The organism is Paraburkholderia madseniana, from assembly GCF_009690905.1.
In the GTDB taxonomy this organism is placed as follows: Bacteria; Pseudomonadota; Gammaproteobacteria; order Burkholderiales; family Burkholderiaceae; genus Paraburkholderia; species Paraburkholderia madseniana.
This window is the reverse complement of record NZ_VOSW01000009.1, coordinates 1-57,671: the sequence shown is the minus strand read 5'-3', so window position 1 is coordinate 57,671 and position 57,671 is coordinate 1. Positions and strand designations below refer to the sequence as shown.

The following is a 57,671-nucleotide window of genomic DNA, read 5'->3' as shown; positions in this document are numbered from 1 at the left end:
GCATTGATCAGGTCCTGCGCGGCGATACCACTGCCGTTGTCGCTCACTGAAAGCGCGAAGCCTTGCGCCGTGCGCGCCGTGGCGACGACGATCGGCGGCGCGCCGTAGGCATGTGCGTTGTCCAACAGGTTCGACAGGATCCGGTCGAGCGTCGCCGCCGGCAGCAGAAAACCCGGCCCTGCGTTGAGTTCGGTCTGCACCGTGGGCCCACCGGCGGCGACCGCACGATAGCTGCGGACCACGCGCTCGCACTGCCCGTCCACTTCGACCGCTTCGCTGCGATCGGCGCCGTCGTGTGCGAACACCAGAAACTGTTCGACGATATGCGTCATCGAATCGACGTCGCGCACGACGCCGTCACGCATCTTCACTTCTTCCATCATTTCTGCGCGCAGCCGCAAGCGCGCCAGCGGCGTTTTCAGGTCGTGTGCGACGCCGGCCAGCATCACGGCCCGGTCGTGTTCGGTGCGCGCCACTTCCTGAACCATCTGGTTGAAGCCGTGCGTCAACTGCCGCAACTCGCGCGGACCGCGTTCAGGCACCGGCGGCACCGGCAGGCCGCGGCCAAAGCGCGCCACCGCCTGGGCAAGCGAGCGCAACGGCTGCTGCAGCGCCCACGCCGCAAAAAGCGCCGCCATCACCGCGAACGAGAAAATGATCGCGAGCCATAGCACCGTGCGATCGAGCGAGCGAGGCGTGCGCAGTGGCTGCACCGGCACCACGATCCAACTGCGATCCGTGGTGGCGCGCACCCATAGCGTGGGTGGACGACCAGGCTGGCCGATCCGCACCAGCGTGCCGGTGGGCATGCGATCACGCACGTCCTCGATGAACCGTTCAAGCGGCGCCGGCAGCGCGGTGTTATCCGGCGGTACGTCGGGGCTCGCCGGATCGACCAGCCTGACGCGCGACGGCAAGGGCTGGTCCGGCGTGCGGGCGACGTGCTGGCGCACCGCGTCGACGAGAAAGGTGGCTTCCTCGACTGCGTAGCGCGTTTGCAGTTGGCTGCGCTCGAGCCGCATAAGCGCGTACCACGCGAAATGCGACAGCAGCAGCACCGCAATAACTAGCAGCGCCAGCCGCCCGAACAGCGAATCAATGGGCCGGCGCATGCTGTTCGCCGTCCGGCACGAACACGTAGCCGCGTCCGCGCACCGTTTGAATGAAGCGCGGCGTGGACGGGTCGGTTTCGAGAATGCGACGCAAACGCCACACCTGTACGTCGATGCCGCGATCGGTGCCGTCGTATTCCGGACCATGCAGCAGTTCGAGCAGACGCTCACGTGTGAGCGTGCGCATGGGGTGATTGACGAAAATCTTCAGAAGCGCGAATTCGCTGCCCGACAGCGTGAGCGGCTTGTCTTCGAGATGCAGCGTACGCGACTGGAAATCCAGCGTGAAACGGCCGAAGTTGAACGGCTCGCGCTGCTCCGGCGCCGCCGCCGACGGCAGCGTGCGGCGGCGCCGCAGCACCGCCTGCACGCGCGCCAACAGCTCGCGCGGGTTGAACGGCTTGCCGAGATAGTCGTCCGCGCCGAGCTCAAGCCCGACGATGCGGTCCACGTCGTCAGCACGTGCGGTCAGCATGATCACAGGGATGTCGTCACCCGACGCGCGCAGCTTGCGCAACGCGGTCAGCCCGTCCACGCCCGGCATCATCAGATCGAGCACGATCAGATCCGGACGCTCGCGTTCGAGCCTGCGCTCGAGCGTGCCCGCGTCGTGCAGCACCGAAACTTCGATGCCCTGACGGGCCAGATAGTCGCGTAGCAGATCGCGCAATTCGACGTCGTCGTCGACAACCAGTATTTGAGTAGCCATGGGATGAAGTTTAACGCGCAGCAGGAAGGGTTTTCGATTTCAGACGGCCCGCAAGGGTTACCGGGTGTTACGGTGAAAGCCGTACGTAATGACCCGTAACAGCCGCATCAAGCCACGTAACACAGCGCCGGGCGCAGTTCTCTACGCTGTGACTTACCGAATGCAGGCCGTCCACATTACCGGTTGCATCGTCGGCTATTCCATTACAGGGAGTCTTACATGTCCACCAAAAAAATGTCGCGCGTTCTCGCCGTTGCCGCCACTGCCCTCGCGATTGGCGTGGGCGCTGCCTATGCCGCCCAACCCGCCGATCACGGCGGCCCCGGCGGCTGGCATGGCCACTTCATGAAGGAACTGACGCAACTGCATGACCAGTTGAAGCTGAACGCGGATCAGGAAAAGCAATGGCAAGCCGCGCTCGACACCATGAAACAGAACCATGAGGCCATGCGCGCCAACCATGAACAGATCAAGAACCAGATGAAGGCCGCGCAGCAACAGCCGATTCTGGATCTGAACGCCATGGCTGCCGCGCACCAGCAGGTCGAGCAGAAAGACGCGCAACTGCGTCAGCAAACCACGGACGCGTGGCTCAAGCTCTATAACGGCTTGAACGACCAGCAGAAGACCACCGTCAGCACGGCGCTGAAGCAGCGTTTTGCGAAGATGGAAGCGCGTCACGAGAAGATGCGCGACCGCTGGGAACATCATGATAAGGGTGCAGCGTCGGCACCGGCTGCGAATCAGTAAGCGGGTCGAAGCAGGCGGAAGGCGGCTCGCGCGGCCGTCGTCCGAATGAAAAAACGCCACGGAAAAACTTCCGTGGCGTTTTTGTTTGCGTGCAACTCACGCTTCAAGCCGGGGACTCGTTGCGCTCGCAACCAGCCACCTTCAACCATCGGGCGATGAAAGAACGTCCGATGATTGGCACTTACCCGTTGAGCGGACCCAGATCGAACAGCAGCACTTCGGCGTTGTCGCCGTTTTCGAGCGTCACCGTATCGGTCTCGCTGAGCTTGGCGGCGTCGCCGGCGTGGAGCGCTTTGCCATTCACGGTCAGCGCGCCCCGCGCCACGTGCACATACGCCAGCCGGCCTTTCGGCAACGCAAACGTGGCCTGTTCCGCGCCATCGATCAGCCCCGCGTAAATCGATGCATCCGCGTGAATCGTCACCGAGCCGTCGCGGCCGTCGGGCGAGGCGACCACGCGCAGACGCCCGCGCTTGTCGGCGTCGTCGAAGCGCTTTTCCTCGTAGCCGGGCTGGTCACCCGCACGTTGCGGGATCACCCAGATCTGCAAGAGGTGCGCCGGCTCGTCCTGCGATGCATTGAACTCGCTGTGCTGCACGCCCGTGCCGGCGCTCATGCGCTGCACGTCGCCGGGACGGATGGTCGAGCCGTTGCCCATGCTGTCGCGGTGCGCGAGCGCGCCTTCGAGCACATACGTGACGATTTCCATGTCCCGATGGCCGTGCGTGCCGAAGCCCTGGCCGCCGGCGATACGGTCTTCGTTGATCACCCGCAGCGGTCCGAAATGCACGTGTTGCGGGTCGCGGTAGTCGGCAAACGAGAAGCTGTGATACGAGTCGAGCCAGCCGTGATTGGCGTGGCCACGTTCGTCGGAACGGCGAATCTCGATCATGGGGGATCTCCCGGTGAGTAAATAGCGATGCCCAGAATGTATGGGCGCGAGGCGCACTAAACAATCGGCAACGACGCACTGGATCGTTCCATAAATCCGTGCAATCGCGCGCCGGGACCGTCGCGCATGCACAACGCATGCGCCCGCCCACCGGCAGCCGGCGCCGTCCCGCACTGGCGCGCTGCCCCTGATCGGGTAAAATACCGCCCTTTTCAAGACGCGTGGGCGCCGAAGGCGCGCCGGCGGGCCCGAAGCGGCACTTGCACGCGGCGCGACAATTTTGACCGCCTAGAATAGCGACGGCTGGCCACGAGCCGGCGGTCGTCGAGATCGGCACACCACGACGATCAGTTTGATCCAGGAGAAACATGAAGAAGGCCGCACTGTGCGTGGCGCTTGCCGTCATGGCCACCGGCGCCATGGCGAAAGAATGGAAAACCGTGCGCATCGGGGTGGAGGCCAGCTACCCGCCGTTCGAATCGAAGGCGGCCAGCGGCCAGGTCGTCGGCTTCGACGTCGATTTGACGAAAGCGCTGTGCGCAAAAATGAACGTCAAGTGCGTGTGGGTCGAGCAGGACCTGGACGGGATCATCCCGGCATTGAAGGGCAAGAAGTTCGACGCGATCGTGTCATCGCTGACCGTCACGGACAAGCGCCGCGAACAGATCGATTTCTCCGACACGCTGTTCGACGCGCCGGCCCGCATGATCGCCAAAGCCGGCTCGCCGCTGCTGCCCACGGCTGAATCACTGAAGGGCAAGCATGTCGGCGTCGAGCAGGGCTCGACTCAGGAAGCCTACGCCAAGGCGTACTGGGAGCCCAAAGGGGTGACCGTGGTGTCCTACCAGAATCAGGATCAGGTGTACGCCGACGTCGCTTCGGGGCGCCTCGACGCCGCGTTGCAGGACGAATTGCAAGCCGACGCCGGGTTCCTGAAGACGCCTCGCGGCAAAGGCTTCGCCTGGGCCGGCCCGGAAGTGAAGGACCCCAAGACGATCGGTGAAGGCACGGCCATCGGCCTGCGCAAGGATGACGTCGCGCTGAAAGCGATGCTCAACCAGGCGTTGGCGCAAGTACACCAGGACGGTACGTTCAGGAAGCTGGAAAAGCAGTACTTCGACGTCGATATCTATCCTGGTCGTTGAGTGGGTCATCAACTCGGGGCTCGCCCGCATGGGCTTTCCCGAGGCTTCGTAATACAGTCGCTGATAGCCTCAACAAGCAGTTTCAGAAGCAGCTTCAACCCCGATTCACAACAAGAATCGAAAAGCGCGCTGCAAGACCGGCAACGGCCATGCAGTCATGATTTGCACAGCGGTGCGCTGTGCGCCGCAGGAAACGGCGAGCCCAGGCTCGCGGCAAACGCGGCGCAGAGCTGGCCGCGTCTTTCGCGCTGCGTCACAAACGCATCGTCAAGGACCCCATATGTTCCTTCAAGGCTACGGCCCGCTGCTTCTCAACGGCACCTGGCAAACCGTCAAACTGGCGGTGTTGTCGCTGGCGTTCGCTTTCGTGCTGGGCCTGCTCGGCGCGGCGGCGAAACTGTCGAAAAACCGCTTCTCCCATGGTGCCGGCACCGTCTACACGACACTCGTGCGCGGCGTGCCCGACCTGGTGCTCATGCTGCTGCTGTTCTACAGCATCCAGATCTGGCTGAATAACCTGACCGACCTGCTCGGCTGGGACCAGATCGACATCGACCCATTCGTGGCCGGCGTCGCGGTGCTGGGCTTCATCTACGGCGCGTACTTCACCGAGACCTTCCGCGGCGCGTTCCTCGCGGTGCCGCGCGGCCAGCTCGAAGCGGGCTCGGCCTACGGCATGACCGGCTGGCAGGTGTTCACGCGGATCATGTTCCCGCAGATGATGCGCTTCGCGCTGCCCGGCATCGGCAACAACTGGCAGGTGATGGTGAAAGCCACGGCGCTGGTGTCGATCATCGGTCTCGCGGATGTAGTCAAGGCCTCGCAGGATGCGGGCAAGGGCACGCTGCGGTTCTTCTTCTTCACCCTGTTCGCAGGGGCGATCTATCTCGTCATCACCACAGTGTCCAACTTCGTGCTGATGTACCTCGAAAAGCGTTACTCGACCGGCGTGCGAAAGGCGGATCTATGATCGAGATCATTCAGGAATACTGGCGCAACTATCTGTATACCGACGGCTACCGCCTCACCGGCGTCGTCATCACGCTGTGGTTGCTGGTGGTGTCGATCGGACTCGGCTTTTGCCTGTCGATTCCGCTCTCGGTCGCGCGCGTGTCGAAGAAGAAATGGCTCGCCGGTCTGGTATGGCTGTATACGTATATCTTCCGCGGCACGCCGCTCTACGTGCAACTGCTGCTCTGCTACACCGGCTTGTACAGCCTCGAAATCATCCGCAACCACGAGCTGACCAACGCGTTCTTCCGCGACGGCATGCATTGCACGCTGCTCGCGTTCACGCTGAACACCTGCGCATACACCACCGAGATTTTCGCGGGCGCGATCAAGGCCACGCCGTATGGCGAGATCGAAGCGGCGCGCGCGTATGGCATGTCGTCGTTCACGCTGTACCGGCGGGTGATTCTGCCGTCGGCGCTGCGCCGCGCGTTGCCGTACTACAGCAACGAAGTGATCCTGATGCTGCACGCCACCACCGTCGCGTTCACCGCGACCGTGCCGGACATTCTCAAGATCGCCCGTGACGTGAACTCGGCCACGTACCAGTCGTTCAATGCGTTCGGCCTCGCCGCCCTGCTCTATCTGTTGATTTCTTTTGCGCTCGTATGGCTGTTCCGCCGCGCCGAGCGCCGCTGGCTCGCTTACCTGCGGCCGCAAGGCAAGTAAACAAGATGGGCGCTACGCCCCCAAGCAAGTAAGCCCGCCAAGGACCCCGATGAACACCAAGAAGCAAAAGCTCTTCGTCGACGAGCTTCACAAACAGTACGGCGACAACGAAGTCCTCAAGGGCGTGTCGCTGAAGGCCAACGCCGGCGACGTGATCAGCGTGATCGGCTCATCCGGTTCGGGCAAGAGCACGATGCTTCGCTGCATCAACTTCCTCGAGCAGCCGAACTCCGGACGCATCTTCGTCGACGGAGAAGAAGTCCGCACGCAGCTCGCCAAGAACGGAGCTTTGCGCGTGTCCGATCCGAAGCAGCTGCAGCGCGTGCGCACCAGGCTGTCGATGGTGTTCCAGCACTTCAATCTGTGGGCGCATATGAACGTGCTCGAGAACATCATCGAGGCACCGGTCAACGTGCTGGGTCTGAAGCGCAAGGAAGCCGAAGAGCGCGCGCGCGAGTATCTGGAGAAAGTAGGCCTCGCTCCTCGTCTTGAGAAGCAGTACCCGTCACACTTGTCGGGCGGTCAGCAGCAACGCGTCGCGATCGCGCGCGCGCTGGCCATGCATCCGGACGTGATGCTGTTCGACGAACCGACTTCGGCGCTCGATCCCGAGCTGGTCGGCGAAGTGCTCAAGGTCATGCAGACGCTCGCCGAAGAAGGCCGCACGATGATCGTCGTCACTCACGAAATGGCGTTCGCGCGCAACGTGTCGAATCACGTGATGTTCCTGCATCAAGGCCGGGTCGAAGAAGAAGGCCATCCGGACGAAGTCTTCAAAAACACGAAGAGCGAACGGCTCAAGCAGTTCCTCTCCGGCAGCCTCAAATAAGACTGTCGTACAGCCTGGTATTTGGGCTGTAGTCAAAGTAATATTACAAGGCGCTTACGAGCGCCTTTTTTACTTCGCTCACCTGTGCATTCCGGCCGTTCTGACCTCGAAAATGGGCCCGAACCTGTCCCGAGCCACTCTCTTTCCGCCTTACTCTGCCGCATTTGAAGCGTCAATAGTGGCAATCCTTGACGTTGCTCGTCCCAATCCGTGATTCCCTTACGGCATAAGGGTTTCCCGCCTTTTTGGGGATATCGCGACCATTCCTTGCACACATTCGTATTGCAATTTGGAGACACCGGCCCAAGCCGGTACTAATTTCTTCTCCCACCCCAGGGTATTTTTGATAAATTAGTAACCAAAGTAGCAAAACAAAGTTCATTAAAAGTAGTTTCACTTCAAAGCAACAGAGGAGAACCGGTCGGCGAGGGATCGGCATGACGCGAGGAATAGCCCGCTGAGGCTATCCGTCACGGCAGGAGACCCAATCCACCCGCTAATCTCCCTGGTACCGATTTCTGTTCGGCGCGCTTGCGTCCGAACACCATTCGCAGTACTAGGTTTCACTTTTTGACAGGGTATGGAGGAGAAGATGAAGAAAGCTTTGCTCGCCGCGGCGCTGATGACAGCCGGTGTAGTTGCGCACGCCCAAAGCAGCGTGACGCTGTACGGCCGCCTTGACGCTGGCCTCGAATACATCAGTGGCCTTCCGAACGCTAATTACACCGGTTCCACCTCGCGCTTCCGTGCGGAAAGCGGTGACTGGGGCACGAGCCTGTGGGGCATGAAGGGTGTCGAAGACATCGGTGGCGGCAACAAGGTCCTGTTCCAGTTGGAAGGCTCGTTCAACACCATGAACGGTCAAGGCCCTGGCGGCGGCGGTCTCTTCAATCGCTGGGCAACGGTCGGTATGGCGAACGACGCGTACGGTACGTTGACGTTGGGCCGCATGCTCTTCATCTCGAACGGCGTGTGGGACTTCGACCCGTTCGGTCAGTCGAACTGGTCGTCGGCATCGCTGGTGCGTGGCCGCAACTGGCCGCAATCGAGCAACAACATTGCCTACCAATCGCCGAAGTTGTACGGCTTTGACATGTATGGTCAGTACGCCCTGTCGAATGCGACGAGCTGGAACGGTAACGGCTCGACGCCGCAAGGCCGTGAAGCCGGTCTGCAACTGACCTATACGTCGTCGCTGTTCCAGGTGCGCGGTCTGTACGACGAAATCCGCAACAACAAGAACGGCCAGTTCACCGACCCGTTCAACTTCTCGCGTGAATACACGGCCGCGGCCAACGTGTTCCTCGGCCAGTTCAAGGTCCAGGCCGCGTACCAGGCGATCCGTACGTCGGGCGCGGCTAGCGCAGCAGGCGCGTCGCCGACCTCGCTCGATCACGAATGGGGTGGTGTGACGTGGCAAGCCACGCCGGCTGCCGCACTGATCGCGGCGGTCTATCACGTGAATGCGAACAAGGGCGGAGGTAACGCAACGATCTACACGATCGGCGGCTCGTACAACCTGTCCAAGCGCACGCTGCTGGACCTCCAGGTGGCCACCGTGCGCAACAGCAAGACGGCTAACTTCGGTCTGGACGCGAACGGCGCAGGCAATGGCGGCAACATCACCGCTTCGGACGGCACGGTCTCGTACAACGAGAACCCGCTGCATGGCAAGAGCCAGACCGGCGTGTATGCAGGTATTCAGCACTCGTTCTAATCGAACAGTGTGCCCCGGGGGGACTTCCTTCGGGGCGTAGTAACAAGTTCTCCAAGAGAATCTTTTTCACGCTGCTGCGAGAGGCGCGTATCGGTGCGATGTCCGAAAGGGTATCGCACCGTTTTTTATTTGCGCGCACGGTTTTGCCACTCCCCGGCGCACCTGATCGGTGCGTGCGTGCCGCGGATGTCAATACCGGCGCTTTAACTCTGCGTTTCAACAGTGCGAGTCGAACCGCTCAAACTGCCGCTTCGTTCTCCTCACCCGTGCGAATCCGGATCACACGCTCCACGTCCGCGACGAAAATCTTGCCGTCGCCAATCTTGCCGGTGCGCGCCGCGCCGATGATCGCGTCGATCACCTGATCGCACTGGTTGTCCGCGACGACCACTTCGATCTTCACTTTCGGCAGAAAGTCGACCACATACTCTGCACCACGATAGAGCTCGGTGTGGCCTTTTTGCCGACCGAAGCCTTTGACTTCCGTCACGGTCAACCCCGTGAGGCCGACTTCAGCAAGCGCCTCGCGCACTTCGTCGAGTTTGAACGGTTTGATGACTGCAGTGATGCGCTTCATGGCGGACCTCGTCTCGTGATGGGAAGGTTGAAAGGAGAATGGATGATTTTTATTCTACGCCGCGCCGGATGCGTTGCGGCAATCCGGCGCGTGCTTCTGGTCTGCTATGGGGTAAGTCCGCAGCCGTTCGCCTGAGGCTCACTCCACCGGCTCGGTGTAGCGCGACGTAATCGGATAACGCCAGTCGCGGCCGAACGCGCGATGCGTGACGCGAATGCCGATCGGCGCCTGACGGCGCTTGTACTCGTTGATCTTGATGAGGCGCGTGACGCGTTTCACGTCGTCGACCGCGTAGCCCGCCGCGATGATTTCGGCAAGCGAGCGGTCCTCTTCCATGTACATGCGCATGATCGCGTCGAGCACTTCGTACGGCGGCAAGCTGTCCTGATCGGTCTGGTTGTCGCGCAGTTCGGCCGACGGCGCGCGTGTCAGAATCCGCTCGGGAATCACGTTCTGCTTGCCGAAAGTCGTGGCCTGATTGCGGTAATGGCACAGCTTGTAGACCAGCGTCTTGGCGATGTCCTTGATCACCGCGAAGCCGCCGGCCATGTCGCCGTAGAGCGTGCAGTAACCCACCGCCATCTCGCTCTTGTTGCCGGTGGTCAGCACGATCGAGCCGAACTTGTTCGACAACGCCATCAGCAAGGTGCCGCGGATGCGGGCCTGAATGTTTTCTTCGGTGGCGTCTTCGGCGCGGCCGGCGAATTCCTCGGCGAGCGAGCCGCGGAATGCGTCGAACATCGGCGCGATCGCGATTTCGTCGTAACGCACACCGACGCGGCGCGCCATGTCGGCTGCGTCGGTGGTGGAAATGTCGGCGGTGTAGCGCGACGGCATCATCACCGCCCGCACGCGGTCAGCGCCCAGCGCGTCGCACGCGACGGCCAGCACCAGCGCCGAATCCACACCGCCCGACAGGCCGATCAGCGCGCCGGGGAAGCCGTTCTTGTTGATGTAGTCGCGCACGCCCATCACGAGCGCGGCATACACCTGCGCTTCGAGCGAGAGTTCCGGCGCAATCACCGTGAGCACCGGCTTGCCGCCGTCGAACTCGACAATCGCGTTGCCTTCCTCGAACTGCGCCATCTTCGCGACCAGCTCGCCCTTTTCATCGAGTACGAATGAGCCGCCGTCGAACACCAGTTCGTCCTGCGCGCCGACCATGTTCACATAGACCATGGGCAAGCCGGTCTCGCGAATCCGCGCGCGCAGAATGTCGAAGCGCACCGCTTCCTTGTTCAGGTGATAGGGCGAGCCGTTCGGAATCAGCAGCACTTGCGCGCCCGCCGCCTTCGCCATTTGCGCGGCCGACGCATGCCACGCGTCCTCGCAAATCACCACGCCGTACTTCACGCCGTCCAGTTCGAACACGAACGGCTGCGGGTCGGAAGCGAAGTAGCGCTTCTCGTCGAACACCTCGGTATTGGGCAAATCCTGCTTGCGATAGGTGCCGGCCACTTCCCCGTCGACGATCAGCGAGGCCGCGTTGAAGGTATCGACCGGCGGCACGCCGCGCTCGATCGGCGCGTTTGCATTACCATGGCCGTTTGCCGCGCTGTGCGTCAAGTCACGCAGCGGGTGGCCGACAATCACATGCAAGCCGGCGAAGGGCTTCAGTTGCGTGGCCAGATCGGCGAGCGCCGCCGCACTCGCGGTGTAGAACGCGGGACGCAGCAACAGATCTTCGGGTGGATAGCCGGATAGCGCGAGTTCAGGCGCAATCAGCAGCTTCGCACCATCGTTGTGCGCGGCGCGCGCGGCAGCGACAATCTTCGCGACATTGCCGGCGAAGTCGCCGACGGTGACATTGATTTGAGCAAGAGCGATTCGGGTCTTCATGGCAGGATCGACAGGCAAGCCAGGCGGCTTGCGAGTACCGTGGCTGGTTAGCTCGACGGCAACGGACAAATCGGATAAACGAACGACGCATCGCTAAATGCTTGGCGCCGCTCATTGGGAACAGTCACACAGATTGAACCAGGAACGCTTTGATTATCGCACGGGCATTCTGGCGTCGCCCTCCGAGGTGGACGCCGCGGAATGGAATGCCCTCCTTGCGCAGCAAGCGCAGCCCACGCCGTTTCTGCGGCACGAGTTCTTGAGCGCACTGCACGCGACCCGTTGCGCGGTCGCCGATACCGGCTGGGCGCCGCAATTCGTCACGCTCACCGACCCGCGCACGGACAAGCTCGCGGCGGCCGCGCCCGTATATCTGAAGGGGCACTCGTACGGCGAGTATGTCTTCGATTGGGCGTGGGCCGACGCGTACAAACGCAACGGCCTGCCGTATTACCCGAAGCTGCTGTGCGCGGTGCCGTTCACACCGGTGCAGGGCAACCGGCTGTTATCGGCGGATACGCATGCGCTCAGGCATCTGGCCGCGACGCTGATGGCGTTCGCCGAGCAGGCCGACGTGTCGTCGCTGCACGTGCTGTTTCCGACCGAAACGGAAAGCACTGCGCTGACCGACATGGGCATGATGCAGCGCGAAGGCGTGCAGTTCCACTGGCTGAACGACGGCTATCGCGACTTCGACGATTTCCTCTCCACGCTCGAACAGAAGAAGCGCAAGAACATTCGTGCGGAGCGTCGCAAGGTTCAGGAAGCCGGCGTGACGATGCGGCGGATTCGCGGCGAAGACATCCAGGACGCCGACTGGCGATTCTTCAGCAAGTGTTATCGGCAAACCTACCGCGAGCACTTTTCGAGTCCATATCTGAACCTCGATTTCTTCCGCATGATCGGTGCGTCGATGCCGGAAAATCTGCTGCTGGTGATCGCCGAATACGAAGGCAAGCCGATCGCCAGTTCGCTCGTCATCTATCAGCGCGACGGGAAAACCGGCGGCACGCTCTATGGCCGTTACTGGGGCGCGTTGGAACACGTGCCCTGCCTGCACTTCGAAACCGCCTACTATCAGCCGCTCGAATTCTGCATCGAAGAAAAGCTCGGTGCGTTCGAAGGCGGCGCCCAGGGCGAGCACAAGATGGCGCGCGGTTTTCTGCCGACTGTGACGCGCTCGGCGCATTGGCTCGCGCATCCGGGCTTCGCCGATGCGGTCGGCCACTTCCTCGACAACGAAAAGAACAGCATCCACGCGTATGTGGACGAGCTGCGCGAACACAATCCGTTCAAAGGTTGAAGCGTACCCATGGCGTGGTTTCTGTATCTGCTCGAATGCTCGGACGGCAGCGTCTATACCGGCATTGCCACCGATGTGCAGGCTCGCTTCGACAAACATGTGAGCGGTGAAGGCGCGCGCTATACGCGCTCGCGCAAACCGGTGCAGGTGCTGGTGTCGTTTGAGTTGGCCGACCGATCAAGCGCTTCGCGCGCCGAGTATTGGGTCAAGCGTCTGTCGCCTGCGGAAAAGCGGGCGCTAGGAGCGGGACTGCGCACGCTCGAATCGGTGTTGCCCGTGCCCGGACCCGAGCCGGTTGCCACGGAGGAAGTGGAAAAAGAAACCGGCACGTCTTAACAGCAACTTCGCTTCGTCACGCGCTCTGGCTGCAAAGCGATAGTCAGCGGACCATGCCAAGGCGGATGCTTCTGCTCACCGCCTACCCCCTCGCCTCTCGCATCCGCTCAGTCAGCAGCCGATGCATCAGCGCGATTTCGCCCACCGCGTCCGCCTCCAGCGACGTCAACCGCTCCCGCGGGGGAAGGTCGTGCCGGATCGGCCGCAACGTCCTGTTCAAAGCCGCGTCGATGTCCGTGCTCGTGGCCGCAATCCACGCGTCGAGTTCATCGTGCATGCTGCGCCGGTTCGTACTCAAGCGCAGTTGGGTCGCGGTTCCCGCCATTTTTCGCAATACGCTCAGTACCGTCAGCGTCACCGTGTCGACCATCGAGTCCTCGAGCTTTTCGAGTCGAATGCGGCCGATAGCCTCCTCGGCGTTATTGCTGCCCAGGCCAGCAGCTCGGCGCAGGCGTTCCATGTCCTTCTCGCTTCGGTCCGGCGACTCCAGTGCCGCCCTCAGATACGCGAGATTGGCTCGCACCGCGTCGCTCAGATAGGCGCGATAGTCGACTTTTTCCCGCGTCGGCCACAGATAGAACGTTGCCAGCAGCGCCAATACACAGCCAAGCACATTGTTGCCGAGCCGTGTGAGCGCGAAGGCGAATTCGCTGGCGCCGGGCGTCGCGAAGTCGGCCACGAGCACGAAGGTCGGGGTCAGGAAAAGTACGAACAGGCTGTAGCTGACGGGACGCAGCGCCATGGTGGCCACCACCAGCGGAAACACCGCCAATGAAATGCCGAGAGGCGAATGGATCGCATAGCCTATGCCGGCCGCCAGCACGCCCCCGACGATGCTCCCTGCGGCGCGCTCGATACTCCGTGGCCAGGTCGCGGCAATGGACGGTTGCAGGATCAGCAGCGTCGCCATGGTTGCCCAGTAGCCGAAGGGAAGCCCGAGCGCCCGGATGACCAGAAAGCCCGCCGTGGTCGTGACGCCTACGCGAGCAGCGTGGCGCAAGCCGACCGACTGAACGGAAAAGTTTGCCTTGAGGGTCGACCACGCCCGCGTCAGCAGTCTGACGGCACTGTCCGACCACCCGAGCGGCTGGGCAGTCGTCGGTGCGAAATCGACCAGTTCGAAGTCGAACTTCAATGTCACAGGTTCCATCAGCGCGGATTCGAGTCGCCGCGCAAGGCGTCGCAAACGGAGTTGCAGGTCGGCGAGACGGTTCCATTGCGCTTCGTTGGTGGCCGCGCCGATTCTTCGCAGAACCTCGCCCAGCCCGGTCAGCAGCCGAGCCGCACGTCTGGCGCGACGTGCGTCTTCGGGGATTTTTTCGCAGGCGCCGGTGACCGCAATCAGGTAGGCAAAAAGCGCTTCACTCTCGGTCAGCAGGGCGAGCAGATTGTCGTAGGCTTCCCGGCCGGCCGTTCTCGAGCCAGGCACGTTCGCCAGTGCCTTGCGTGAGCGCTCCAGCGCAGCGCGTGCATCAGCGCGAAATTTCGCGGCATGCGTGGCCCACTCGCCAGGCGCTGCGCGCTCTTCGAGCAGTCGCGCGCTGTCGAAGGCGATGTCCGCCAGACGCAGATACACCGCGCGCAGCGAAGCGCGGCTCGTGCCGAACGGATGAATGCGCCAGACGGTCAAGCTCAGCACGACGGCGAACAGGCATCCGGCCAGATAGATGCCGAGAAACGCCGCACCTTCGCGAAGGTGGTGCATCGGCCGGTCGACCATCACCACGCAGGCGGTCGCCGCGAGAATCGTCACCTGCGATGTCGCGGCGCCCCAGATCCTGCCGAACGCGCCGAGCGCCGTGAATACCAGAATGGCGAGCGCCGCGAACACCGCCCCCTCGCCTGACGCGAAGGCGGTCACGCCACCGCACACGGTGGACAGAAGCGCAAAGCCCATCATCGAGGCGAAGCGCGCGCGATTCGAGCCGGCCGCGTCGGCGAGACAGGTCCAGAAAGCGCCGATCGCGGCCCATGCAAAAACCGGGTCGTGCAGCAGATTGCCGAGCACCAGCATGGCGGTGGACGCGCAGGCGGCTCTCAGCCCTTCCGACAGATTGGCCTCGCTCGTCGAAAACGACACCATCCATACCGGCCGTCTGCGGTAGATCGCGGTGACGAGCGCGTACAGGCTCGCGTAAAGGCGGCTCGGCCAGCGCAGCGACGAAGGGTTGGACTTGCGATTCAGCATCCGGACGGTGGGCTTCCAAAAAACGCACGTTGGCGCTACCTCAGCGCATTAATACGCCGACGGCGGAAAACCTGCCGTGGCCGCCGAATGATAAGGGTTAACACTCATATATAAAAATGCCTTCGGTTCATCCATTCGATGCGTTGTGTCTATGCGCTGCAACGCCCGGCCAGGCAGGCGCACTGACCGCAAGACACGCTGGGCGGGGAGCGGAATTCCTGAAAACGCCGCCCATGAAAAAACCGCGTGGCCCTTGCAGGCTCACGCGGTTTTTTCATCAAGCACCGATGTAACGCAGCTTACTTCTTGTAGTTCGCCACGCCTTCGGTGATTTCCTTGTGAGCGGCTTCGATGCCGGCCCAGCCGTCGACCTTTACCCACTTGCCCTTTTCCAGCGCCTTGTATTGCTCGAAGAAGTGCTTGATCTGGTCCTTCAGGTATGCCGGAACGTCGTCGATCGACTTGAGATCAGCGGTCATCGGGCAGACCTTGTCATGCGCGACGGCGACCAGCTTGGCGTCGACGCCCGATTCGTCAGTCATTTGCAGCATGCCGAGCGCGCGGGCGCGGACCACCGAGCCGGCCAGCAGCGGGAACGGCGTGATCACCAGCACGTCGACCGGATCGCCGTCGCCCGACAGCGTTTGCGGAATGTAGCCGTAATTCGCCGGATAGCGCATGCCCGTGCCGATGAAACGGTCGACGTGGAGCAGGCCCGTTTCCTTGTCAGCCTCGTACTTCACCGGATCGCTTTGCGCCGGAATTTCGATGATGACGTTGAAATCTTGCGGAAGGTCTTTGCCTGCGGGGACGTGATTGAAGCTCATGAGCGCTCTCTGATCAGATGGAATTCGGAACGCGGCGTGCGACGCGCGGGCTCGAGCGGCGTGAATCGTGAAACTCGCCAGCATGAGGCGCTACGGCCGGACAGTGCGGAATACGCCATTATAGCCAATCGGCCGATGGCACCTCTGGTTGGATCGGCGCGATAATCGTCTGGCGTCGCTCGATTGTGCCTCTCGTTTGTGAACATCGCGTATCTGAACCTCGGCCTGAACCTCGGCTTGAATCACGGCTGGGTGACACCTCAAGGAGCATGCATGGAAGAAGCCCGGCATTTCATCGGCGGCGAATGGTCCGCTGCATCAGGCGGCGAAACGATCGCCGTACTCGATCCCTCGGACGGCCAGCCGTTCACCCGGCTGGCTCGCGGCACCGCGGCCGATATCGACGCCGCCGTCCATGCCGCCCGCCGCGCCTTCGAAGGCGCATGGGGCGAAGCGAGCGCCGCCGAACGCGGCCGCGTGCTGTACCGGCTGTCGATGCTGGTGGCCGCCCATCAGGAAGAACTCGCGCAACTCGAAGCCCGCGACACCGGCAAGCCGCTCAAACAGGCGCGCGCCGATTCGGCTGCGCTCACGCGCTATTTCGAGTTCTACGCCGGCGCGGCGGACAAGCTGCACGGTGAAACGCTCCCCTATCAGGCCGGCTACACGGTGCTGACGATCCGCGAGCCGCACGGCGTGACCGGCCACATCGTGCCGTGGAACTACCCGATGCAGATTTTCGGCCGTAGCGTCGGCGCGGCGCTCGCCACCGGCAATGCGTGTGTCGTCAAACCGGCGGAAGACGCGTGCCTCTCGGTATTGCGCGTCGTCGAACTGGCGGCCGAGGCGGGCTTGCCGGCGGGCGCGCTGAATATCGTCACCGGTTACGGGCATGAAGCGGGCGCGGCGCTCGCGCGCCACCCCGGCATCGATCACATCTCCTTCACCGGCTCGCCCGAAACCGGCAAGCTCGTCACGCAAATGGCCGCGGAGAACCACGTGCCGGTCACGCTGGAACTGGGCGGCAAATCGCCTCAAATCGTTTTCGCCGACGCGGATCTCGACGCGGCCTTGCCCGTGCTGGTGTCGGCGATCGTGCAGAACGCCGGGCAAACCTGCTCGGCGGGCAGCCGCGTGCTGATCGACCGCGCAATTTATGAACCGCTGCTCGACCGGTTGAGCAGCGCGTTCCACGCGCTGCGGGTCGGACCATCGCACGCCGATCTCGATTGCGGTCCGCTGATCAACGCGAAGCAGCAACAGCGCGTGTGGGACTTCCTCTCCGACGCCCAACACGACGGCATCCCGATGGCGGCTCACGGCGAAGTCATCCCCGAAGCGCCCGAAAGCGGCTTCTATCAGGCGCCCACCTTGCTGCGCGACGTGCCCGCAAGCCACCGTCTCGCGCGCGACGAAGTGTTCGGCCCCGTCCTCGCCGCGATGTCGTTCGCCGACGAAGACGAAGCGCTCTCGCTCGCCAACGGCACGCAGTACGGTCTGGTCGCGGGTATCTGGACGCGCGACGGCGCCCGGCAGATGCGCCTTGCGCGGCGTCTGCGCTCCGGCCAGGTGTTCATCAACAACTATGGCGCGGGCGGCGGCGTCGAATTGCCGTTCGGCGGCGTGAAGCATTCAGGCCATGGACGCGAAAAAGGTTTCGAAGCGCTGTATGGCTTCACGGTGTTGAAAACCATCGCCATTCGTCACGGCTAGGCAGGCTGAGTGAGTGCGGTTGAATTCGCAGCGAAGTTAGTGAAAGCATCACCATCCACAACAAGCAACGGAGACATCATGCGGTTGACAGGTAAAACAGCCATCGTCACGGGTGGCGGCTCGGGTTTCGGCGAAGGCATCGCGAAGACCTACGCGCGCGAAGGCGCGAACGTGGTGGTCAACGATCTGAACGGCGCCGCGGCCGAACGTGTGGCGAGCGAAATCGCCATCGCCGGCGGCAAGGCGATCGCGGTGGCCGGCAACGTCACGCAACGCGAGGATTGGCAAAAACTGCGCGAGGCCGCGCTCGAAGACTTCGGCAGCGTGCAAATCGTCGTCAACAATGCCGGCACCACGCATCGCAACAAACCGGTGCTCGACGTGACGGAAGCCGAATTCGACCGCGTCTATGCGGTGAACGTCAAAAGCATCTACTGGAGCGTGCAGGAATTCGTGCCGTATTTCCGCCAGCAAGGCGGTGGCGTTTTCATCAATATTGCGTCGACGGCCGGCGTGCGGCCACGGCCAGGCCTCATCTGGTACAACGGCAGCAAGGGCGCGGTGATCATCGCCAGCAAGTCGCTCGCCGTCGAACTGGGCCCGGACCGCATTCGGGTGAACTGTGTGAACCCCGTGATGGGCGAGACGGCGCTGCTGACCGAATTCATGGGTGTCGAAGATACGCCTGAAAACCGCAAGCGCTTTCTCGCCGGCATTCCGCTCGGGCGGTTTTCGACGCCGCAGGATATCGCCAACGCGGCGCTCTATCTCGCCTCGGACGAGGCCGAGTTCGTCACCGGCGTGTGCCTCGAAGTGGACGGTGGGCGCTGCGTGTAAACGCCATGCTAACCAAACCATCCAGCACGGCTAGAATCGCGATCGACGGCGGCACTTCATTTCCACAAGAAAAGAGGAGACACCATGGCTAGTCCCGCAAATCCGCTTCACCATCCCGGCGCGGGAGCGCCACCTTCCAGCTTCGAAGAGGCGACCTACCGCAAGGTCAGTTGGCGGCTCGCGCCGTTCCTGATGCTCTGCTACGTGGTCGCATATCTCGATCGCGTCAACGTCGGCTTCGCCAAGCTGCAAATGACCACCGATCTGGGCCTAAGCGACGCGGTCTACGGCTTCGGTGCGGGGATTTTCTTCCTCGGCTATTTCATCTTCGAGATTCCGAGCAACGTCATCCTGCACAAAGTAGGCGCACGCGTGTGGATCGCACGGATCATGGTGTCGTGGGGCGTGATCTCGATGCTGACCATGTTCGTCACCACGCCGACCATGTTTTACGTGATGCGCTTCCTGCTCGGGCTCGCCGAAGCGGGTTTCTTCCCCGGCATCATCCTGTATCTCACCTACTGGTATCCGTCGCACCGGCGTGGCCGCATGACCACCTGGTTCATGACGGCAATCGCGTTGTCAGGCGTGATCGGCGGCCCGGTCTCGGGCTATATCCTGAAGAGCTTCAACGGCATGAACGGCTGGCATGGCTGGCAGTGGCTGTTTCTGCTCGAAGGGATTCCTTCGGTGATCGTCGGGATCATGGTGTTCCTGATGCTGGACGACCGCATTTCGAAGGCCAAGTGGCTCACCAAGGAAGAGAAGGAACTGCTCGAACGTCAGGTGTCAGCCGAAGAAGCCACCAAGCACGACATGCCGATTCGTCAGGTGCTCACGAGCGGCCGCGTGCTGATGCTGAGCCTCACGTACTTCTCGTTCGTGATGGGCCTCTATGGCGTGAGCTTCTGGCTGCCGACCATCATCAAGGCGACCGGCGTGACCGACGCGTTCATGATCGGCATCCTGTCGGCGATTCCGTTCGCGGCGGCGGTGGTCGCGATGGTGTTCGTGTCGCGCAGCGCGGACCGCAAGCGCGAGCGGCGCTGGCATATCGCGTTGCCGGCCTTCGCCGGGGCGATCGGCCTCGTGCTCTCCGTGGTGTGGGCGCACAACACGGTGCTGGCGATGGCCTCGCTCACGCTCGCGACCATGGGCATCCTCACCACCTTGCCGCTGTTCTGGAGTTTGCCGACGGCGATTCTCGCCGGCACGGGCGCGGCGGCCGGCATCGCGATGATCAATTCGATCGGCAATCTCGCGGGCTTTCTCAGCCCGTACGCGGTCGGCTGGCTGAAGCAGGCAACTGCCGCGAACGACTCCGGCATGTATATGCTGGCGGCGTTCATGATCCTCGGCGGTCTGCTGGCGATCAGTGTGCCGGCGAAGATGGTCAATAAGTAAGCGCGGCTGACCGACGATCTCGCGGACGACGTAACGCAGCAACCACCGCCAAAAGTCCTGAGTTACGCGTAACGCGCTCCACGTTCCAAAGAAAAAGCCCCGGCATCTTCCAACGCCGGGGCTTTTTCATATGCGTCTATTGCGGTCTACAGCGGCGCGTCTCAACCGCTCGCCGCAGCACTCAACGCATCAAACGATATTCATCGCCAACGCACTCTCGCGATAATGCTCGCTCGCCTTGGCGGAATCGCCGATCTGTTCATGCAAACGCGCCAACGCGCGATGCGAACGAATTTTCAGCGTCTCGTTGTCGGCCAGTTTCAGTGCACGTTCGAGGAACGATTGCGCCTTGCCCCACAACTGTTGATGCAGGCATAAGCGGCCCAACGCGAACATCAGGTCCGCGTCTTCCGGGCGATCCTTCTGCCAGCCTTCGGCCTTCTGGATCAGCGGCAACGCGTCGCCCCCGGTCGTGTCCGGATAGCGGCGCAGCAGACGCGCGTCCCAGTTCTGCGCCAGCGCCTCTTCGACAATCTTGCGGGCTTCCTGCGGACGATTCAGCGACACCAGCAATTCGGCCGCGAGATCAGCAAGACGCGGCGAATGACGTTCAGTCGCCGACAGCGAATTCCACAATTCCAGCAGGGCATCAGCGTTATGACGCCGGTCGCGCAGCAGGTTTTCCGCCGCGAGCTGACGCAAACGCACCGCCACCGCCGGATGGATCGCCTCGCGTTTTTCCAGCGTCTTGACGAGCTTGAGCACTTCGCTCCAGTTCTTCAATTGCTGTTGCGCGCGCAACGTGATCTGCTGCGCGTGAATCCGCCGTGCGCCCTGCGACTGCATTTCAGTCAGCGCGGCGAGTGCACCGTCCGCGTCGCGGCCATCGGCACGCATGTCGGCGGTCGCCATCAGGCGGGCGTCCTGCCAGTCGGCCCCGTCGATCTGGGCGAGCCACTCGTCGCGCCGCGCATATTCATGCATGCGATGCGCCGCGGTGGCCGCGATCAAACCGGCCGCGCCCTTGTTGTCGCCATTCGTGAGCGAATCTTTCGCGGCTTTTTCAGCGCGCGAGAAACGCCCGGCGTACAGATTGCCGATCGCGTCACGCAAAGCGGCGTGCGCCTTCGCGACACGCGAGCGAGCACGGTAGGCCGCCACGCGCTGCGGCATGCGCCAGATGTTGCGCACGATGCGCAGCAGCGCGTACAGCAGGATGAACAGCACCACCAGCCCGACCACGAACAGATTCAGCGAGATGTCGACGCGGTACGGCGGATAGACCAGCAGCACCTGCCCCATGTCGAAGCGTCCGACCACCGCCAGCACCACCGCGATGGCGAACAGCAACGCGAGCCATAGAAGTCCCCGGATTGCCATGATTAACCTCGGCTCCGGTATTGATTGACGGCCTGCAGGCTGGTGTTCAGATTCGGCAGTTCAACTGCGGCCGAGCCCGCATCCACCTGCTTGACCAGATCGACCACGGTCTGCGTTTTCTTCGACGTGTTGTCGAAGTAGCGAGTGAGCGCGGCCTGCGACGCCTGCAGGTCGGACTTCAGCGTGGTCTGGTTGCGCGAGAGCAGCGCAAGCCGCGCCGACAGCAAGCGCAGTTTCAGATTCTCGCGTACGAAGTAGCCTTGATCGGGCGTGACGAGCATGGCGTCGGCGTTGTCGATGCGGCGCACCTGCACGAGGCTGGTGAGCTGCTGGCCAATGCCGGTCGTGACTTCACGCCACCACACTTTCCAGCGCGGCTCGCCGGTGGCCGCGGCCACCTTCGCCGTATCGGCCCAGGTGGCGGCCTTCGGTGTGGCGTGGGCAATCGGTGCTTCGCCGGAGAGCGGCAGGTTGTCGACCTGGTCGATCGCGTTGTCGAGCTTGATCGCCATTCCCGTCAGATCGGTGGACGGCGCAGACTTCAGCTTGTCGATGTCTTGCGCGATCGCCTTGCGCACGGTCACGGCCTGTGGGCTATCCGACGCGGCGAGACGCGTGTCCGCGCTTTGCAGCGCGAACAGCGCGAGCTGCGTGTTGCCGGTGAGCTGCAATTGCTGGCTCGCGGCCGACAGCATCTGACCGACCTCGGCCATCGTCCAGTCGTCGCGATTGCGGGCGAGATCGGAGTATTGCTGTTGCAGCGCCTGCTGCGCGGTCTGCGCATCCGCGAGCTTGCCTTCGAGTTGCGCGACCTGCGCTTCGGATTGATGCACCGTGGCCAGCGCCTGATCGGTCTTGACGCGCAATTCGTTGGTCTGCGCGTCGTTGGCCTGCTGGCGTTGCGCGATCTGCTGCTGGGTGCGCTCCACCTTGCGATTGAGCGCATAGCCGCCCACCCCCGCCGCACAAGCGATGATCACGACAACAAACCACAGCAGCGGTCCGCTCGCGCTGCGGCGCTTTTGCTGCGCTTCGTAGGGCGTGAAGGGTGGATTCGGCGGCAACGCAGTGGTTGCGGCCGGCTGGGGTGAAGCGTTCGTGGATGCGTTCGTTTCAGTCATGCGTGATTTAGCCGGTGAATGAGCCGGGTTGGACGGTACCGGTTGAACAACGGTCGGGACGGCAGCAAGCAAGGCGCGGGCAATACGCTCATCGCCCGCACCGGACACCGTAATGCTATCAAAACCCAATGCCCGCGCGGTCTGCGCGATACGGGGATGCGGCGTGACCAGATTGGCGTGCTTCAGTTGCGTGATTTCGTCGGCGGTCAGATGCTCCAGCGCGAGTTCATGCAGGTTGCGCACCCCTTCCGAGCTGGTGAGCAGCCAGGCGTGCGGTGCGCCGGCCAGAAGCGCGTGCACGCGCGCCCAGCCGCCGATCGACGGTTCCGGCACGAGGCGGCGATAGGCCGCGACCGTTTCGACTTCGGCACCCGCCTCGCGCAAGCGGTCAGCAAGCCATTCGCGGCCGCCGTCGCCGCGCACGATCAGGACGCGCTTGCCTTCGAGGCTCGTCGCGCCAAGCGCGGTATCGATCGCCGCGAACAGGCCTTCGGAATCGAAGCGCGCCGTATCGTCGTCGGGTACGGACGGTGGGCTGATGATGTTGTACGCCGGCGCCGCGACGCCGTGGCGCGCCAGCGCCTGCACGCTGCCCGGCCCGACCACGCCAATCGGCAGCGCGTGCGGCCAGATCGCATCGCTCCTGGCAAACGCGTGATCGACCGCGTTGGGCGAGACGAACACCACCAGTGCATAGCGTTCCAGAGAGGCCAGCGCCGCGCGCAACGGCGCCTCGTCAGCGACAGGCGCGATGTCGATCAGCGGAAAGTCGAGCACGGCAATGCCCGCTGCCTCGAGTTGCGCAATCAATGCGTTCGACTGACCGGCCGGTCGCGTAATCACGACCGTGAACGCCGCCTTGCCGACGGATGAGGATGCGTTGCCCGGGATATCGGCCGCCATCACTCGCCGGTCGCCGCGCTGTCCGCCGGCCCGGCGGCGGGGCCGCTGGCCGTGCTCAACGCGCGGACGATTTCCATCGCACCTTGCCGTTCGAGCGCGTCCGCCACTTCCTTGCCGAGTGCCACAGCACGTTCGACGGTGGGCGCCGGCGCCGATGCCTGCGCACTCAACACACGCTGACCGTCGGGCGTAGCGACGATGCCGCGCAGATGCAGCGCGCCGTCGTGCCAGTGTGCATAGGCCGCGAGCGGCACTTCGCAACTGCCGCCGAGGGCACGCGAGACCATCCGCTCCGCTTCGACGGCCGCTGCCGTATGTTCGTGATGCAACGGTGCGAGCCATGCCGCGAGGTCCGCGCGATCGGCGCGAATCTCGATGCCGAGCGCGCCCTGACCGGCTGCTGGCAAGCTGTCTTCAGGATCGAGCAGCGCACGGATGCGCTCGCCGAGACCCAAACGCTTCAAACCGGCCGCCGCCAGAATGATCGCCGCATAGTCGCCGCGATCGAGTTTCGACAAACGGGTGTCCAGATTGCCGCGCAACGGCCGCACCACGAGGTGCGGATAACGCATGCGCAGCATGGCCTCGCGGCGCAGGCTGGAGGTGCCGACCACGGCGCCGGCCGGCAGCGCGGCAAGCGAGTCGTACTCGTTGGACACCAGCGCGTCGCGCGGATCTTCGCGTTCCATGATGGTGGAGAGCGCAAAGCCCGCCGGCAATGTCATGGGCACGTCTTTGAGCGAGTGCACGGCCAGGTCGGCGCGGCCGTCGGCCAGCGCCGCTTCCAGTTCCTTGACGAAGAGGCCCTTACCACCAACCTTCGACAAAGTGCGATCGAGAATCTGATCGCCACGTGTCGTCATTCCGAGGATTTTTACGTCACAAGATGGATATAATTTGTGCAGCGCACATCGCACATGCTCCGCCTGCCACATGGCAAGGCGGCTTTCTCGCGACGCAATCACAAGCGTGTGGGGTGGCGCAGAAAACGTCTCGGTGTTCATTAGCTTGCTGATCGAATGACGGGATGTAATAACAATCAATGTTAGCACGCGCCCTTGTGTCTCAAGGCACAGCGGAGCGCCGTGCCGGCGCGGTATCGATGGAGGAGACGGGCCTCGCACAGCGCGCGCCTGCCTCATCCCAGCCTGTTCAAGCACGGTCGTTCGCGCACCGGGGCGCGGCATGCGGGATGATGCAATGCGGCGCACCGTGGCTGTCGTGCATGCAATGCACGTCACACACCTCGTGCGCTTCATGCAAATGCGCACGCGGCCACCCTCTCCGGCGTATTGCCATCGGCGCATACCGGTTTGTTCAGGTTTCGCGCAGTTCCCGTTGCAACTCTTAGTGCAGTTCCGCAGTAGCAGTTCATCACTCAACAGACCCTGGCTTCCCTGAGGAAACCCATCGTGACGTCTTCCGGATCGGCGCGCCCTGCCCGCCGCAACACTGCATCGCCCAACGCTCAAGCGGCTGACGCCGCAACGGCTGCCCAGTCCACACCGGCCAAACGCGCCGGCAAAGCTGCCAAGGCAAGCCAGGCCGCTAACGTCGCCAAAGCCTCCAAATCCGCCAAAGCCTCCACGCCCGCCAAGGCGGACAAGGCAGTGAAGGCCGTCAGGACAGCTAAGGCGACGCAAGCCGCGAACGCCGCCCAGGCACTCAAACCGGCCAAAGCGAAGTCCCCGAAGACCAAAGTCGTCGCAAGCGTTGCCGCGCCGGAAGCCACTCAGGCGCCCAAGCTGCAAGCTGTTTCGCCGGATACGGTTGCACCCGCGTCGAAAAGCAGCGGCCGCACGCGTGAGGACAAGGACCATCCGCTGTTTCAGGACATCCGCTATCTGGGGCGCCTGCTCGGCGACGTGCTGCGCGAACAGGAAGGCGACGCGGTGTTCGACGTCGTGGAGACGATCCGCCAGACCGCCGTGCGTTTTCGCCGCGAGGACGATAGCGCCGCCGCGCAAACGCTCGACAAGAAACTGCGTTCGCTGAGCCCGGAGCAAACGGTCAGCGTGGTGCGTGCGTTCAGCTACTTCTCGCATCTTGCGAATATCGCTGAAGACCGCCACCGCAATCGCCGTCACCGGATTCACGCGCTGGCCGGCTCGACCTCGCAACCGGGCACCATGTCGCACGCACTCGAACGGCTCGTCGAGGCGGGCGCCGCCGCGACGCCGGTCCTGCAGCAGTTTTTCAACGACGCGTTGATCGTGCCGGTCCTGACCGCACACCCTACCGAGGTGCAGCGCAAGAGCATTCTCGACGCGCAGCATGACGTCGCTCGCCTCCTCGCCGAACGCGATCAGCAACTGACCAACCGCGAACGCGCGCATAACGAAGCGATGCTGCGTGCGAGCGTCACGTCGCTCTGGCAAACGCGGATGCTGCGCGATTCGCGTCTGACGGTAGCCGATGAAATCGAAAACGCGCTGTCGTATTACCGCGCCACCTTCCTCGAAGAAATTCCGGCGCTCTACGCCGACATCGAGGAAGCGCTCGCCGAGCACGGTCTCGAGGCGCGCCTGCCGCCGTTCCTCCAGATGGGTAGCTGGATCGGCGGCGATCGTGACGGCAATCCGAACGTCACGGCCGAAACGCTCGAACACGCAATCACCCGCCAGGCGGCCGTGATCTTCGAACACTATATGGAGCAGGTGCACAAGTTGGGCGCCGAGTTGTCGGTGTCGAACCTGCTGGCCGGCGCAAGCGACGCGTTGAAAGAGCTCGCGGCCATCTCGCCCGACCAGTCGCCGCACCGCACCGACGAACCGTATCGCCGTGCGTTGATCGGCATGTACACGCGACTCGCTGCAAGTGCGCGCGTACGTCTCGGTGAAGGCAGCGTGCCGGTGCGCAGCGCAGGCCGCGGCGCGGCGCCGATACGCGCCAAGCCGTACGACGACTCCGCCGAATTCGTGCGCGATCTGCACGTGCTGATCGATTCGCTCGCCGAGCATCATGGCGCGCCGCTCGCGGCACCCCGCCTGTCGCCGCTCGCGCGCGCCGCCGAAGTATTCGGCTTCCATCTGGCGAGCATCGACTTGCGTCAGAGCTCCGACATCCATGAAGCGGTGATCGCCGAGTTGCTGAAGCGCGCGGGCGTCGAAGACGACTACGCGTCGCTCTCCGAAGAAGACAAGCTCAAGGTGCTGCTCGCCGAACTTTCACAGCCGCGAGCGTTGCGCCTGCCCTACGCCGAGTATTCCGATCTCGTGAAGAGCGAGCTCGGCGTACTCGAAGAGGCCCGCGTCACGCGCGAGAAGTTCGGCGCGCGCGCGGTGCGCAACTACATCATTTCACACACGGAAACCGTCAGCGATCTGGTCGAAGTGATGTTGCTGCAGAAGGAAACCGGCCTGCTGCACGGCCGCCTCGGCGACGCGCACGATCCCGCGCAAGCAGGGCTGATGGTGATCCCGCTGTTCGAGACGATCCCCGACTTGCGCAACGCGCCGCATATCATGCGCGATCTGATCGCGCTGCCGGGCGTGGGTGCACTGATCGAACATCAGGGTAACGAGCAGGAAGTGATGCTCGGCTATTCGGACAGCAACAAGGACGGCGGCTTCCTGACGTCGAACTGGGAGCTGTACCGCGCCGAACTGGCGCTGGTGTCGCTATTCAATGAACGCGGCGTGACCCTGCGCCTGTTCCATGGACGCGGAGGCACGGTAGGCCGCGGCGGTGGTCCGACGTATCAGGCGATTCTGTCGCAGCCGCCGGGCACCGTCGACGGCCAGATCCGCTTGACCGAGCAAGGCGAAGTGATCGCCAGCAAGTTCGGCAATCCGGAAATCGGCCGGCGCAACCTGGAAACGGTGGTGGCCGCAACGCTCGAAGCGTCGTTGTTGCCGCACGGCATTGCGCCCGCGCAATTGCCCGCCTTCGAAGAGACGATGCAGCAATTGTCCGACGCGGCGATGGCGTCGTATCGCGCGCTGGTCTACGAAACACCGGGCTTCAAGGAGTATTTCTTCGAGTCGACGCCGATCTCGGAGATCGCCGAGTTGAACATCGGCAGCCGTCCGGCTTCGCGCAAATTGCAGGACCCGAAGCAACGCAAGATCGAAGATCTGCGTGCGATTCCGTGGGGCTTCTCATGGGGCCAATGCCGTTTGCTGCTGACCGGCTGGTACGGTTTCGGCAGCGCGGTGGCCGCGCATCTGGACAGCGCGCCGAGCGACGCCGAGCGCACCCGCCGTCTTGCGCTGCTCAAGAAAATGCACAAGACGTGGCCGTTCTTCGCGAACCTGCTCTCCAACATGGACATGGTGCTGGCAAAGACCGACCTCGCGGTGGCCTCGCGCTACGCACAGCTCGTGTCGGACAAGAAGCTGCGCAAGCATGTGTTCGAGCGCATCGTCGCGGAATGGGAGCGGACGTCGAAGGTGTTGTCGGAGATCACCGGCAAGAGCGAACGGCTTGCGGAAAATCCGTTGCTTGCGCGTTCGATCAAGAACCGCTTTCCGTATCTCGATCCTTTGAATCACTTGCAGGTCGAGTTGCTCAAGCGTCACCGCGCGGGCGATACCAACGCGCGCGTGCGGCGCGGGATTCATTTGAGTATCAACGGGATTGCGGCGGGGTTGCGTAATACGGGCTGATCGAGGACGGTTTGAATGGCGGCTGATTCAGCCACCGCTCCGCCAAAGCCGAACACGGATTATTTCGCCGTGTTCGGCTTTGGCATTTCTGAGGCTGGAATGTTGAATTTGAGCGGAGGCTCGCGCCACACCTGCTTGTGATTTTCACGCTCGGCAAGCTCGGACTGCAGGCGTGTGTCAAGGTCGCGGCGTGCTTGAGGCGACATATTCACATTGGAACCGGGCGCCGTGATGCTGTTCGTCGAACTGGATGACTGCGGCGTGACCGGACTGGACGACAGTGCGCGCGGCAAGGTGGTGCCCTGTTCGCGATAGTAGTACCGATCCGATTGGGCCGACGCGCCGGCAGACAGCGCGGCGGCCGCCACAAAAAGTAACCAACGTTGCATCCGGACACCTCTGAATTAATAAGTGATCCGGAGGTTATCACGGCGCACATCTCGTTATTAGGTCCGTCGCTGCGTTAAGCCGTGCGCGTCGCCGGGCCGCGGCGGCGGCCGTTCCGCTTCCATGTCAGCCTACTGCGCCTCGATCATCAGCGCGTCGAGCTTGAATGAACCGTCGTCCTGTACATCGAAATACTGACGCACCTCATCGGGCGAGTTGCTCCACAGCGAGCGAATCGCCGCCACGCGCGGCTCCGGCGTGCGCATGCGCGCCACCCACGAACTGAACTCAATCTCAATGCGCCAACACTCGCGAATCGATGCCTTGAAACCGGCCGCTTCGAACAATGCAATCCATTCATCCGCGCGGTAGTCGCGGATATGCGAGCCGTCGCGCAGCAATTCCACCGCCTGAATATGCGTATCGAGCAGCGGATGCTCGGCGCCGGCGATGTCGATGAACAGCACCTTGCCGCCCGGCTTCAACACGCGCCGCACCTCGGCCAATGCAAGCGGCACGTCGTGCCAGTGATGCGCGCTCATCCGGCTGATGACCCAGTCGAACGAATCGGCTTCGAACGGCAGCGCTTCGGCCGCACCCTGTTGCGTGCGGATGTTGGTCAGGCCGCGATCTTTGGCCGCGCCGTCGACGGTCGCCAGCATTTGCGGCGCGATGTCGTACGCGACCACTTCTTTTGCGTGCGGCGCTACCGCGAAACTCGCGTGACCTGCTCCGCAGCCCATGTCGAGCACCTTCGCATCTGGCGTCGCGGCGATCGATTCGGCCAGCGTCTGCAGATCGGCGCCGGTGGCATGCGTCTGACTCGTCAAATACGCGGCGGCGGTCGAGCCGAAGGCGTCGGCGACCTGATCGTGATGCTTCATGGGAGGCTCCGGTTATTTACGTGGGGTTGCGCCGGGCTTGAGCCCGGGTCTTTCTGGACGGCGCTGCGTCGTTCCAGCCGCTACAATAGAGCCCGCCGTGTACCAGTACAAGTTAAGCAATTATTCTGGTATCAATAACACCACCCCGCCAAGTGCCGCCCAACCAGAATGACCACGCCGTCCTCCGCCGACAATCCGCCGCCGCTCGAAGCCACGCCCGCCCGCGCACTTGGCGATTTCATCCGTGCGCATCGCGAACGGCTCTCGCCGCAAGCGCTCGGTCTGCCACCCGGTCCGCGCCGCCGGACACCCGGCTTGCGGCGTGAGGAAGTCGCGCAGTTGTGCGGCGTGAGCCCGACCTGGTACACGTGGATCGAACAGGGCCGTCCCGTCTCCGCTTCCGCCGATGCGCTGGCGCGGATTGCGGTCGCGCTGCAACTGTCGCGCGCGGAGCGGGCGTATCTGTTCGAACTGGCTGCGCAGCGCGACCCGGCCGAGCCTGATCCGGCCGCCGCCGACGCGCCCGCCACCCTGCTGGAAGCGGTGCAACTCGTGAACGCACCGGCCTACGTGCTCGACCGGCAGTGGAACGCGCTCGCCTGGAACGAACGCGCCGCCGATCTGTTCGTCGGCTGGCTGGACGGCACGCACGACCGCAATCTGCTGCGCTACACCTTCACCGAACCGGCCGCACGCGAGTTGATCGTCGACTGGGAAACGCGCGCACGGCGCCTCGCCGCCGAATTCCGCGCCGACTCGATCCGCCATCTGAACGACGCGCCCACCCGCGGGCTGATCGACTCCCTCACCGCCGCCAGCGACGCGTTCGCACGCTTCTGGGCCTCGCAGGACGTCGGCGGCCGCGAAGGCGGCCGGCGCGAATTCAACCATCCGCGCGACGGCCGCCTCGTCTACGACCAGATCACCTTCAAGCCCGCGCATCGCGAGGATCTGAAGCTGGTGGTGCTGGTGCGGGAATAGCCCAGTGTTAAAATCCCAGTCTTTCGCCCGTTTCGATGGCGCCTGTACCGTACGCAAACGCCGTCTGCCTCTTCACCGCTCGTTCAACTGCCCAACACCATGACGTCCCAACTGCACAAAAAAGGCGAAGCCTGGTCGGCTCGCTTCTCGGAGCCGATGTCGGAGCTCGTCAAACGCTACACGTCGTCGGTTTTCTTCGACAAGCGTCTGGCGCTCGTCGATATTGAAGGGTCGCTCGCGCACGCCTCGATGCTGGCCGCGCAGAAGATCATCGCCGCCGACGACCTCGCCGCAATCCAACGCGGCATGGCGCAGATCAAGGGTGAAATCGAGCGAGGCGAGTTCGAGTGGCAACTCGATCTGGAAGACGTCCACCTGAACATCGAAGCGCGCCTGACCGCGCTGATCGGCGACGCCGGCAAGCGCCTGCACACGGGCCGCTCGCGCAACGACCAGGTGGCAACGGATATCCGTTTGTGGCTGCGCGGCGAAATCGACCGCGTCGGCGGCCTGCTGACGGAATTGCGCACGGCCCTGCTCGAGATGGCGGAGAAAAACGCGTCGACCATCATGCCGGGCTTCACGCACCTGCAAGTCGCGCAGCCGGTCACGTTCGGCCATCACCTGCTCGCCTACGTCGAAATGTTTTCGCGCGACGCCGAACGCATGGTCGATTGCCGCAAGCGCGTGAATCGCCTGCCGCTGGGCGCCGCCGCTCTGGCCGGCACCAGCTATCCGATCGACCGTCATGCGGTGGCGAAAACGCTGGGCTTCGACGGCATCTGCGCAAACTCGCTGGACGCGGTGTCCGATCGTGACTTCGCGATCGAATTCACGGCAGCGTCGGCACTGATCATGACGCACGTGTCGCGCTTCTCCGAAGAACTCGTGCTGTGGATGAGCCCGCGCGTCGGCTTCATCGATCTGGCCGACCGTTTCTGCACCGGTTCGTCGATCATGCCGCAGAAGAAGAATCCGGACGTGCCCGAACTCGCGCGTGGCAAGACGGGCCGCGTGAACGGCCATCTGATCGCGCTGCTGACCTTGATGAAAGGCCAGCCGCTCGCGTACAACAAGGACAATCAGGAAGACAAGGAGCCGCTGTTCGACACCGTCGATACGGTCGCGGACACGCTGCGCATTTTCGCTGAAATGGTCGCGGGCATCTCGGTGAAGCCGCAAGCCATGCGCGACGCCGCGTTGCAAGGTTTCTCCACGGCAACCGACCTCGCCGACTACCTGGTCAAGCGCGGCCTGCCGTTCCGCGACGCGCACGAAGCGGTGGCGCTGGCGGTTCGCGTGTGTGCCGATCGCGGCTGCGACCTGGCCGACCTGACGCTGGAAGAAATGCGTAAGGAACTGCCGAACGTCGCGCATCTGATCGGCGAAGACGTGTTCTCGTATCTGACGCTCGAAGGTTCGGTGGCGAGCCGCAACCATCCGGGCGGCACGGCGCCCGAGCAGGTGCTCGCGGCGGTCAAGGCGGCACGGGAAGCGTTGAAGTAAGGTAAGGCCCGGCGCGCACGGGCGCGTCGCGCACAAAAGAAAGCCCGCGCGAAGCGGGCCAAATGAAAGACTTCCACCGATGCCTCTCGAAAGAGGCCATCGAAGTGTAGGCGTGTTTTGGCCGCGGGCAAATCCGGTCATATTTCGGCCTATTACAAAGCGCGCAATGGTTCGGTGCGCAAGCTGAACCGGCGCTGCACCGCCGCTCGCTTGCGCCCCCCAGAGCGCTTTAGGGCACTACCGTCTGCGGCAACGGGTCAAGAAAACCCGCCTCGCGCAGATACCCGACGTAGAGCCGGATCAGCGCACCGTAGTCGACCGTTAGATCCACACCGTGCCGCGCCAGCTCCGTCAACGTTCCGATCTGTTCGACCGGCAAGGGCGCGGCGGACAGATCGCCCGTATAAAAGTCGCGAATCAGCGCCAGACCATTCGACGCGTCGAGATCCGCCAGCCGCCGTTGCCAGTCAGCCGCCGGCTGCGGCTCGGCACGCAAACCGCAACCGGCCAGCGCCGCGAACCACTGCCGCTGGCTGAGCACGAGCGGATTGTTCAGGTTCGCCACCCGCAAGCCGGCACGCGGATGCAGTGCCACCGCCGTCACCGCGCCGGCCAGCAGATCGACCGGCATCATCTCCACTTCCTGGGCCGTTTCCGGATAAGCGCCCAACTGCAGGCAGCCCTTGTTGAACAGCCAGAAATGGTTGTGCGCGAAGTTGCTGAAGCCGGTACGGCTGTGGCCGGTGATATTGCCCGGCCGCGCGATCACCGCCGGCAAACCGAAGCGGCGCGCACACTCCGCGACCCGCTGCTCGCCCACCCACTTTGTCAACAGATAGCCGTTGTCCAGCATGGGACGAGCGTCATTCACGCGCTCGTCGATGCGCCGGGCGCCCGCCAGCATCTCGCCGACCGACAGTGTCGAGACGAAGCAGAACGGTTTTTGCCGCTGCGTCAGCGCGAGCCGCAGCAATGCCTCGGTGCCGCCGACGTTCGCTCCCTTCATCGCCTCATAGCTATGCAGGTGATGCACGAACGCGCCGCAATGCAGGATCGCGTCGACCTCCGCGGCGAGTTGCCGCCAGCGTGGTGTGTCGAGCCCAAGCTGCGGCACGGCAAGATCGGCGGGGATCACGTCGACGCGGCTGAAGTCGATTGCCAGACCCGCCTCGCGCGCCTTGTCCTGCAAGACGGCGCGCCCTGCGGCAGCGCTCGCACAGCGTTGCAGGCAGATCACCTTGTCGAGCCTCCCGCATAACGCGTGCAGCAGGTAAATGCCGAGAAAGCCACTCGCGCCGGTCAGCAGCATTGTGCGAATCGGCGCTGCTTCGACGGCGTCAGAAAAAGCGGGCGCGGCCTGCTCGACAACGAACGGCTGCGATGCGTCGGCAATGGCGCGTTCGATCATGTCCTCGTGACCGCCGTCCGCGAGCGTCGCGATGGTCGGCGAACGGTAAAACGCCGCCATCTGAAACTGGATGCCGAGCGCATCGCGCAATTGCGCCTGCATCCGCACGGCCAGAATCGAATTGCCGCCGAACCGGAAGAAACTATCGTCGCGGCCAATACCGGAGACGCGCAGCAGCGTCTGCCAGATTTCGGCGATGCGTTGCTCGACGCCTTGGCGCGGCGGCGTACCGCCGGCGCGTGACGGCACCGGCAGGGCCTTGCGATCGTGTTTGCCGTTCGGCGATGCCGGCAGGGCGTCCAGCCGGATAAAACACGCTGGCACCATGTAGTCGGGCAGCGCCAGCGCCACATGACGGCGCAGCGTGTCTTCATCGAGCGCGCCGCCTCCTTCGCCCGGCGCGGCCACGTAGTACGCAGCCAGATAGCGCGCCTCGCCCTCGCCCCACACCCGGCAGGCAGCATGCGCGACACCCGGCGCGGCCGCGATGCAATTCTCGATCTCGCCGAGTTCGATGCGAAAACCGCGCAGCTTGATCTGCGCGTCGTTGCGGCCGAAGTATTCGATCGTGCCGTCGGCAAGAAAGCGGCCGAGGTCGCCGGTGCGATACATCAGCGCGTACGGTGCATCGCGAAACGGATCGACCACGAAGCGCTCCATCGTCATGGCCGACTGATTGATGTAGCCCCGCGCGAGATTCTCGCCGCCGATGTAGATTTCCCCGACCGTGCCGGGCGGCGTCAATTGCCGCTGGGCATTCAGCAGATAGAGCCGGTAACCCGGCAACGGCTTGCCGATGATGCGGCTCGGCCCGCCCGGCAGCACTCGCCCGCACGAGGCCATCACCGTGATTTCGGTCGGGCCGTACAGGCTGAACAGTTGCGTGTGTTCGCTCCACCAGGCGGCGCTCGGTTCGTCCAGCGTATCGCCGCCGAAGCCGAGCAGTTGCAGATCGGGCAGCGGCTCGCGCGGCAAGCTCTGCACCACGACCGGTGCAAGCGATGCGTGCGTGACGCGCTCCGACTTCAACACACTGTGCAGCAGCAGCGGATCGCGGCGCGCCTCCTCCGGCAACACGATGAGCGTGCCGCCGTGCAGCAGCGCGAGGAACAGATCGAGCACGCTCGCGTCGAAATTGGTGGACGCCGCCAGGGTGCTGACGCTGCCCGGCGCGTAGCCGAGCGCGCGGCTCGCGCCGGCCACCATTCGAACCACGCTGTGGTGTTCGACCAGCACCCCCTTCGGCTTGCCGGTCGAGCCCGACGTATGGATCACATAAGCAAGCGCCTCGGGGGCGACAGCGTGCGGCCGGTGCATGTGCCCTGACTGCTCTTCGGACTGCTTCTCCGCCCGCTTCTCCTCCTGCTTTTCGGCCTGCTTCCCGGCCACCTTCTGCGCGTCAGTCTCCGCCCGAGCCTCCGTTTCCGTCTCGGTGTCCACCGTCCCCTTTGCCAGCATCGCCGGGTCAAGCTTGCGCAATTCACCGAGACCTGCGGCCTCCAGCGCGCAGCGGCTCGGCTCATCGGCCAGCACCGTATCGACCGAACAGTTTTCGACGAAATAGCGCAAGCGCTCGGCGGGATAAGCTGGGTCGAGCGGCACGTACGCGCACCCCGCTTTGAGCACACCCAGCACCGTCGCCACCAGCAGGACGCTCTTCTGCATGCTCAAACCGATGCGCGCGCCGGGCGGCACGCAGGCTGACAAGCCACGGGCAATGGCATCGCTGAGCGCGTCGAGTTCGCGATAGCTGAGCTGCTGCTCGCCGCAGCGCACGGCAACGCGCGACGCGTGCACCGCTGCCACCTCGGCGAAACGCGCAGGGATCGATTGCGGTGCATCCGGTAGCGGCTCGCCGCAAGCGAAGCTCAGACATTGCGCATGGTGCGCGTCGCTCAGCCAGGCGAGCTCGCCGACCGGCGCATCCGGCTGGTGAGCCGCGGCGTCGCACAGCGTCATGAACACCTCGGCCATCCGCTCGACCGAGGCCGCGTGCAGCACCGAGCTGTCGTATTCGAAGCGCCCGTCCAGACCGCCATCGGGCCGCAAATAGAAAATCGCCGACAGGTCCGCTTTCGACGTCAACGGAGGACATTCCTCAGCGTGATACGCCGCCTCGCCGATGCGGCCGTTCAGCTCAATGCCGTTCTGCAAACTGAAAATCGTGTTCAGTGCGCCGAGCTGGCCGTTATCGGTGTCGTAAGGCGTAGCGAGCAGATGATCGCGGTCTTCGAGCATCTGGCGTTGCACCGCGCGCGCCAGTTCGCCGAAGCCTTGCCGCGTGTCGATGCGCTGCACCAGCACCGCCATCGAGACGAACATCCCATAGATTCCCTCACTGCCCGGGACATCGCGGCCCGCATACGGATAGGCGCAGGCCAGTTGCTGCTGGCCGCTCACGCGCCACAGCCATACGAGGTACAGCGCGAACAGCACGGGCGGCAAAGTCATGTCGTGCGCCTCGGCAATCTGCTTCAGGCGCCGCATCTGGGCGGACCGCACATGCAAGGCCAAAGAGCGGTTCGCGTTGGGCTCGCGCTGCACTGCGTCGAACGACAGTTCGGTGCGCAAGGCCACGGCGTCGAGCTTGCGCATCCAGTAGTCGCGCGCGGCGGCAAAGCGCGGCGACGACGCCAGTTGCGGCGCCCAATGGCCGTAGTCGAACCACGAAAGCCGCTCGCCGGAAACCGGCTTACCTTCGTAGCGCGACGTCAGTTCATCCAGCAACAGCTTGAACGACCAGCCGTCGAAAATCGCGTGATGAATGCAGAACAGCAAGGTGGTGCGGTGCTCTTGCGGCGACAACAGCAGTTGCGCGTGCCACAACGGCGCACAGTCGAGCGGCAAACGCAGCGCGCGCAGGGCTTCGGCACGCGCGTCGATAGCATCGGCATCGCAGCTTTCTAGCGGAATACGCAAATCCGTCGGCAGGTTGGCGGTGCCCGGCAATATCAGCAATTGTCCGCCGCGTTCCGCGAAGCTCGCGTTGAAGATCGGGTTGTGCGCGAGCACGGCAACAAGCGCCTCGTGCAATCGCAACGGATTCGCGGCCCCGCCGAAGTCCACCCGCATCACAATGTTGTACGCGTTATCGTCAGGCTTGCCGAGCGCGCGGCTATGCATCATCCGCACGAGCCGGCTTGCCACTGGCGCGAGCATAGGTGCGCCTGATTGCGCGACGAGCGGCGGCAGCGCGGCGCCTGGCTCGGCGCTCTGCCGCGCCCTTGCGCAAAACGCGTCGAACTGCGGATGCTCGAACAGCGTCTTCAGCTTGACCGGCGCGGACAAGCTCGCGTTGATGCGATTGCACACGAGCGTGGCGAGTAGCGAGTGGCCACCCAACTGGAAGAAGTGGCTGTGTTCGCCGACGCTCTCGAGCGGCACGCCCAGCACCTCCGACCAGATCGTTTGCACCGCCAGCTCGAAGGTGTCGAAAGCGCGGCTTGCAGGGTCAGCCGAACCGGCTTGCGGCGCCGGCAATTTGCTGCGGTCGATCTTGCCGTTCAGCGTCAGGGGCAGCGCTTCGATCGGCAGCAGGAACGCCGGCACCATGTAATGCGCGAGACGTTGCGCGAGACGCGTCCGCAGCACCGCCGGCTCAAGCGCGGCACCCACGTACCAGGCCACCAGCGCCGTGCCGCCCTGCCGCTCGCACGTGCCGACATAGGCGCTGCGCACCTCCGGCTGCTCGACGATGCTGGCCTCGATCTCGCCGAGCTCGATCCGGTAGCCGCGAATCTTCACCTGAAAATCGCTGCGGCCGAGAAACTCGATCGCGCCATCCGGCTGGAAACGGCCGAGGTCGCCGGAACGGTAGAGACGGCCCGGGCCGAACGGATTCGCCCGGAACTTCTGCCCGGTCAGTTCGGGCCGCAGCAGATAGCCGCGCGAAACGGCCGCACCGCCGATGCAGATCTCGCCGATCCCCCCGAGCGGCACCGCTGCGCCTTCCTCATCGAGTAGATGAATCTGGTAGCCGGGAAGCGGATGCCCGAGTTGATTGGCCGGCTTGTCGCCGTCGAAGGTGTTTTCGGTCGCCATCACGGTGGTCTCGGTCGGCCCGTAGATGTTCGACAGGCGCAGCACGCCGGACCAGAAGCGGATCGTTTCGTCGTCGCTCGCTTCGCCGCCGCATAACACCGTGTCCAGATGCGGCAGCGCGCGCCGCGGCAGCAGCTTGAGAATCGCCGGCGGCAGGAACGCATGCGTGATGCGTTCGGCGCTGAGGAAGGCGGACAACGCATCGGCGTCGGTGCGCACCGCCTCGGGCGCGACAATCAGGTGGCCGCCGTGCGTCAGCGGATTGAAGATCTCCAACACGCTGGCGTCGAAATTGACGGACGCGAACTGTAGCCAGCGCGTGCCTGCATCACGCCGATACCGGCCCGTCAGCGAAGCGATCAGGTGCGCCAGCATGCCGCGCTCGATGACGACACCCTTGGGTTTGCCCGTCGTGCCTGAGGTGTAGATCACGTAAGCGGTGCGCTGCAGATCGGCTGACGCACGTTGGGGAGTGGTCGCCCCGGCCGCCGGGCATTCCAGTAGATCCTCGATCCGGTACAGCGCGCAATCGGCCAGCCCGCTCAAGCGCTCGTGCGTCGCGGCGTCGACAATCACGGCTCGCAGTTGCGTATCCTTGACGATGTAGCGCAAGCGCTCGTCTGGCATCTGCGGATCGAGGGGCAAATAGCCCGCGCCACTGGCGAGCACGCCGAGCATCGCCGGAACGATGCGTGCACCGCGCGAGACGCAAATGCCGATCAACGCGTCCCGCCCATCCGATGCGTCCGGCCCGAGCGAGGCAAGGGCTGCGCCCACACGCTGTGCGGCAAGCGCCAGTTGCGCGTACGTGAAAGCGGCGTCCGGGCCGCTGACCGCCGGATGCTCGGCGTGCTCGAGCGCTGTCTGCGCAAACAGATCGAGCACGTCGCGCGCGGGGGCCGCGAGCGGGCCGCCATCGGACCACGCCGCGCACTGCTGCCGCAACGCCGGCGTATAAAGATCGAGCGCATCGAGTTTCTGCTCGAGACTTTCGCCGAGGCGCCCGAGCAGCGCCGTCAAATGCTCGAACGCGAGACGCAGGCCGTCGAGTTCCTGGGGATGGCGGCTATGCACGTGCAACGCGATCTCCTCGCGCACATCAAGATAGATGCCGACGTCCTCGTGCGAGAAACGGCGCGAGTACGGTGCGAGCAACGCCACCGGCAGCGTGCCGAGCGTGAGCGCGTCGTAGGGCAGGCTGTCGGTCTCGCACACCACATTGGTCGCGCGCACAAAACCTGGCTCGCGCCGCTCGATGTCGTGCAGCACTTCGAAAGCCGGGAGTTCGGCGTGAAAATCGGCCATCCCGGCGCGCGCCGCCGCGTGCCGTAGAAACTGCCGAAGCGTCATCGTGTTGTCAAAGTCGGTTTTCAGGAAGCGCCGCCGTTCGTCGAAACCGATCGTCTCGTCGCGCTGGCAGCGGCCGCGCTGGTGATGCACGGTGAGCACCGCGCGGCTGCCGGTCATGCGGCGCAGCAGCACGTGAACACACAGTTTGATCAGCAGATCGGGCGCGACGCCGAGCGTTTTTTCTTCATTGCGCAATGCAGCGCCTGTTTGCGCGTCGAGGCGCACCGTAAAACTGCTGTCGGCGAGCGCGTTCTGCCGGCGCGGCGCATGCCATTCGAACGAGGCTTCACCCACCTGGCCGATCCAGAAATCGAGGTCGGTCTGCAAACGGTCGCTCGCAAGGAGTTCGCGCTCGGCGTCGAGCAGGCCTTGCTGATCGATGCCGAGCGGCGCGCCCGGCGCCTCGCCACGATAGGCCCGGGAAAGCGCGTTGAACAACGGCGTCAGCGAAAAACGGTCGAGCAAGGCGGGATGGCAGGCGAACACAAGATAGCTGTGCGCGCCGGCGCGTAACAGCGTGAACGCCCACGGCAGTCCGGCGTCCATGCGGAAGGCACGCGCGCATAGGCCGTCGATCAACGACAGCACGGCGGCTTCCTCGCGCGCGTCGCGCCTGTCGAGATCGATGACGTTCAGTTCCGCGCGCACATCGCGGCGGATGACCCAGCGCATGCCCTGTTCGGCTTCGACGAGCCGGTAGGCAAGCGGCCGGCAATGGGCCACCAGTTGCGCCACGGCGGAGGACAGACGCTCGACGTCCGGACGGCCGTCGATCCGGTAAACGGCGCAGAGATTGGGACCGGCGGCGGCGTGCGCCAACGTGCGGGATTGCGTGCGCGTCAACGCAAAGGAAGAGTGTTCCAAACGATACCTCGTTGTCGGGATGGACAGGACCGATCGGCTCGCGCAGCGCCGGTCGCGCGCGGCTCATGACCGCGCTGCGGCGCTTCGCCCGATGGTCCGGCCCACGCTATTGACGTGAGGCTGTCGACACCATAGGAAAACTCTTAGAAGTCCTGTTGTATGCGAATCGGCGTGGCGAACTTTGTCTAAACACGGTTCGTGTCAGGCAGATCGCATCAGACTGAATGCGCTCATGCACGCAGCAGAAAGGCAATGGAAAGGACGCCATGCGCGGCGTGCAAGCAAGTCGAATCACATGGCTCGGGATCGGCATACAGGGTGAACGACCATTGCATCCTGGCTTTTTTTGACTACCATCAAGTTAGATCCTGTCACAGTGCTTTCCTCGACGATGTCCACCCGCACACGTCACCTTCGCCGCCTGACTGGACGCTTCGCTTCACGCGTTAGCGCTTCCCTGTCGCATGCGCATAGCGCAACTTCGGCGCTCACGGCGGCTTCGGTTTTGGCCGCGCTCGCAGCCTCGGCAGGCTGCACGATCACGCCACCTGGTCGCCCGCTTGTCATCACGCCGGTGGCCGCCGTCAATAGTGCGACGCTCGACCAGTACCGCAGCGCGGTCGCGCAACGCATCGTCGAACGCAGCCCTTCCTACGTGTTACACGGCACGCCGCAAGCGATGCTGCGCTCGTTGGTCGTGGTGTCGTTCACGGTGGATCGCGATGGTCAGGTGCTGGCGTCGTCGGTGTATCGCACCAATGGCGACGACGAAGCCGAAAGCACCGCGCTCGCCTCCTTGCGGCGCGCCTCGCCGCTGCCGCAACCGCCCGGTAAATTGCTGAACGGCCGTGGCCAGCTCGAACTGTTCGAAGACTGGCTGTTCAACGACAACGGCAAATTCCAGTTGCGCGAGTTCGCCTCGCCGCAAGCGCAGGCCATCGACTGAACGCTCGCCTGACGCACCCCACCTGGTTGCTCCCCTGGTATGTCCGCTTTCGCGCGCGAGCGCTGACGGCTGACGGCTGACGGCTGACGTCCGCCGTTGTAAGCTGTCGCTTCATCGCCGGCGTTGAAGAAGGCTTCAATCGCCAGCGAGACGCGCCGAAGCACACGAACTTAAACAAAGATGCCGACCGACCACGCGCCGCCCGCCCATCGAAACACGGCGTCCAACAGCATCACGACATAAGGAGACCCTGCATGTCCACTTCGCCGATTTCCGCGGCCCAGCCCAATGCGTCCGGGCAGACCAGCAGCGCGCGGATCATCTTCGCGAGCTTCATCGGCACCGCGATCGAGTTCTACGATTTCTACGTCTACGCCACCGCCGCGGCGCTCGTCATCGGACCGGTGTTTTTCCCGCACGGCTCGGCGACCGCCCAGGCTTTGTCGGCTTTCGTCACGTTCGGCATCGCCTTCGTCGCACGGCCGATCGGCTCGTTCCTGTTCGGCCACTTCGGCGACCGGATCGGCCGTAAATCGACGCTGGTGGCTTCGCTGCTGGTGATGGGTGTGTCCACCACGCTGATCGGTTTCGTGCCGGGCTACGACTCGATCGGCAGCCTTGCGCCGATCCTGCTGTGCGTGCTGCGCTTCGGTCAGGGTATCGGCCTTGGCGGCGAATGGGGCGGCGCGGCGCTGCTCGCCACCGAGAACGCGCCGGCCGGCAAACGCGGCTGGTTCGGGATGTTTCCGCAACTCGGGCCATCGATCGGCTTTCTGGCATCCAACGGTCTGTTCTTCGCCTTGGCGTTGTCTTTGAGCGACGAGCAATTCCGCAGTTGGGGCTGGCGCGTGCCGTTCCTCGTCAGCGCGGTGCTGGTCGTGCTCGGCTTGTATGTGCGCCTGAAGATCGCCGAGACGCCGGCCTTCCAGGCGGCCATCGAACGCAAGGAACGCGTGAAGGTGCCGATCGCCACGCTGTTCTCGCAGCACGGGCTACCGACCCTGCTCGGCGCACTGGCGATGGTGGTCTGCTACACGCTGTTCTACAACGCCACGACGTTCTCGCTGTCGTACGGCGTGTCGGTCCTGCATATTCCCCGGCCGACGTTCCTCGGCATGCTGTGCATCGCGGTCGTATTCATGGCGCTCGCCACGCCGCTGTCGGCCTGGGCAAGCGATCGTTATGGCCGCAAGCCGGTGCTGATCGTCGGCATCATCGCAGCGATCCTGTCGGGCTTCACGATGGCGCCATTGCTCGGCAGCGGCCAGACGCCGCTGGTGCTGCTGTTCCTTGTGATCGAACTGTTCCTGATGGGTGTGACCTTCGCACCGATGGGCGCGCTGCTGCCGGAACTGTTCCCGACCAACGTGCGCTATACCGGTGCAGGCGTGTCGTATAACCTCGGCGGGATTCTCGGTGCGTCAGTCGCGCCGTATATCGCGCAGGTGCTGGCCGCGCACGGCGGGCTGCCGTGGGTGGGCGCTTATGTGTCGATTGCGGCGGCCGTCAGCTTGATCGGCGTGCTGTGCATGCGCGAAACCCGCGATGCCCAACTGATGTGATCAGGGTAAAGGCGCGCTGGTAAATCCCCTGCCTTGCGCGTCTTTTTGACTTGCCTATACTCGATTCCAATAACCCTAAGGCAAGCAGGGAGGCTCTGATGAGTATTCATCTTCACAACGCGGACATCGTGATGATCATCGCGCTGGCATTGCTATGTTCACTGCTGCTGGCTTTGCGCTTTCGTCCCGCGACGTGGAAAGGCATTGTCGTGGAAGCACTGGCCGCGAACGCGGCTGCCATTACTGCGGTAATCGCTTTCGAAATGCTGCTGGCCTGAACGGGCGAGCGCCGCGATACCTGGTTGGGCGCGGCGGATGGAAGCGGTCTGACTTGATCCGAAGAAGCGGTTGAGCGGCTGCCCCGTGCCTATGCAGGCAAGAGGCAGCCGTCAGCGTGGCGCTACATGCAGGCCTCGCGCGCGCCGCAAGCCGTTACCGGTAGTACCCGCCATGATGGTAATAACCGCCGCCGTAGTAATAGCCGGGCGCCGGTGCAACGATGCAGCCTCCGAGCGCCGTTGCGAGTAGCGTGCCGGCGATCAGGGTCAGGATTAAGCGTTTCATATTGTTCTCCTTCGTGTCAGATTCATTCGAGCCGAAACCCCGAATGACTCGATTGAACACGACCCTGCCTCGCGCGAGCGTTGCGATTTGTAAGGGAAAATCTCTGAGGTGTTACACCTTCGAACCCCGAAATCCGCGGCGTCGGAAGCATGGCGACGACAGACTCACATCAGACAAAAACACCGCCTATACTGCTTTGAACATGCGTGCGCCGCGCAAGCCCTGCCCGTGGCGGGTGCGCGAATCGCGGCGCTGATTATGGGTATCGAGTGCGCGTTTCCATGCGCCGTGGCTGAGCCAGTAACCACGCGAAAGAGCGCGCAAGTAGCCAATTAGGCACTCAACGAAAAGCGACAGATTTAACAGGCGTGTAATGCGCGGCGCCGATCCAAACGCTGGGAGCGGCCACGAGTAGCCGCCCGCGGCACGCCGATAAGCGGCACGCGAATCTGCCGGCACGCGCGCGGCTTGTCTTGATGAATGCGCCGTTGAACTCGACCGTCGGCCGGCGGTCACTGTAGAACTGAGTCGGCTACGCGACGTGGCCGCTCAGTGCGTGAGTGAGTTTGTTCATTGCAGCGATTCCTCTCCGCCCGTAGTTCCCCGACGCGGGCGCTTTTCGGAGGCGTTCCGTGGCAGCGCTCGTTTGATTGGGCGCCTGCGCGTCGCGCCTCTTTTCTTTTAGCCAAACGATTGCGCGAAAGCGCTGCGAAGCTGCGCTCAGGCTGCGGCCGATCCGTGCTGGATGGCGACGGCAGCACGCGGTTCGCTGTGCACGTAATCGATCGCCTCCAGTACCTGGGCGATCGGCGGCACTGAGTGGCCGTCGCCGATCGAAATCGAGCGGAACGGCGCTTCGATGCCGAAATGCGATGGCGGCGTCGCCACAAAAATCATGACCGTGCGCTTCTGCAATCCGTGCGCCAGATGAACGAAACCCGTATCGGTCCCGACCACCAGCGCGCACGCGTCGATCATCTGCGCGATTTCGGTCACGTTCAGCTTCGGCAGGACGGTCGAGCCCGGCACCTGCGACGCAATCTGCTCCGCCTCGGCGCGCTCGCCTTCCGAGCCCCACGGCAGCACCACATGGAAACCGCGTTGCGCCAACTCGCGACCGACCGCCACCCAATGAGGCAGCGGCCACTTCTTGTCGTCTTTGGAGGTGGCGTGAAACAGTGCCGCGACCGGCGCGCTGTCAGCCGCGAACGGCGCGGTGGCCGGCTCTGGCAGGCGCAGATTGTAGACGGCCGGGCCTTCGACCTCGTAACCCAGTGCCTCGCTCGCGCTGATGCGCATGCCATGCCACGCATCGCAGCGCTGCGGACGCGGGCCAAAACGCCCCGTATAGGCAAATGCGGCGCCCCGCTCGCCCAGATCCTGTGACTGGTAGCCAATACGCTTCGACGAACGCGCCAGAAAGGCGATGATCGCGCTCTTGTACACGCCGTGAATATCGATGATGTAGTCGTAGCGATAGGCGCGCAATTCGGCGATCGACGCCGCGATCGCCTTGAAATCGCCCCAGCGGCGCGCCTTCTTGAAACGGCGCAGCGGCGCGCAAAGCACCCGGTCGACGCTCGTGCTCCAATGCACCAGTTCGGCGAAGGCCTCGTCGGCCGCCCAGTCCACTTCAACGCCTGGAAACGCGCGTTTTATGTCGGCGGCGACTGGCAACGCCTGCACGATATCGCCGAGCGAAGTGACCTTGACGATAAGGACTCGCTTCATTGAGGACCTGTTAATTGTTCGAACATCCAAACATTTTAGCCGACGATTGGAATAATCTTCACCGAACGCTCCAGTGCGCCGTACGTTCATTAATACAGAGCGTTACACTGCGCGCCTTACGAATAGCCTTTTTACTATATTTTAAAATACTTTCATACAGTTGAAACGATAGAGCACGCTTTATAATTCAGCCTTTGCGCCAGCACATCCCCATGTCCCGGGCACTTCCTCCCCTCTCTTCCGGCATCGTGCGTCGCGCCAGACGCTTGTGGCGTCAATACGGCATCTTCTGGCTCGGCGCGATCGCGGTCGGCCTGGTGGCGGTGCTGTATGCCAGGCTGATCGATTGGGGCTACGGCGAATTCCGCACCATGCAGCAGCGGCACGTGTGGGCGCCGTTGATCGTCACGCCCGCGGTCGCGGCGCTCGCCGTCTGGCTCACGCGCACGTTCTTCCGCGGCGCCGAAGGCAGCGGCATTCCACAAGTCATCGCCACCCTGCATGCCAAGCCCGGCGAATACGGCGCGCGACTGCTGTCGTTCCGGATTCTGTTCGGCAAGATCGCCGTGTCGTTTCTGGCGATTCTCGGTGGCTTCACGATCGGCCGCGAAGGGCCGACCGTGCAGGTCGGCGCGGCGCTGATGTTCAATCTGCGGCGGCTGTATCCACGCTCGAACGCGCAGATCGAACGGCAACTGGTGCTTGCAGGCGCGGCAGCGGGTTTGTCCGCGGCGTTCAATACGCCGCTGGCGGGGATCGTGTTCGCGATCGAGGAACTCACGCGCAGCTTCGAGGCCCGCGCCAGCGGCGTGCTGATTACGGCGATCATCATCGCCGGCGTGATCGCGCTGGGGCTGAACGGCAACTACACCTATTTCGGCACCATCCAGATCGGCGCGCACTTCCCCGATCTGCTGGCAGTGGCCGTTCTGCTCACGGCAATCGTCACCGGTATTGCGGGCGGCGTGTTCGGCTGGCTGCTGCTGAACACCGCGCGCTGGATTCCGGCGCCGCTGCGTCAGTTGCACGGCGAACGGCCGGTCGCGTTCGCGGCGCTGTGCGGTTTCGTGATCGCAGTGGTCGGCCTCATCTCCGGCGGTACGACCTTCGGCAGCGGCTATGCGGAAGCGCGTGGCCTGCTCGAAGGACACGAGCACCTGTCCGTGTTCTATCCGTTTCTGAAGATGATCTCGATGGTCGGCTCGTACCTGCCGGGCATTCCGGGCGGCATCTTCGCACCGTCGCTGTCGATCGGCGCGGGTTTCGGCAATCTGCTGCACATGGTGTTCGATTCGATGCAATTGCCGATGCTGATCGCCCTCGCGATGGTCGGTTATCTGGCTGCGGTCACGCAGTCGCCGATTACGTCGTTTGTGATCGTGATGGAGATGATCGATGGTCATGCGCTGGTGATTTCGCTGATGGCCACCGCGTTGATTGCGAGCCGTGTGGCGCGCTTCTTCGCGCCGCCGTTGTATGAGTCGCTGGCACAGCGCTATATGGCGCCGCTGCCGCAGCCGGCATCCGCGCCGGTGCCGGAAGTACCCGAAGTCGACGCGCCCGAACCGGCGGTCGTCGATGAGATCACGGGCGATGCGCCTGCTGAAGACGGCGCCCCGCGTCAGTAAACTACAACCGCCGGCGCGCGCATATAAACCGGCCGTGCCGGCACCACCACGCAACCGGCCAGCATGACCGCCAGTACGGCGATCAGGAGCAGATTCTTTTTCATCACGTGTTCCTCTGAAACACAGGCAAGCGCTACGCCGGACGCACGAGCGGCGCCTGTGTCGTCAAACTGGAGGGAGCGGCACGAGCGGTGTCGATTCCGCCGTGCCGCACACTGTTGAAGCCGGTGGACTTACGCCCAGTGGCCTTCGACCCAGCGGTAGTTCGGACCGTGTTCGACCCAATGGCCCGGCACCCAGTGGTAGCCGACGCGTTCGGCCTGCCAGTGGCCCGCGTCCCACACATAGCGGCCGTGGTCCCAACGCCAATGACCGTGATCCCACACATAACCGACACGCGGCGCGGGCACGGCTTCGTAACGCACGGCCGGCGGTGCGGACGGCGCGATCACGACGACTTCCTCGGCCGAAGCGGAGGCCACAGCGGATGCACCGGCAGCGATCAGAACAGCGTTGGCGATCAGCAAGCGAAAGGTCTTGTTCATGTTTTCCCTCTTTGGATGGACACCGGATGCGGCGTTATCCGTTTAATGCACGAGGGGACGAAGGCGCTGACTGTGGGCGTGTAACGGCGCACGCTGAAGTGCAACGGATTATTTCGCCGCGCGAAATGCAGGCGTGCGAAGGCCTGTGCGGGTGCACATGAACACAGAAGTAGCGGGGACGACTGCGAGGGAAACGGCGGGAGGACACAACGGATACAAAGAACGCATCACAACAGCAACAGCAGCGCTTACGCGCCCCACCTCGTCACGTCACATCGACGGGACGAAACAGAGCGCGCAGCACGTTACGCGGAACCCGCCTGCGGTATTTCGATCTTGACCTCGAGCACTTCGAGATCGTCCTGGCGTTCCAGGCTCACACGAATATCGTCATTGGAGATTTTCACGTACTTTGAAATCACGGCCACCAGTTCGCGTTGCAACGCAGGCAGGTAATCGGCAGGCGCATGGCCGCCGGCGCGCTCATGCGCGATGATCAACTGCAGGCGTTCCTTCGCTACCGACGCGGACTTCTTCTTCTCGCCCAGCAAAAACGAAAGAATCGACATGACGTGCGCTCCCCTTACTTGGTGCCGAAGAGGCGCTGCAGCAGCCCTGGCTTCTGGTAATCGGTAAAGCGAAGCGATTTCTGCTCGCCGAGGAAACGCGACACGACATCTTTATAGGCTTCGGCGACGTCGGTACCGTCGAGGTGCACAGCCGGCAGGCCCTGGTTCGACGCATGCAGCACCGCTTCCGATTCCGGAATCACGCCGATCAGATCGATGCGCAGAATTTCCTGGATGTCGGTCAGCGACAGCATTTCACCTTCGCTCACGCGCTTCGGGTTGTAGCGCGTGATCAGCAGGTGTTCCTTGATCGGTTCCTTGCTTTCGATTGCGCGCTTGGTCTTCGACGACAGGATGCCGAGGATACGGTCCGAGTCACGCACCGAGGAGACTTCCGGATTGGTCACGATCAGCGCTTCGTCGGCGAAGTGCATGGCGAGCAGCGCGCCCGATTCGATACCCGCCGGCGAATCGCAGACGATGTACTCGAAGTCCATCGCGATCAGGTCGTTGATGATCTTCTCGACGCCTTCCAGCGTCAGCGCGTCCTTGTCACGCGTCTGCGAGGCCGGGAGGATAAAGAGGTTCTCGCACTTCTTGTCCTTGATCAGCGCCTGGTTCAGGTTGGCTTCGCCCTGGATCACGTTGATCAGGTCGTACACCACACGGCGCTCGCAACCCATGATGAGGTCGAGGTTACGCAGGCCGACGTCGAAGTCGATCACGGCGGTTTTGCTGCCACGCAATGCGAGGGCCGATGCAAAACTCGCGCTCGTGGTCGTCTTGCCCACGCCACCCTTGCCCGAAGTCACCACAATGATTTTTGCCATTACCCTTACCCTGTGTTCGTCAAATTCGTCAATTATGTGCGGCCATATTTGCCGTGGAACGCCGCGCGCCGTGTACGTTCAGGGCAGCGCGCGCTTCACGTCGATCAGGTGAGCCGCAACGGTTCGATCATCAGCTTTTCTTCTTCGAGCCAGATCTGCACCGGCTTGCCGAGCACGTCGGCCGGCAGCGGGTTCTCGGTCGTCCGATAGATGCCCGCGATCGAGATGAGTTCCGGCTCGAGACACGTACAGAAAATGCGCGCGTCGTGATTGCCCTGCACGCCGGCCAACGCCCGGCCGCGCAGCGGCGCGTAAATATGGATGTTGCCTTCCGCGATCACTTCCGCGCCGTAGCTCACCAGACCGAGCACGACCAGATCGCCCTTTGCGTAGATGCGCTGGCCCGAGCGCAACGGCTTGTCGACCACCATGGTCTGCGACGAGGTGGCGAGACGCACGGGCTCGGCGGCCGGCGCAGGTTCGACCGCGGCAGCCGTGGCCGGTGTGCCCTCTACTGCCGAAAACAGATCGGCCGGCGGCGTGGCCGTCGCTGCGGTGGTAGCCGGCGCCGTAGCGGCAGCATTGGCGGCTTCCTCGTCAGCGGATTTAGCAGATGCGCCGCGACGGTCGCGCGCTTCGAGCAACGGCAGCGCGGATTCCGCCGCCCACGTCTGCTGCGCATTGGCCACCACGCCGACCGGGCGCATGCGCACGCTGTCGAGCAGTTGCGCGATGTCGGCGAGCGGCACGCGTTCGTTCTCGGCGAGCCGGCGCACGTCGATCGCGACGACGTCGTTAGCGAAAAATTCGGGGGTCGCCTCGAAGCGCCGGGTCAGTTCGGCACGCATTGCGTCGAGGTCGGTTGTCTTGACCACAAACAGGAGCGTGTCGACAGAGCCGCTGCGGAGTTCGAAAAAGGGCGATTTCTTGGGCGACATAGCGTTCGGCAAAAAATTTTGCGTATTTTACAGGCGTCCAGGCGGGGAGCGAGTTTTTTTGCCGACAGAACGCACCACGGCGGCCTGAATACCCATGACGTGGCCACGCCTCGGCCATTCAGGCCGCGTTCTGGCCGGTCATTCGGCCATGAACGCTGTAGCGACGCGGATGGGATGTGAGCGGCAGGCTGACGCGCCGCTCGCGGGATCACTGCTGAAATACCTGCGACGTGGTCGGCACGTGCCGCACCAGCAGGCTTTCGGCCTGCTCGGGCGCACGCACGACGCGCCGATGCTCGCCGGTGGGACCGAAGCCGAGCGCCTCGTAAAAGCGCATCGCATTGCGGTTGGCGTCGGCGACCCACGCGTAGATTTCCATGGCGCCTTCGCCCGCGAGCCAGGCGCTGGCGGTGTCGACCAGCAACTCGCCGCCTCGCAGATGACGCACGGCCGGCGCCACCCACAACTCGCAGACGAACGCGCGCCGCGCCGCGGTGTCGTCGAAATAGGCTTCGACTAGTCCTGCCGGATGGCCCTCGGTATAGAGGATGAAACTGGTGAAGATGAACGAAACAGCGTGTTCGGCAGCGGTGGCGTCGAAGGTGGCGGCATCCGCCGACAACGCGTCCTCTAGCGTCTCGCCGAAGGCATAGGGCGCCTCCCGCAGCGACGCAGTACGGAGTTCGCGGAAAACAGCGCCCTGATCAGCGGCGATACGGCGAACGGTCAATGACGGACTCATGCAGACGAAAACCCCTTGAAACCCTAAGGCATAGCTTTAACCGAACCGGCGCGCGAGTCAAATCCTTATTTGCCGGATCGGACTGCAGCGGCGGTTCCTGGTACAGGCGCTGCGCGCCCACTGCGCAGCAATTCGCACGCCCACCGTCCTGATAGCCGGTTCGTCAGGCGCGCCGGCCACTGCGTTCAAGGCGCTTCGTAATTGCCGGTGCCGTCCGGCCACGGCGTCAACAGCTCGTAGCCCTCTTCGGTCACGGCGATCATATGCTCCCATTGGGCCGACAGCGAACGGTCTTTGGTGACCACGGTCCAGCCGTCACGCTGCACCGCGGTGCCGGCGCGGCCCGCGTTGATCATCGGTTCGATCGTGAAGACCATACCCGGCTTCAGACGCACGCCTTGCCCCGGCTGACCGTAGTGCAGCACTTGCGGGTCTTCGTGATAAACACGGCCGATGCCATGCCCACAATAGTCGCGCACGATCGAGAAGCCGTCGCGCTGCGCGATCTTCTGGATCGCGTAGCCGACGTCGCCGAGCGTGGCGCCTGGCTTGACCTCGCGGATGCCGGCCAGCATCGCTTCATAGGTCGTGTCGATCAGTTGGCGCGCCACCGTGCTCGGCTGGCCGACGCAATACATGCGGCTGGTGTCGCCGAAATAGCCGTCCTTGATGATCGCGACGTCGATATTGATGATGTCGCCGTCTTTCAGGATTTCGCTGCGGTTGGGAATGCCGTGGCACACCACCTGGTTGACGGACGTGCAAACCGTCTTCGGAAAACCCAGATAGCCAACATTTGCCGGAATCGACTTTTGCGTATTGACAATGTAGTCGTTGCACAGTGCGTCGAGCTCGTCGGTGGAGACACCGGCCTTGACGTGCTCGCCGATCATCGCCAGCACGTCGGCCGCGAGGCGGCCGGAAATGCGCAGCTTGGCGATGTCGTCAGGAGTCTTGTAGGTAATGGCCATGAATTCGGTGGGGGTGAAACGATGTTGACGATCGGCCAATTGTACAGAGGATCGCCGGAGGGCCTCCGCGAGTCGGGTCCGCTCGCCGAATTCGCCGCGAGCACACGCATATCAGTCCGCTGAGGTGAGCACGAATTGCATCACGTCCGTGCGTCCTTCGTCGAAGCCGGCTTCGCAGTACGCCAGATACAACCGCCACGTCCGCACGAAAATCTCATCGAAGCCTTGCGTGTGGATCGTATCGAGTTGCGCTTCGAACGCGCTGCGCCAGCGGCGCAGGGTCTCCGCATAATCGCGCCCGAATGCCAACGACGTGCGCGCCGTGAGCTTGCCACGCCGCGCTGCTTCGATGAAACGCTGCGGACTCGGCAACATGCCGCCCGGGAAAATGAATTCGCGGATGAAATCACTGGTTGCGCGATAGGCGGCGAAGTGCGAGTCGTCGATCGTGATGGTTTGTACGAGCGCGCGTGCGCCAGGCAGGAGACGCTCGCGCAAGATGCCGAAGTACGTCGGCCAGAATTTTTCGCCGACGGCTTCGAACATTTCGATCGATACGATGCTGTCGTATTGGCCCGTCAGCGTACGGTAGTCGCGTAGTTCAAGATTCACCCGGTCGCTCAGGCCTGCTTCACTCACACGTTGCTTGGCGAATTCAAGCTGCGCCGGCGAGATCGTTATGCCGTGCACGTGGATTCCTTGGCGCGCCGCGTGCATCGCAAAACCGCCCCACCCGCAGCCGATTTCCAGAATGCGCATGCCTTCGCGCAAACCGAGCGTATCGATGATGCGTTGATACTTCCCGTGCTGTGCGGCTTCGAGCGATTGATAGAAATTGCCGTCGAACACCGCGCTCGAATAGGTGAACGTCGAATCCAGCCACTGCGCGTAGAACGCGTTGCCGATATCGTAGTGCGCGTGAATATTGCGCTGACTGCCAGCACGCGTATTTGGCCTCAACTTATGACGCAGCCCGTACCAGAGTTGCGCGAGCCAGCCGCCGTAGACCGTGCGTTGCAGCGCGCGCTCGTTGCGAATCGCCACGCGCAGCAAGGCGGCCAGATCAGGCGTGTCGACCCAGAACGCGCGCCATGCGTCGGCGAAACCGATATCGCCTTTGCGCAGAATCGCGCCGCACGCACGCCAGTCGCACAGTTCCAGGTGCGCGCCCGGCGCCGCGTGCGGATCGCCGAACACGCGCTGCTGGCCGTCGGGCGTGATCAACACCAGATGCCCAACCTGAATCCGTTCGAGCAGAGAGAGAAACAGACGGCCCGACGCGGGGATGGTTCGGTGCTCGCTCAGGGTTCTTGAAAGCGCCATGGCTGAATCTCCTCAATCGGACGAAATGGGGCGCGCAGCGGCGGACGGTCGGCCGGCTGTGGCGTGGTCGGTGGATGCGTCAGCGGTGCGGCTCGGCGCGGGATGTTTGCCGTAGAACGGCGCTTTCTTGATGGCGAGACGCAACGCCTGCCAATGAATTCGTGCGACGACGCCGACGGTCAGCAACGGCTGACGGATCAGCGCGGCGAGCGCTGTCGAGCGCGTTAAGGGTTTCAATCGGCCACCCAGCGCCGTGCGGATCAGCAAACCGTCAATATCCTGGTAGTCGATAGAGACCGACGCGCTGTTTGGTGTCTCCCTGACGCGAAATTCGTAGGTCCCCTCGACGCGGCAAAACGGCGACACGTGTAGCACTTTTCGGCATTTGAGTTCCGTTTCAGCCGTGATCGGCACGTTGCCCGCAGCGCTCAGCAGATAGCTGTGACGATCGCCAAAGGTGTTGCGCACCTCAGCCAGCAACGCTCGCAGATGACCGTCACGATCGTGGCAAAACCAGAAACTGACTGGATTGAACGCATAGCCGAACACACGTGGGAACGCTTGCAGCCAGATCTTGCCGTCCGCTGCTTCAATACCCACCGCTGATAGTTGCGCGCGCATCCATGTGGCGAGATCGCTGCCGTCGCGCGGACCGTGATCGCGCTGGTACAGGCTGAGCAGGCCCCAGCGATCGACGCCGAACCATCCGCTATCGAGTGACGCAAGACGATCCAGATCGCAGCGCACGCAAAACACCGAGTACGTAAAGCGATGGTGCTTCGGCCGCAGACGCTCGTGCATCACCTGGCCCGTCAAAAGCCAGGCAGCCGGATCAACGTTGGCTTCGACGCGAGCGGGATTCATAGCCTGGCCCACGCCGGCGACGCGTCGAAATCGGCGGCCACGCGCAGTGCCGATTTCAGACCGTCCTCGTGAAAACCATAGCCCGTCCACGCGCCCGCGAACCAGGTGCGGCGCTTGCCTTGCAGCGACGGCAGACGGTGTTGCGCATCGATGGCGGCCAGATCGAACAACGGATGGTCGTAGACGAAGCGGCGCAGTTCGGTGCCCGGTGCCGGCTGCATAACCGGATTGAGCGTAACGACGAGGGGCGTCCTGAACGGCAGCGGCTGCAGTTGATTGACCAGATAACTGACACACACCGGATGCGTGCCGTCGACCGCGCGGCACCCCAGATAATTCCACGCCGACCACACACGCTGACGACGCGGCAGCAGATTCGTATCCGTATGCAGCACCGCGACGTTCGGCTGATAGCGCACGGCGGTTAGCACGCTGCGCTCGTCCTGATCGACGTCGTTGTCCAGCAGACGCAGCGAGGTCGGCGCGTGGGTGGCGAGCACCAGCGCGTCGAAACGCTCCGTGCCCTTGTCCGTGAAGACATCGACGCCGTCTGCATCGCGTCGCACGCCTTTAACCGCGGTACCGATACGGACGTCGTCGAGCGTGCCGACGATACGCCGCACATACTCGCGCCCTCCTCCGACCACCGTTTTCCACTGCGGCCGGCGATTCACCTGAAGCAGCGCGTGGTTCAGACAAAAACGCAGGAACGTGGTGGCCGGGAAAGCGAGGATGTCGGCGGTCGCGCTCGACCAGATCGCCGCGGCCATCGGCAGCAGGTAGTGGCGCTGGAACGCGCCGCCGTAGCCACCGGCCGCTAGCAGTTCGCCCATCGATGTGCGTGTTTGCATCGCGAGCTCGAGATTGCTTTGCGCACTGCTGTTGAAACGCATGATGTCGCGCAGCATGCCGATGAAGGTTGGCGAGAACAGGTTGCGACGTTGCGCAAACACCGTATTCAGGCTGGTGCCGGCCCATTCGAGACGGCCTTCGTCGAGCGAGACCGAGAAAGTCATCTCACTCGGGTGCGACTCGACGCCCAGCTCGGCGAACAGCGCGATCAGGTTCGGATAGGTGCGGTCGTTGAAAACCAGGAAGCCCGTGTCGACGGGATGCGTGTGACCCTCGAGCGTGACGTCCACGGTGTTGGTGTGGCCGCCCGCGTAGCCTGCCGATTCAAATAGCGTGACCTGATGATTGCGCGCCAGCAGGTAGGCGCTGGCCAAACCCGAGATACCGGCGCCGATGACCGCGACCCGCGAGCCGCACGGTAGTGGTGAGGTCGGTGCGGAATGGGTCATTGGCGCGTCTCCTGGTTTCACGGGCGCGCGGTCGGTTCGTGAGGTATGGAGGGGGTTGCGCGTCCTTGAAAGGATTTACGCAGCGGGGGTTGAAACGGATGCAAATCTGGCGGATTTTGGGCGGCAGACACGGGCACGCGACCCGGCGAGACAGAGCTAGCCGGCGTGCGGCGTGCTCACATTGGCAATCGGGGAGAGTTGTTCATGCCGGGCCGCGAGGGCCCGGCAGAAAAATCTACCGCGTCAGCGCACCGGAATGATCAAGTGCTGACCGATAAGGATGAGGTTGGGGTTCGGCAGGTTATTGCGCTTCTGCACTTCAACAAATCGCGCACCGCTTCCCAACTGGCTCGCGGCAATGGCGTTCAGCGTGTCGCCCGAGCGGACCACGTAGGTCTTCTCGCCGCCGGTCGCAGCGGTGGTGAGCACCTGGTCGCTGATGAAGTATTTACGCAACAGGTCCAGATAGGCCGGCGACTGCTTGACCTTCGCGATCGCGGAGTTCAGGTAGATCAGCAGCGCGCTGTCTTCCTTGCGTACGCCGATTTTGTACGCGAGGTTGGAGCCGTCCAGCTTCGTGACCGCGAACGTCAGGTCAGTGCCCTTGATCTCCGATACGCCGAACGGATAGTCGTAGACGATGGCGTCGACCTGATGCTCGTCCAGGAAGTGCGACATCCACGACCGCTGACCTTCGATGCTCGCATCCGACAACTCGACGATTTTGCTATTCGGGAACGCTTTCTGGACGTACGCTTTCACGTCCGGATCGCCCTGCAGAACGCCGACCGTTTTGCCCGCCAGATCGGCGGCGGAGCGGACCGACGAACCCTTGGCGACGATCAACGAATAGCCGAAGTCCTCGACATAGGGAATCGAATAGACGACGCCGCTCGGGGTGTTGTCGGGGAACGTCAGGCCGTCCATGGCGACGTCGACGACCGCGTTGCCCTGCTTGTCGGTTTTCGTCAGCTGATCGGGGACCGCCGGATACGTGTCCACGCCGTGATGCGTGTCGACAGCGATGGTCGGATGGTCGCCCGAGGTGAACTCTTTCTGTGCGAACAGCAGATTGGCGAAGTCGACGTTGAAGCCTTGCGGCTTGCCGTTGTCTTCCGAGTAAAACGGCCGCGATGGATTTTCGACGCTGACGCGCACGACACCGTTGCTCAGGATCGACTTCAGCGTGTCCTTGTTGGGCACGAAACCGTCCGGATTGCTCGGGGCTGGCGTTTTGACGTCGGCGCTGCTGGGGTTGCCGGTGTCGACTCCGTTCACCCCGCCGTTCACCGCGACGGTGTCTTTGTCGGCGCTCTGGCCGCTGTTAAGCGGATTTTTCAGGCCGCCTTCGTGGATATACCAACCGGCAGCCAGCAAGATCAGGAAAAGAACCGAACCCAGAATTTTCTTCATTGTTTTTTGATCGAGTTGAGTAGTCGAGCGGTGCGCGCCTGATTATTTGGGCGCTGCGGGCGAGCCGAGTTGCTGGGCGGGCGGACTGATAGCGCCCAGCTCGGTAGCGGCCTTGGCTTGCTGCACTTCCGCGCTTTCCATCAGCGACGTTTCCATTTCGGAAAATGCTTTGTTGACCGAGTTCATCACGGAGTCGAGCGCGGCGTCCGTTTTGATTTGCGCGAAAGTGTCGCTGGTTTGCATGCCGGCGATCTTGTTCATGCGTTGCGCGGATTGCGACATGTCCCACAGCGCTTTGGCCCGATCAATCGCGTCGGAGAATCGCTTGAGTTCGTCCTGAACCTGCTTATAGCGCCCTTCGCGAAACGCGAGCAGTTTTCTCATCGTCGCGAGTTGGGTCTCGAAACGGGCCGCGTCTTCGGGATACTGTTTTTTGAACTGCGCGGTTTTATCTTCGAAGTTTTTCACTTCGGTGCGGAAATCGGTGATGCTCTTCTTGAACCGCTCGGCCCCTTCCTGCTTTTCGGCCAGTTCGTTGTAGAGCGTCTCGATCGGGTTCGACTTTGCTTCGTTCACGAACATCTTGACCTTCTGGTTCGCGAACTTCATGGCGAGAACGGGACCGAAGTTGATCGCCGCAAGCCCGATCACCGCCGCGAGGATCAGGCCGACCAGGCCTTTGACCAGCAGGATGGCGAGCGGCGCGCCGATTGCGATGCACAGCCCGATAATCGACCACTTGATGACTTTGTATTTCGTGCTGCTTTTGGTCGTGTCAACGACCGAATTGCCGACTGACATGTGAATCCCCTTTTGAAGCCTGTTTTACAAAACTGGTCTTGCAAACTGTTCGGGACATCGTGGTGGCGGTGCGTTTGGCGTCTGTGTTTTTGGGCTCGACGCGAAAACGCTGTATGACTTTACAGGCACTCAGGCGACTCGGGAAGTGCCACTTCTTTTTCACCGTAATTCGGCGGGTCATGAACTCGAATCGATCTCTAGTGGGCAAGAGCTGCGCGTGTCGGATTCAGGCGGAAATATTTATGACAAGCAAGCATCGGATTATTTTCTAATTGCTTTCAACTCCCGTGTCCGCTGAGGCTGAATTCGTCCATGTGAGCGGGAAAACGCACGTCGAGTATGCGAATGGCATAAATTCGGTGCTGTGCTCGCTTTTTTTTTGCTTCGTTTGGGATGAAGCGAAGTTGGGTCGTGAAGGAAGTCACGCAGCGCGATCAAACGGGCGATGCAGGGAGCACAAGGATCAAATGATCCCTATGTCGGCGGCGGCAGGGACAAAGGCCGAGAACGTCGATCGATTCAAATTAACGTTTCATATCCAATGTGTTCAAGGTGCCGGCCTGGGCCGCTCGCGCGCCAGGCCTTACCGTGTCCGCATCAATCTCCGGAGCGCGGGGGCGCTGCATACATTGCTAGCCAGAAGCGAAGGGCTGACTACAATGTATTGATAAAAACGAAATTGTAGGGGCGGTCGGCGGTCCATTCAGGCATAGCGGTCAGTAGCGTGACGTTTCAATTCCTTCATTGGAGGCATGGCCATGACCTGCCTGAACGAAAGGATTGTCGGCGCAATATTTTTTATTCTGAGCGGATATGCGTTCGCGGGTGGCGTTGTCATCGACGCGCCCGTAGAGATGACCGTTGCGAATATCGCGCCTCTGCCCGAGACGGTTGTTCCGCCCATTCCGGAACCGCAACGGTATCTGCACCGTTATGAAATGGAATATCAATCGGATCAGGGAAAGCCGTTTTACGCGCAAGTCGATAATTTCTATAGCACGCAGGCGACCCGCGATTTCCGATTTGGCGCCGGTAGCGCCACACCGACGCCTGAGGCGGCGCCGCAGCAGGCATCGAGTTACCTCAATCTGGGTCCGTCGACGGCGCCGCAACTCTGGATAGTCCAGTTGCCGAACGCGACTCTAACGCTCGGTGCGCAACCGCAGCGAAGACTGTCGTTGACCGTCGAAGACTGGGTCTTTTCTGGAACTGCACGTGTGGCAGTTCTGCATTCACACGATACGGGTGCGACGCTTTCTGTTTGGCATGGCTTCTGATCTGGAGTTTGCGGGTAAACGCAATGTCGTCCGATCGCCAATGTCGGGGCGAGAGAAATGCTGCCTCCGTCCGGTCGCGATACACGCGACCACATTTGCGTATCTATGAACCGCAACGATGGATGCAAATGTGGCGGACTTAGAGCGTGAAGAAGATACCGATTTGCCTGGGTGGTTGGCCTCCAGTTGGGTGCGGTGATTTATACTTTTGGGTGCCGCCTAGACAAGGGTGGCCGGGTTTGACAGCCCGGTGCGACCTGCAAAGTCGCTCGATTCTCTGTTTCACGGAACGCAGTAATCCTGATGAAACCGGCTGTTCCATCAGCCGTTCCCTACCCGGACATGCGAAGCTGGCAACGGCTTGGTGTGAAGCTCC

45 protein-coding genes (1 of these 45 running past the window's edge) are annotated in these 57,671 nt (G+C 63.1%); 19 read left to right on the top strand and 26 right to left on the bottom strand.

Going from position 1 to position 57,671, the window contains the following annotated elements; all coding sequences use genetic code 11:
• Together FSO04_RS06800 and FSO04_RS06795 are read right to left on the bottom strand one after the other, a co-directional pair.
• Positions 1-1,112, bottom strand: the 5' portion of a protein-coding gene (locus tag FSO04_RS06800; RefSeq protein ID WP_154558955.1) for an ATP-binding protein. It extends 208 nt beyond the left edge of the window; only the first 1,112 of its 1,320 coding nucleotides appear in the window; its start codon is at positions 1,110-1,112; the stop codon falls past the left edge of the window.
• Entirely contained in the window at positions 1,096-1,821 is a 726-nt protein-coding gene (locus tag FSO04_RS06795) for a response regulator (protein ID WP_054035058.1), read from the bottom strand. Before FSO04_RS06795 ends, FSO04_RS06800 begins: the two co-directional genes overlap by 17 nt.
• Before the next feature lie 219 nt (positions 1,822-2,040).
• On the opposite strand from FSO04_RS06795, the gene FSO04_RS06790 reads away from it, so the two are divergent.
• A complete protein-coding gene (locus FSO04_RS06790) occupies positions 2,041-2,571 on the top strand; it encodes a periplasmic heavy metal sensor (RefSeq protein WP_154558954.1) in 531 nt (176 codons plus the stop codon).
• A gap of 181 nt (positions 2,572-2,752) precedes the next feature.
• Here the strand turns inward: FSO04_RS06790 and FSO04_RS06785 are convergent, their stop codons facing one another.
• The gene (locus FSO04_RS06785; RefSeq protein WP_154558953.1) at positions 2,753-3,463 is read right to left on the bottom strand and encodes a pirin family protein; all 711 of its coding nucleotides are present in this window, start codon (positions 3,461-3,463) and stop codon (positions 2,753-2,755) included.
• Positions 3,464-3,831: 368 nt separating this feature from the next.
• Between FSO04_RS06785 and FSO04_RS06780 the strand changes: the two genes are divergently transcribed.
• The 5 genes from FSO04_RS06780 to FSO04_RS06760 all read left to right on the top strand — a co-directional run bounded on the left by FSO04_RS06780 (position 3,832) and on the right by FSO04_RS06760 (position 8,834).
• Positions 3,832-4,608 (top strand): ABC transporter substrate-binding protein, encoded by a 777-nt coding sequence (locus tag FSO04_RS06780; RefSeq protein ID WP_154558952.1) that lies wholly within the window; start codon positions 3,832-3,834, stop codon positions 4,606-4,608.
• A 280-nt stretch (positions 4,609-4,888) separates the two neighbouring features.
• Positions 4,889-5,578, top strand: a complete 690-nt coding sequence (locus FSO04_RS06775; RefSeq protein ID WP_154558951.1) for an ABC transporter permease — start codon at positions 4,889-4,891, stop codon at positions 5,576-5,578.
• Positions 5,575-6,288 (top strand): ABC transporter permease, encoded by a 714-nt coding sequence (locus tag FSO04_RS06770; RefSeq protein ID WP_097391735.1) that lies wholly within the window; start codon positions 5,575-5,577, stop codon positions 6,286-6,288. The genes FSO04_RS06775 and FSO04_RS06770 overlap by 4 nt, the downstream gene beginning before the upstream one ends.
• A 49-nt stretch (positions 6,289-6,337) precedes the next feature.
• The gene (locus FSO04_RS06765) at positions 6,338-7,117 is read left to right on the top strand and encodes an ABC transporter ATP-binding protein (RefSeq protein WP_154558950.1); all 780 of its coding nucleotides are present in this window, start codon (positions 6,338-6,340) and stop codon (positions 7,115-7,117) included.
• Between the two features lie 592 nt (positions 7,118-7,709).
• A complete protein-coding gene (locus tag FSO04_RS06760) occupies positions 7,710-8,834 on the top strand; it encodes a porin (protein WP_154558949.1) in 1,125 nt (374 codons plus the stop codon).
• A gap of 238 nt (positions 8,835-9,072) precedes the next feature.
• Here the strand turns inward: FSO04_RS06760 and glnK are convergent, their stop codons facing one another.
• Entirely contained in the window at positions 9,073-9,411 is a 339-nt protein-coding gene (gene glnK, locus FSO04_RS06755) for a P-II family nitrogen regulator (protein WP_006048444.1), read from the bottom strand.
• 138 nt (positions 9,412-9,549) lie between these two features.
• Positions 9,550-11,250, bottom strand: coding sequence for an NAD+ synthase (locus FSO04_RS06750; protein ID WP_154558948.1), 1,701 nt, complete (start codon positions 11,248-11,250; stop codon positions 9,550-9,552).
• 133 nt (positions 11,251-11,383) lie between these two features.
• Between FSO04_RS06750 and FSO04_RS06745 the strand changes: the two genes are divergently transcribed.
• Complete coding sequence (locus FSO04_RS06745) at positions 11,384-12,553, top strand: GNAT family N-acetyltransferase (protein ID WP_154558947.1); 1,170 nt, start codon at positions 11,384-11,386, stop codon at positions 12,551-12,553.
• Between the two features lie 9 nt (positions 12,554-12,562).
• The gene (locus FSO04_RS06740) at positions 12,563-12,889 is read left to right on the top strand and encodes a GIY-YIG nuclease family protein (RefSeq protein WP_154558946.1); all 327 of its coding nucleotides are present in this window, start codon (positions 12,563-12,565) and stop codon (positions 12,887-12,889) included.
• 82 nt (positions 12,890-12,971) lie between these two features.
• Here FSO04_RS06740 and FSO04_RS06735 read toward each other — a convergent pair whose 3' ends face one another.
• Both FSO04_RS06735 and ppa read right to left on the bottom strand, forming a co-directional pair.
• Complete coding sequence (locus FSO04_RS06735; protein WP_154558945.1) at positions 12,972-15,077, bottom strand: FUSC family protein; 2,106 nt, start codon at positions 15,075-15,077, stop codon at positions 12,972-12,974.
• A gap of 299 nt (positions 15,078-15,376) precedes the next feature.
• Entirely contained in the window at positions 15,377-15,904 is a 528-nt protein-coding gene (gene ppa / locus FSO04_RS06730; protein WP_154558944.1) for an inorganic diphosphatase, read from the bottom strand.
• Between the two features lie 273 nt (positions 15,905-16,177).
• On the opposite strand from ppa, the gene FSO04_RS06725 reads away from it, so the two are divergent.
• From FSO04_RS06725 to FSO04_RS06715, 3 genes are all read left to right on the top strand, one after another.
• Positions 16,178-17,617 carry an aldehyde dehydrogenase family protein gene (locus FSO04_RS06725; RefSeq protein WP_154558943.1) on the top strand — a complete coding sequence of 480 codons (1,440 nt, stop codon included), beginning with the start codon at positions 16,178-16,180 and terminating at the stop codon, positions 17,615-17,617.
• Positions 17,618-17,695: 78 nt separating this feature from the next.
• On the top strand, positions 17,696-18,454 hold the full coding sequence (locus tag FSO04_RS06720) for an SDR family oxidoreductase (RefSeq protein ID WP_154558942.1): 759 nt from the start codon (positions 17,696-17,698) through the stop codon (positions 18,452-18,454).
• 84 nt (positions 18,455-18,538) lie between these two features.
• Positions 18,539-19,858, top strand: a complete 1,320-nt coding sequence (locus FSO04_RS06715; RefSeq protein WP_154558941.1) for an MFS transporter — start codon at positions 18,539-18,541, stop codon at positions 19,856-19,858.
• Positions 19,859-20,047: 189 nt separating this feature from the next.
• Here FSO04_RS06715 and FSO04_RS06710 read toward each other — a convergent pair whose 3' ends face one another.
• From FSO04_RS06710 to hemC, 3 genes are read right to left on the bottom strand one after another with little or no spacing between them, the layout of a single operon-like run.
• Positions 20,048-21,238: a heme biosynthesis protein HemY gene (locus FSO04_RS06710; RefSeq protein ID WP_154558940.1), complete on the bottom strand. Its 1,191-nt coding sequence runs from the start codon at positions 21,236-21,238 to the stop codon at positions 20,048-20,050.
• A gap of 2 nt (positions 21,239-21,240) precedes the next feature.
• Positions 21,241-23,262 carry a fused uroporphyrinogen-III synthase HemD/membrane protein HemX gene (gene hemDX, locus FSO04_RS06705; RefSeq protein ID WP_154558939.1) on the bottom strand — a complete coding sequence of 674 codons (2,022 nt, stop codon included), beginning with the start codon at positions 23,260-23,262 and terminating at the stop codon, positions 21,241-21,243.
• Entirely contained in the window at positions 23,262-24,266 is a 1,005-nt protein-coding gene (gene hemC, locus FSO04_RS06700; RefSeq protein ID WP_154558938.1) for a hydroxymethylbilane synthase, read from the bottom strand. Before hemC ends, hemDX begins: the two co-directional genes overlap by 1 nt.
• A gap of 408 nt (positions 24,267-24,674) precedes the next feature.
• Here hemC and ppc point away from each other — a divergent pair, with 408 nt between their 5' ends.
• Positions 24,675-27,869, top strand: coding sequence for a phosphoenolpyruvate carboxylase (gene ppc / locus FSO04_RS06695; RefSeq protein ID WP_168435592.1), 3,195 nt, complete (start codon positions 24,675-24,677; stop codon positions 27,867-27,869).
• A 59-nt stretch (positions 27,870-27,928) separates the two neighbouring features.
• On the opposite strand, the gene FSO04_RS06690 is transcribed toward ppc, so the two are convergent.
• Together FSO04_RS06690 and FSO04_RS06685 are read right to left on the bottom strand one after the other, a co-directional pair.
• Positions 27,929-28,258 (bottom strand): hypothetical protein, encoded by a 330-nt coding sequence (locus FSO04_RS06690; protein ID WP_154558936.1) that lies wholly within the window; start codon positions 28,256-28,258, stop codon positions 27,929-27,931.
• 129 nt (positions 28,259-28,387) lie between these two features.
• A complete protein-coding gene (locus FSO04_RS06685; protein ID WP_154558935.1) occupies positions 28,388-29,140 on the bottom strand; it encodes a class I SAM-dependent methyltransferase in 753 nt (250 codons plus the stop codon).
• A gap of 168 nt (positions 29,141-29,308) precedes the next feature.
• On the opposite strand from FSO04_RS06685, the gene FSO04_RS06680 reads away from it, so the two are divergent.
• Together FSO04_RS06680 and argH are read left to right on the top strand one after the other, a co-directional pair.
• On the top strand, positions 29,309-30,121 hold the full coding sequence (locus FSO04_RS06680) for a helix-turn-helix transcriptional regulator (RefSeq protein ID WP_154558934.1): 813 nt from the start codon (positions 29,309-29,311) through the stop codon (positions 30,119-30,121).
• A gap of 99 nt (positions 30,122-30,220) precedes the next feature.
• Positions 30,221-31,627, top strand: a complete 1,407-nt coding sequence (argH, locus tag FSO04_RS06675; protein WP_154558933.1) for an argininosuccinate lyase — start codon at positions 30,221-30,223, stop codon at positions 31,625-31,627.
• Positions 31,628-31,856: 229 nt separating this feature from the next.
• On the opposite strand, the gene FSO04_RS06670 is transcribed toward argH, so the two are convergent.
• Complete coding sequence (locus FSO04_RS06670) at positions 31,857-39,290, bottom strand: non-ribosomal peptide synthetase (RefSeq protein ID WP_154558932.1); 7,434 nt, start codon at positions 39,288-39,290, stop codon at positions 31,857-31,859.
• Positions 39,291-39,681: 391 nt separating this feature from the next.
• Here FSO04_RS06670 and FSO04_RS06665 point away from each other — a divergent pair, with 391 nt between their 5' ends.
• From FSO04_RS06665 to FSO04_RS06655, 3 genes are all read left to right on the top strand, one after another.
• Positions 39,682-40,236, top strand: a complete 555-nt coding sequence (locus tag FSO04_RS06665; protein WP_154558931.1) for an energy transducer TonB family protein — start codon at positions 39,682-39,684, stop codon at positions 40,234-40,236.
• A gap of 254 nt (positions 40,237-40,490) precedes the next feature.
• Positions 40,491-41,798, top strand: coding sequence for an MFS transporter (locus FSO04_RS06660; protein ID WP_054035072.1), 1,308 nt, complete (start codon positions 40,491-40,493; stop codon positions 41,796-41,798).
• Positions 41,799-41,896: 98 nt separating this feature from the next.
• A complete protein-coding gene (locus FSO04_RS06655; protein WP_093643889.1) occupies positions 41,897-42,076 on the top strand; it encodes a hypothetical protein in 180 nt (59 codons plus the stop codon).
• Between the two features lie 154 nt (positions 42,077-42,230).
• Here FSO04_RS06655 and FSO04_RS48250 read toward each other — a convergent pair whose 3' ends face one another.
• Both FSO04_RS48250 and waaC read right to left on the bottom strand, forming a co-directional pair.
• Positions 42,231-42,362 carry a hypothetical protein gene (locus FSO04_RS48250; protein ID WP_266241240.1) on the bottom strand — a complete coding sequence of 44 codons (132 nt, stop codon included), beginning with the start codon at positions 42,360-42,362 and terminating at the stop codon, positions 42,231-42,233.
• 720 nt (positions 42,363-43,082) lie between these two features.
• Entirely contained in the window at positions 43,083-44,093 is a 1,011-nt protein-coding gene (gene waaC, locus FSO04_RS06650; protein ID WP_154558930.1) for a lipopolysaccharide heptosyltransferase I, read from the bottom strand.
• Positions 44,094-44,305: 212 nt separating this feature from the next.
• On the opposite strand from waaC, the gene FSO04_RS06645 reads away from it, so the two are divergent.
• Positions 44,306-45,721 carry a chloride channel protein gene (locus tag FSO04_RS06645; protein WP_154558929.1) on the top strand — a complete coding sequence of 472 codons (1,416 nt, stop codon included), beginning with the start codon at positions 44,306-44,308 and terminating at the stop codon, positions 45,719-45,721.
• A gap of 233 nt (positions 45,722-45,954) precedes the next feature.
• On the opposite strand, the gene FSO04_RS06640 is transcribed toward FSO04_RS06645, so the two are convergent.
• The 11 genes from FSO04_RS06640 to FSO04_RS06590 all read right to left on the bottom strand — a co-directional run bounded on the left by FSO04_RS06640 (position 45,955) and on the right by FSO04_RS06590 (position 56,018).
• Positions 45,955-46,266, bottom strand: a complete 312-nt coding sequence (locus tag FSO04_RS06640) for a YXWGXW repeat-containing protein (RefSeq protein ID WP_154558928.1) — start codon at positions 46,264-46,266, stop codon at positions 45,955-45,957.
• Positions 46,267-46,571: 305 nt separating this feature from the next.
• On the bottom strand, positions 46,572-46,835 hold the full coding sequence (minE, locus tag FSO04_RS06635) for a cell division topological specificity factor MinE (RefSeq protein WP_028196771.1): 264 nt from the start codon (positions 46,833-46,835) through the stop codon (positions 46,572-46,574).
• A 14-nt stretch (positions 46,836-46,849) separates the two neighbouring features.
• Positions 46,850-47,665 (bottom strand): septum site-determining protein MinD, encoded by an 816-nt coding sequence (gene minD, locus FSO04_RS06630; protein WP_054035077.1) that lies wholly within the window; start codon positions 47,663-47,665, stop codon positions 46,850-46,852.
• A 104-nt stretch (positions 47,666-47,769) separates the two neighbouring features.
• Positions 47,770-48,603 (bottom strand): septum site-determining protein MinC, encoded by an 834-nt coding sequence (minC, locus tag FSO04_RS06625; RefSeq protein WP_154558927.1) that lies wholly within the window; start codon positions 48,601-48,603, stop codon positions 47,770-47,772.
• Between the two features lie 208 nt (positions 48,604-48,811).
• Positions 48,812-49,345 carry a GNAT family N-acetyltransferase gene (locus FSO04_RS06620; protein WP_154558926.1) on the bottom strand — a complete coding sequence of 178 codons (534 nt, stop codon included), beginning with the start codon at positions 49,343-49,345 and terminating at the stop codon, positions 48,812-48,814.
• Between the two features lie 185 nt (positions 49,346-49,530).
• Entirely contained in the window at positions 49,531-50,316 is a 786-nt protein-coding gene (map, locus tag FSO04_RS06615) for a type I methionyl aminopeptidase (RefSeq protein ID WP_154558925.1), read from the bottom strand.
• 111 nt (positions 50,317-50,427) lie between these two features.
• The gene (locus FSO04_RS06610) at positions 50,428-51,639 is read right to left on the bottom strand and encodes an SAM-dependent methyltransferase (protein ID WP_154558924.1); all 1,212 of its coding nucleotides are present in this window, start codon (positions 51,637-51,639) and stop codon (positions 50,428-50,430) included.
• 12 nt (positions 51,640-51,651) lie between these two features.
• Positions 51,652-52,503 (bottom strand): DUF1365 domain-containing protein, encoded by an 852-nt coding sequence (locus FSO04_RS06605; protein WP_154558923.1) that lies wholly within the window; start codon positions 52,501-52,503, stop codon positions 51,652-51,654.
• A complete protein-coding gene (locus FSO04_RS06600) occupies positions 52,500-53,804 on the bottom strand; it encodes an NAD(P)/FAD-dependent oxidoreductase (protein WP_154558922.1) in 1,305 nt (434 codons plus the stop codon). The genes FSO04_RS06605 and FSO04_RS06600 overlap by 4 nt, the downstream gene beginning before the upstream one ends.
• 243 nt (positions 53,805-54,047) lie before the next feature.
• Positions 54,048-55,217 (bottom strand): transporter substrate-binding and LysM peptidoglycan-binding domain-containing protein, encoded by a 1,170-nt coding sequence (locus FSO04_RS06595; protein WP_154558921.1) that lies wholly within the window; start codon positions 55,215-55,217, stop codon positions 54,048-54,050.
• Between the two features lie 42 nt (positions 55,218-55,259).
• The gene (locus FSO04_RS06590) at positions 55,260-56,018 is read right to left on the bottom strand and encodes a hypothetical protein (RefSeq protein ID WP_154558920.1); all 759 of its coding nucleotides are present in this window, start codon (positions 56,016-56,018) and stop codon (positions 55,260-55,262) included.
• Between the two features lie 758 nt (positions 56,019-56,776).
• Between FSO04_RS06590 and FSO04_RS06585 the strand changes: the two genes are divergently transcribed.
• Positions 56,777-57,295 (top strand): hypothetical protein, encoded by a 519-nt coding sequence (locus FSO04_RS06585; protein ID WP_154558919.1) that lies wholly within the window; start codon positions 56,777-56,779, stop codon positions 57,293-57,295.
• Positions 57,296-57,671: the final 376 nt, after the last annotated feature.

Excerpts from the sequence above, each read along its gene's own strand:
- FSO04_RS06740 (WP_154558946.1), top strand. The coding sequence starts at position 12,563 with ATGGCGTGGTTTCTGTATCTGCTCGAATGCTCGGACGGCAGCGTCTAT.
- hemC (WP_154558938.1), bottom strand. The coding sequence starts at position 24,266 with ATGAACACCGAGACGTTTTCTGCGCCACCCCACACGCTTGTGATTGCG.
- FSO04_RS06690 (WP_154558936.1), bottom strand. The coding sequence starts at position 28,258 with ATGCAACGTTGGTTACTTTTTGTGGCGGCCGCCGCGCTGTCTGCCGGC.
- hemDX (WP_154558939.1), bottom strand. The coding sequence starts at position 23,262 with ATGGCGGCCGATATCCCGGGCAACGCATCCTCATCCGTCGGCAAGGCG.
- FSO04_RS06720 (WP_154558942.1), top strand. The coding sequence starts at position 17,696 with ATGCGGTTGACAGGTAAAACAGCCATCGTCACGGGTGGCGGCTCGGGT.
- FSO04_RS48250 (WP_266241240.1), bottom strand. The coding sequence starts at position 42,362 with ATGAAACGCTTAATCCTGACCCTGATCGCCGGCACGCTACTCGCAACG.
- FSO04_RS06735 (WP_154558945.1), bottom strand. The coding sequence starts at position 15,077 with ATGCTGAATCGCAAGTCCAACCCTTCGTCGCTGCGCTGGCCGAGCCGC.
- FSO04_RS06725 (WP_154558943.1), top strand. The coding sequence starts at position 16,178 with ATGGAAGAAGCCCGGCATTTCATCGGCGGCGAATGGTCCGCTGCATCA.
- FSO04_RS06790 (WP_154558954.1), top strand. The coding sequence starts at position 2,041 with ATGTCCACCAAAAAAATGTCGCGCGTTCTCGCCGTTGCCGCCACTGCC.
- FSO04_RS06655 (WP_093643889.1), top strand. The coding sequence starts at position 41,897 with ATGAGTATTCATCTTCACAACGCGGACATCGTGATGATCATCGCGCTG.
- FSO04_RS06770 (WP_097391735.1), top strand. The coding sequence starts at position 5,575 with ATGATCGAGATCATTCAGGAATACTGGCGCAACTATCTGTATACCGAC.
- FSO04_RS06715 (WP_154558941.1), top strand. The coding sequence starts at position 18,539 with ATGGCTAGTCCCGCAAATCCGCTTCACCATCCCGGCGCGGGAGCGCCA.
- minD (WP_054035077.1), bottom strand. The coding sequence starts at position 47,665 with ATGGCAAAAATCATTGTGGTGACTTCGGGCAAGGGTGGCGTGGGCAAG.
- FSO04_RS06595 (WP_154558921.1), bottom strand. The coding sequence starts at position 55,217 with ATGAAGAAAATTCTGGGTTCGGTTCTTTTCCTGATCTTGCTGGCTGCC.
- FSO04_RS06685 (WP_154558935.1), bottom strand. The coding sequence starts at position 29,140 with ATGAAGCATCACGATCAGGTCGCCGACGCCTTCGGCTCGACCGCCGCC.
- FSO04_RS06660 (WP_054035072.1), top strand. The coding sequence starts at position 40,491 with ATGTCCACTTCGCCGATTTCCGCGGCCCAGCCCAATGCGTCCGGGCAG.
- map (WP_154558925.1), bottom strand. The coding sequence starts at position 50,316 with ATGGCCATTACCTACAAGACTCCTGACGACATCGCCAAGCTGCGCATT.
- FSO04_RS06760 (WP_154558949.1), top strand. The coding sequence starts at position 7,710 with ATGAAGAAAGCTTTGCTCGCCGCGGCGCTGATGACAGCCGGTGTAGTT.
- FSO04_RS06610 (WP_154558924.1), bottom strand. The coding sequence starts at position 51,639 with ATGGCGCTTTCAAGAACCCTGAGCGAGCACCGAACCATCCCCGCGTCG.
- FSO04_RS06750 (WP_154558948.1), bottom strand. The coding sequence starts at position 11,250 with ATGAAGACCCGAATCGCTCTTGCTCAAATCAATGTCACCGTCGGCGAC.
- FSO04_RS06785 (WP_154558953.1), bottom strand. The coding sequence starts at position 3,463 with ATGATCGAGATTCGCCGTTCCGACGAACGTGGCCACGCCAATCACGGC.
- FSO04_RS06775 (WP_154558951.1), top strand. The coding sequence starts at position 4,889 with ATGTTCCTTCAAGGCTACGGCCCGCTGCTTCTCAACGGCACCTGGCAA.
- FSO04_RS06765 (WP_154558950.1), top strand. The coding sequence starts at position 6,338 with ATGAACACCAAGAAGCAAAAGCTCTTCGTCGACGAGCTTCACAAACAG.
- FSO04_RS06640 (WP_154558928.1), bottom strand. The coding sequence starts at position 46,266 with ATGAACAAGACCTTTCGCTTGCTGATCGCCAACGCTGTTCTGATCGCT.
- FSO04_RS06680 (WP_154558934.1), top strand. The coding sequence starts at position 29,309 with ATGACCACGCCGTCCTCCGCCGACAATCCGCCGCCGCTCGAAGCCACG.
- FSO04_RS06780 (WP_154558952.1), top strand. The coding sequence starts at position 3,832 with ATGAAGAAGGCCGCACTGTGCGTGGCGCTTGCCGTCATGGCCACCGGC.
- FSO04_RS06605 (WP_154558923.1), bottom strand. The coding sequence starts at position 52,503 with ATGAATCCCGCTCGCGTCGAAGCCAACGTTGATCCGGCTGCCTGGCTT.
- FSO04_RS06645 (WP_154558929.1), top strand. The coding sequence starts at position 44,306 with ATGTCCCGGGCACTTCCTCCCCTCTCTTCCGGCATCGTGCGTCGCGCC.
- waaC (WP_154558930.1), bottom strand. The coding sequence starts at position 44,093 with ATGAAGCGAGTCCTTATCGTCAAGGTCACTTCGCTCGGCGATATCGTG.
- FSO04_RS06620 (WP_154558926.1), bottom strand. The coding sequence starts at position 49,345 with ATGAGTCCGTCATTGACCGTTCGCCGTATCGCCGCTGATCAGGGCGCT.
- minE (WP_028196771.1), bottom strand. The coding sequence starts at position 46,835 with ATGTCGATTCTTTCGTTTTTGCTGGGCGAGAAGAAGAAGTCCGCGTCG.
- argH (WP_154558933.1), top strand. The coding sequence starts at position 30,221 with ATGACGTCCCAACTGCACAAAAAAGGCGAAGCCTGGTCGGCTCGCTTC.
- FSO04_RS06600 (WP_154558922.1), bottom strand. The coding sequence starts at position 53,804 with ATGACCCATTCCGCACCGACCTCACCACTACCGTGCGGCTCGCGGGTC.
- FSO04_RS06585 (WP_154558919.1), top strand. The coding sequence starts at position 56,777 with ATGACCTGCCTGAACGAAAGGATTGTCGGCGCAATATTTTTTATTCTG.
- ppa (WP_154558944.1), bottom strand. The coding sequence starts at position 15,904 with ATGAGCTTCAATCACGTCCCCGCAGGCAAAGACCTTCCGCAAGATTTC.
- minC (WP_154558927.1), bottom strand. The coding sequence starts at position 48,603 with ATGTCGCCCAAGAAATCGCCCTTTTTCGAACTCCGCAGCGGCTCTGTC.
- FSO04_RS06795 (WP_054035058.1), bottom strand. The coding sequence starts at position 1,821 with ATGGCTACTCAAATACTGGTTGTCGACGACGACGTCGAATTGCGCGAT.
- FSO04_RS06590 (WP_154558920.1), bottom strand. The coding sequence starts at position 56,018 with ATGTCAGTCGGCAATTCGGTCGTTGACACGACCAAAAGCAGCACGAAA.
- glnK (WP_006048444.1), bottom strand. The coding sequence starts at position 9,411 with ATGAAGCGCATCACTGCAGTCATCAAACCGTTCAAACTCGACGAAGTG.
- FSO04_RS06710 (WP_154558940.1), bottom strand. The coding sequence starts at position 21,238 with ATGGCAATCCGGGGACTTCTATGGCTCGCGTTGCTGTTCGCCATCGCG.
- FSO04_RS06665 (WP_154558931.1), top strand. The coding sequence starts at position 39,682 with ATGTCCACCCGCACACGTCACCTTCGCCGCCTGACTGGACGCTTCGCT.